The 57671-nt window shown below is 52.0% G+C and carries 48 protein-coding genes and 1 tRNA gene (1 of these 49 only partly in view); 30 read left to right on the forward strand and 19 right to left on the reverse strand.

Annotation, left to right across the window (positions count from 1 at the left end; translation table 11 throughout):
- Positions 1-461, reverse strand: the 5' portion of a protein-coding gene (rfbF, locus tag J2I46_RS15815) for a glucose-1-phosphate cytidylyltransferase (RefSeq protein WP_207330006.1). It extends 310 nt beyond the left edge of the window; only the first 461 of its 771 coding nucleotides appear in the window; it begins with the start codon at positions 459-461; the stop codon falls past the left edge of the window.
- Positions 462-690: 229 nt separating this feature from the next.
- On the opposite strand from rfbF, the gene J2I46_RS15820 reads away from it, so the two are divergent.
- Positions 691-1740 (forward strand): LamG domain-containing protein, encoded by a 1050-nt coding sequence (locus J2I46_RS15820; protein WP_207330007.1) that lies wholly within the window; start codon positions 691-693, stop codon positions 1738-1740.
- 27 nt (positions 1741-1767) lie between these two features.
- On the opposite strand, the gene J2I46_RS15825 is transcribed toward J2I46_RS15820, so the two are convergent.
- Positions 1768-3117 carry an FAD-binding protein gene (locus J2I46_RS15825; protein WP_207330008.1) on the reverse strand — a complete coding sequence of 450 codons (1350 nt, stop codon included), beginning with the start codon at positions 3115-3117 and terminating at the stop codon, positions 1768-1770.
- A 466-nt stretch (positions 3118-3583) separates the two neighbouring features.
- Between J2I46_RS15825 and gcvP the strand changes: the two genes are divergently transcribed.
- From gcvP to J2I46_RS15885, 12 genes are all read left to right on the forward strand, one after another.
- A complete protein-coding gene (gcvP, locus tag J2I46_RS15830; RefSeq protein ID WP_207330009.1) occupies positions 3584-6481 on the forward strand; it encodes an aminomethyl-transferring glycine dehydrogenase in 2898 nt (965 codons plus the stop codon).
- Between the two features lie 112 nt (positions 6482-6593).
- Entirely contained in the window at positions 6594-7160 is a 567-nt protein-coding gene (locus J2I46_RS15835; RefSeq protein ID WP_207330010.1) for a hypothetical protein, read from the forward strand.
- A 110-nt stretch (positions 7161-7270) separates the two neighbouring features.
- The gene (locus tag J2I46_RS15840; protein ID WP_207330011.1) at positions 7271-7744 is read left to right on the forward strand and encodes a hypothetical protein; all 474 of its coding nucleotides are present in this window, start codon (positions 7271-7273) and stop codon (positions 7742-7744) included.
- Positions 7745-8016: 272 nt separating this feature from the next.
- Positions 8017-9951: a 1-deoxy-D-xylulose-5-phosphate synthase gene (gene dxs / locus J2I46_RS15845; protein WP_207330012.1), complete on the forward strand. Its 1935-nt coding sequence runs from the start codon at positions 8017-8019 to the stop codon at positions 9949-9951.
- A 237-nt stretch (positions 9952-10188) separates the two neighbouring features.
- Complete coding sequence (locus J2I46_RS15850) at positions 10189-10908, forward strand: ferritin-like domain-containing protein (RefSeq protein WP_207330013.1); 720 nt, start codon at positions 10189-10191, stop codon at positions 10906-10908.
- 34 nt (positions 10909-10942) lie between these two features.
- Positions 10943-11683 carry a ferritin-like domain-containing protein gene (locus tag J2I46_RS15855; protein ID WP_207330014.1) on the forward strand — a complete coding sequence of 247 codons (741 nt, stop codon included), beginning with the start codon at positions 10943-10945 and terminating at the stop codon, positions 11681-11683.
- Between the two features lie 233 nt (positions 11684-11916).
- Entirely contained in the window at positions 11917-12483 is a 567-nt protein-coding gene (locus tag J2I46_RS15860; RefSeq protein ID WP_207330015.1) for an RNA polymerase sigma factor, read from the forward strand.
- 210 nt (positions 12484-12693) lie between these two features.
- A complete protein-coding gene (locus tag J2I46_RS15865; RefSeq protein ID WP_207330016.1) occupies positions 12694-13119 on the forward strand; it encodes a phage holin family protein in 426 nt (141 codons plus the stop codon).
- 74 nt (positions 13120-13193) lie between these two features.
- Positions 13194-13715 carry a hypothetical protein gene (locus J2I46_RS15870; RefSeq protein WP_207330017.1) on the forward strand — a complete coding sequence of 174 codons (522 nt, stop codon included), beginning with the start codon at positions 13194-13196 and terminating at the stop codon, positions 13713-13715.
- Positions 13633-14457 carry a phosphoglycerol geranylgeranyltransferase gene (locus J2I46_RS15875; RefSeq protein WP_207330018.1) on the forward strand — a complete coding sequence of 275 codons (825 nt, stop codon included), beginning with the start codon at positions 13633-13635 and terminating at the stop codon, positions 14455-14457. The genes J2I46_RS15870 and J2I46_RS15875 overlap by 83 nt, the downstream gene beginning before the upstream one ends.
- A gap of 37 nt (positions 14458-14494) precedes the next feature.
- Positions 14495-14959, forward strand: coding sequence for an energy transducer TonB (locus tag J2I46_RS15880; RefSeq protein ID WP_207330019.1), 465 nt, complete (start codon positions 14495-14497; stop codon positions 14957-14959).
- A gap of 117 nt (positions 14960-15076) precedes the next feature.
- Positions 15077-16333, forward strand: a complete 1257-nt coding sequence (locus tag J2I46_RS15885) for an aspartate kinase (protein WP_207330020.1) — start codon at positions 15077-15079, stop codon at positions 16331-16333.
- A gap of 102 nt (positions 16334-16435) precedes the next feature.
- On the opposite strand, the gene J2I46_RS15890 is transcribed toward J2I46_RS15885, so the two are convergent.
- Positions 16436-17476, reverse strand: a complete 1041-nt coding sequence (locus tag J2I46_RS15890; RefSeq protein WP_207330021.1) for a PorP/SprF family type IX secretion system membrane protein — start codon at positions 17474-17476, stop codon at positions 16436-16438.
- 226 nt (positions 17477-17702) lie between these two features.
- Here J2I46_RS15890 and J2I46_RS15895 point away from each other — a divergent pair, with 226 nt between their 5' ends.
- On the forward strand, positions 17703-22106 hold the full coding sequence (locus J2I46_RS15895; RefSeq protein WP_207330022.1) for a T9SS type B sorting domain-containing protein: 4404 nt from the start codon (positions 17703-17705) through the stop codon (positions 22104-22106).
- 54 nt (positions 22107-22160) lie between these two features.
- Positions 22161-22233 (forward strand) — tRNA-Gly (locus tag J2I46_RS15900).
- 157 nt (positions 22234-22390) lie between these two features.
- Here the strand turns inward: J2I46_RS15900 and J2I46_RS15905 are convergent.
- Complete coding sequence (locus J2I46_RS15905) at positions 22391-22996, reverse strand: hypothetical protein (protein ID WP_207330023.1); 606 nt, start codon at positions 22994-22996, stop codon at positions 22391-22393.
- A 166-nt stretch (positions 22997-23162) separates the two neighbouring features.
- Between J2I46_RS15905 and J2I46_RS15910 the strand changes: the two genes are divergently transcribed.
- The 4 genes from J2I46_RS15910 (at position 23163) to J2I46_RS15925 (ending at position 28292) form a co-directional block, all read left to right on the forward strand.
- Entirely contained in the window at positions 23163-23792 is a 630-nt protein-coding gene (locus J2I46_RS15910; protein ID WP_207330024.1) for a hypothetical protein, read from the forward strand.
- A gap of 67 nt (positions 23793-23859) precedes the next feature.
- Positions 23860-24168 (forward strand): winged helix-turn-helix domain-containing protein, encoded by a 309-nt coding sequence (locus J2I46_RS15915; RefSeq protein WP_207330025.1) that lies wholly within the window; start codon positions 23860-23862, stop codon positions 24166-24168.
- 62 nt (positions 24169-24230) lie between these two features.
- Positions 24231-25475, forward strand: a complete 1245-nt coding sequence (locus J2I46_RS15920) for a hypothetical protein (RefSeq protein WP_207330026.1) — start codon at positions 24231-24233, stop codon at positions 25473-25475.
- Between the two features lie 210 nt (positions 25476-25685).
- The gene (locus tag J2I46_RS15925; RefSeq protein ID WP_207330027.1) at positions 25686-28292 is read left to right on the forward strand and encodes a PAS domain-containing sensor histidine kinase; all 2607 of its coding nucleotides are present in this window, start codon (positions 25686-25688) and stop codon (positions 28290-28292) included.
- Positions 28293-28323: 31 nt separating this feature from the next.
- On the opposite strand, the gene J2I46_RS15930 is transcribed toward J2I46_RS15925, so the two are convergent.
- On the reverse strand, positions 28324-28590 hold the full coding sequence (locus J2I46_RS15930; RefSeq protein WP_207330028.1) for a hypothetical protein: 267 nt from the start codon (positions 28588-28590) through the stop codon (positions 28324-28326).
- 221 nt (positions 28591-28811) lie between these two features.
- Here J2I46_RS15930 and J2I46_RS15935 point away from each other — a divergent pair, with 221 nt between their 5' ends.
- Complete coding sequence (locus J2I46_RS15935; RefSeq protein WP_207330029.1) at positions 28812-29021, forward strand: hypothetical protein; 210 nt, start codon at positions 28812-28814, stop codon at positions 29019-29021.
- Between the two features lie 126 nt (positions 29022-29147).
- Positions 29148-31553, forward strand: coding sequence for an ATP-binding protein (locus J2I46_RS15940; protein ID WP_262898036.1), 2406 nt, complete (start codon positions 29148-29150; stop codon positions 31551-31553).
- Between the two features lie 85 nt (positions 31554-31638).
- Here J2I46_RS15940 and J2I46_RS15945 read toward each other — a convergent pair whose 3' ends face one another.
- Positions 31639-31809, reverse strand: coding sequence for a hypothetical protein (locus tag J2I46_RS15945; protein WP_207330031.1), 171 nt, complete (start codon positions 31807-31809; stop codon positions 31639-31641).
- Between the two features lie 251 nt (positions 31810-32060).
- Between J2I46_RS15945 and J2I46_RS15950 the strand changes: the two genes are divergently transcribed.
- The 6 genes from J2I46_RS15950 (at position 32061) to J2I46_RS15975 (ending at position 39891) form a co-directional block, all read left to right on the forward strand.
- Complete coding sequence (locus J2I46_RS15950) at positions 32061-32447, forward strand: hypothetical protein (RefSeq protein ID WP_207330032.1); 387 nt, start codon at positions 32061-32063, stop codon at positions 32445-32447.
- A gap of 170 nt (positions 32448-32617) precedes the next feature.
- Complete coding sequence (locus J2I46_RS15955) at positions 32618-34912, forward strand: efflux RND transporter permease subunit (protein ID WP_207330033.1); 2295 nt, start codon at positions 32618-32620, stop codon at positions 34910-34912.
- Between the two features lie 21 nt (positions 34913-34933).
- Positions 34934-35824 carry a YitT family protein gene (locus J2I46_RS15960; RefSeq protein ID WP_207330034.1) on the forward strand — a complete coding sequence of 297 codons (891 nt, stop codon included), beginning with the start codon at positions 34934-34936 and terminating at the stop codon, positions 35822-35824.
- A gap of 114 nt (positions 35825-35938) precedes the next feature.
- Positions 35939-37249: a cation:proton antiporter gene (locus tag J2I46_RS15965; protein ID WP_229379785.1), complete on the forward strand. Its 1311-nt coding sequence runs from the start codon at positions 35939-35941 to the stop codon at positions 37247-37249.
- 55 nt (positions 37250-37304) lie between these two features.
- Complete coding sequence (locus J2I46_RS15970; protein ID WP_207330035.1) at positions 37305-37895, forward strand: NAD(P)H-dependent oxidoreductase; 591 nt, start codon at positions 37305-37307, stop codon at positions 37893-37895.
- Positions 37896-38010: 115 nt separating this feature from the next.
- Positions 38011-39891 carry a monovalent cation:proton antiporter-2 (CPA2) family protein gene (locus tag J2I46_RS15975; RefSeq protein WP_207330036.1) on the forward strand — a complete coding sequence of 627 codons (1881 nt, stop codon included), beginning with the start codon at positions 38011-38013 and terminating at the stop codon, positions 39889-39891.
- 31 nt (positions 39892-39922) lie between these two features.
- Here the strand turns inward: J2I46_RS15975 and J2I46_RS15980 are convergent, their stop codons facing one another.
- From J2I46_RS15980 to J2I46_RS16020, 9 genes are all read right to left on the reverse strand, one after another.
- Positions 39923-40588, reverse strand: coding sequence for a GNAT family N-acetyltransferase (locus J2I46_RS15980; protein ID WP_207330153.1), 666 nt, complete (start codon positions 40586-40588; stop codon positions 39923-39925).
- A gap of 98 nt (positions 40589-40686) precedes the next feature.
- Positions 40687-42219, reverse strand: a complete 1533-nt coding sequence (locus J2I46_RS15985) for a TonB-dependent receptor (protein WP_229379787.1) — start codon at positions 42217-42219, stop codon at positions 40687-40689.
- 80 nt (positions 42220-42299) lie between these two features.
- Positions 42300-43241 carry a fructosamine kinase family protein gene (locus J2I46_RS15990; protein ID WP_207330037.1) on the reverse strand — a complete coding sequence of 314 codons (942 nt, stop codon included), beginning with the start codon at positions 43239-43241 and terminating at the stop codon, positions 42300-42302.
- A gap of 130 nt (positions 43242-43371) precedes the next feature.
- Positions 43372-44520, reverse strand: a complete 1149-nt coding sequence (locus tag J2I46_RS15995) for a hypothetical protein (protein WP_207330038.1) — start codon at positions 44518-44520, stop codon at positions 43372-43374.
- Positions 44521-44528: 8 nt separating this feature from the next.
- A complete protein-coding gene (locus tag J2I46_RS16000) occupies positions 44529-45278 on the reverse strand; it encodes a hypothetical protein (RefSeq protein ID WP_207330039.1) in 750 nt (249 codons plus the stop codon).
- Positions 45250-45807 carry an RNA polymerase sigma factor gene (locus J2I46_RS16005; protein WP_207330040.1) on the reverse strand — a complete coding sequence of 186 codons (558 nt, stop codon included), beginning with the start codon at positions 45805-45807 and terminating at the stop codon, positions 45250-45252. The genes J2I46_RS16000 and J2I46_RS16005 overlap by 29 nt, the downstream gene beginning before the upstream one ends.
- Positions 45808-45964: 157 nt before the next feature.
- Positions 45965-47818, reverse strand: a complete 1854-nt coding sequence (gene glmS, locus J2I46_RS16010) for a glutamine--fructose-6-phosphate transaminase (isomerizing) (RefSeq protein WP_207330041.1) — start codon at positions 47816-47818, stop codon at positions 45965-45967.
- A 170-nt stretch (positions 47819-47988) separates the two neighbouring features.
- On the reverse strand, positions 47989-49374 hold the full coding sequence (locus J2I46_RS16015) for a DUF4270 family protein (RefSeq protein ID WP_207330042.1): 1386 nt from the start codon (positions 49372-49374) through the stop codon (positions 47989-47991).
- A gap of 22 nt (positions 49375-49396) precedes the next feature.
- A complete protein-coding gene (locus tag J2I46_RS16020) occupies positions 49397-50209 on the reverse strand; it encodes a glycogen/starch synthase (RefSeq protein ID WP_207330043.1) in 813 nt (270 codons plus the stop codon).
- Between the two features lie 142 nt (positions 50210-50351).
- Here J2I46_RS16020 and panC point away from each other — a divergent pair, with 142 nt between their 5' ends.
- Positions 50352-51194, forward strand: a complete 843-nt coding sequence (panC, locus tag J2I46_RS16025; protein ID WP_207330044.1) for a pantoate--beta-alanine ligase — start codon at positions 50352-50354, stop codon at positions 51192-51194.
- Positions 51195-51453: 259 nt separating this feature from the next.
- On the opposite strand, the gene J2I46_RS16030 is transcribed toward panC, so the two are convergent.
- Together J2I46_RS16030 and xylA are read right to left on the reverse strand one after the other, a co-directional pair.
- Positions 51454-51906: a nuclear transport factor 2 family protein gene (locus tag J2I46_RS16030; RefSeq protein ID WP_207330045.1), complete on the reverse strand. Its 453-nt coding sequence runs from the start codon at positions 51904-51906 to the stop codon at positions 51454-51456.
- Positions 51907-52018: 112 nt separating this feature from the next.
- On the reverse strand, positions 52019-53365 hold the full coding sequence (xylA, locus tag J2I46_RS16035; RefSeq protein ID WP_207330046.1) for a xylose isomerase: 1347 nt from the start codon (positions 53363-53365) through the stop codon (positions 52019-52021).
- 159 nt (positions 53366-53524) lie between these two features.
- Between xylA and J2I46_RS16040 the strand changes: the two genes are divergently transcribed.
- Positions 53525-54124: a Crp/Fnr family transcriptional regulator gene (locus J2I46_RS16040; protein WP_207330047.1), complete on the forward strand. Its 600-nt coding sequence runs from the start codon at positions 53525-53527 to the stop codon at positions 54122-54124.
- A 157-nt stretch (positions 54125-54281) separates the two neighbouring features.
- Positions 54282-55325, forward strand: a complete 1044-nt coding sequence (locus tag J2I46_RS16045) for a proline iminopeptidase-family hydrolase (RefSeq protein WP_207330048.1) — start codon at positions 54282-54284, stop codon at positions 55323-55325.
- 310 nt (positions 55326-55635) lie between these two features.
- Here the strand turns inward: J2I46_RS16045 and J2I46_RS16050 are convergent, their stop codons facing one another.
- Both J2I46_RS16050 and J2I46_RS16055 read right to left on the reverse strand, forming a co-directional pair.
- Positions 55636-56694 carry a class I SAM-dependent methyltransferase gene (locus J2I46_RS16050; protein ID WP_207330049.1) on the reverse strand — a complete coding sequence of 353 codons (1059 nt, stop codon included), beginning with the start codon at positions 56692-56694 and terminating at the stop codon, positions 55636-55638.
- A 111-nt stretch (positions 56695-56805) separates the two neighbouring features.
- Positions 56806-57657: a dienelactone hydrolase family protein gene (locus tag J2I46_RS16055; protein WP_207330050.1), complete on the reverse strand. Its 852-nt coding sequence runs from the start codon at positions 57655-57657 to the stop codon at positions 56806-56808.
- Positions 57658-57671 lie beyond the last annotated feature (14 nt).

The raw sequence follows: 57671 nt of genomic DNA on the forward strand, positions 1-57671 counted from the left end.
ACCGCCGTGAGGCTGCATTTCTTCCCGTGCGCCTGGTGAAAACTGACAAGTTTCGTGATATCAACGTCGCCAACGCCGTCACCATACGTTAGCATAAACGGCTCGTTACCAATATGGTGACGTACCCGACGAAGGCGTCCACCGGTCATGCTGGTCAATCCTGTATCGACCAGGGTCACTTTCCAGGGTTCGGCCTGCGAGGTATGTACATCGATCGAGTTGGTGCTCAGATCAATCGTTACGTCAGACTGGTGGAGGAAGTAGTTCGCGAAGAATTCTTTGATGATATACCCTTTATAGCCCAGACAAACGATGAACTCGTTGTAGCCGTGGGCCGAATATATTTTCATGATGTGCCAAAGAATCGGCATACCGCCGATTTCGACCATCGGTTTGGGCTTTACGACCGTTTCCTCGCTGAGACGAGTACCGAGGCCGCCGGCCAGAATCACAACTTTCATGGGTGCGTGGGCTACTACGCTATGGGTTAGATCAGGCAAGTTAGGGCAACGTACCTGATGATTAATAGGCCCGCCCCAATTTTCGTGCCAGCATACTAAAACTTACGTGAAACAGTTCGGTTCGATATGCCCCTTGGAGAGCCTGAAGCCAATTAATAATACATGTTCAAATTAGCATATTATTATTAATTATAAGTTTACACTTCTCTGTTCAAGACCAGCCTTATTCATGACGTCATCGTTCTACGTACACGCTTCGTTTTTTAAACGCGCTGCGGTCGTAGTGGGTTTTCTCTTATCTATTAGCTACACAACGGCATATACTTTTTCATCTACCCCGGAACATTACACCAATCTACTGGTAAACAGTGCCTTAACAGAAAATCTATCACTTTCGCCACCACTGGTCCCCCGGGTTGATACGCCTCCTGCCTGCCTTAGCGTGGTATCGACCAGAACCGGTTTATGGACAGACCCAACTGTATGGTCTTGTAACCAGGTACCCGTATACAGCGATGATGTAAAAATCCTGGCTGGTCATGTCATTACCATTCCTATCGGCACAATAGCTAGAGCAAACCGCGTGAAAGAAGAAGGTGTATTAGTATTTGCTTCGTCCAGCTCGACCTTACGATTAGGTACTGCACTTACAGATGGTCTGATTGCTCACTATCCATTCAATGGTAATGCGAACGATGCAAGTGGCAATGGCCATAATGGTACCGTTAGCGGAGCAACGCTTACTACAGATCGCTTCGGTACCCCTAACAAGGCTTACAGCTTTGACGGTATAAATGATAAAATAGACATATATACACTGGTTAACTTTGCAAACTCCGTTGACAGTGAATTCTCGTTGAGTGCCTGGTTTAAACCAGATGTAAATTACAACGAATCAACTATCAGGAACTCAATTCTCTCCGTACCTGAAGGAATGTTCCAGCTTTATTATGAGCAAGGAAGAGTATTTCTGGAGATATGGGCACAGCCCCACTATGTCAATTTTTACTCTGTACCAATCAACTTCACCACAACGGCCTGGAATCATGTTGCTTGTAGCGTAAAAGCAGGTTCACCTGTAAAACTATATATCAATGGTCAAGGCTATGTATTAGGAAATGCCCCTACGTACATGGATAAGTATAACGGTGTTAGAACACAGATTGGCTATGAGCCAAATTATGGTTTTTTCATGACTGGCAAGCTTGATGATATCCGTATTTACAACCGTCAACTTAGCCCTGCAGAGGTGCAGGCGCTAAAGGCCTTAACCAATTAGCGTCTGTACTTCTGCTGATTCCCTCCCTTACCGCACGTAGATGTTCAGATCCAGGAATTTGTTGCGGAAGTGGCCTTGCGGGTCATACATGCGGGCCAGTTGCAAAAACTCAGGTAGCATCTCGTAGCGCTCCTTGAGCACCTTAGGGTCTACCTTGAAAAGCTTACCCCAGTGCGGACGGGCATTGAACGGTGCCAGTTCAGCTTCAATCTGCGGCAATATCTTACTAACCTCCTCCCAGTTTTGTTTCCAGGTGAAGTGAAACGCCACTGAATCCTGATTGCGGCAGGGGCTCATCCAGAAGCTATCGGCCGCAATCGTGCGAATTTCCGAGATCATCAGCTGCGGGTAGATAATGCTCCCCATTTTTTCGAGCGCCTGAAACGCTTCAACAGCGTGCATCTTCGGCACGAAATATTCCGACTGTAGCTCTTCTCCGCTGCTGGGCGTAAAGCCCATTTTGAAATGCGGTAGCCGTTCATACCAGGGCCCCGGTACGCCCATTTGCTCAGTACAATTCTCGGCAGATAGTTTCGTGATCGGGTGCAGGTTTTTCGTGGCTGCTTTTGCCCCGAATAAATCAGGACCCATCGACTTCGTATCGGCTTCGACCTTGCGTTTCACCCAAACCTGGCTGATCTTCTTATCCTGCCAGTCGGTAAACAGGCTCACACTGTAACCACTCGCCAGAATCTCTTCAAAATGGTCGAGCAGCGATTGCAGGGGCAGATCCTGGAACAGATCCTGACGTACCTGATACGTTTTCTGAATATCGAGCGTCATTTTGGTAATGATGCCCAACGCACCCAAGCCTACGACGGCCCCATTGAACAGTTGCGCATCGTTGGCGCGCGTCAGGTTCACCACGTCGCCTTTGGCAGTGACCAGTTCCAGACCCGATACCGCCGACGATAAATTACCGTTTTTTACGCCCGACCCGTGGGTAGCCGTGGCGCAGGCACCTGCCACCGAAATATGAGGCAATGAAGCCAGGTTGTGCAGTGCATAGCCTTTTTTGTCGAGTTCGGGCGCAAACTGGCCATAGCGCGCCCCGGCTTCAACAGTTACGGTCATAGCCTGCTCATCAATGGATAGGAGCTTGTTGAAATTTTTGGTAGAGATCTGAGCAAGCGGGCTGTCGGCAATGTCGTTAAAGCAATGGCACGAACCCAATGCTTTTCGCTTGCCAGCCCGCTTCATCACCGTCAGCAGCTCATCAACCGTTTTGGGCTCGTAGTATTCGGGAGCCTGATACTGATAGTTACCCGCCCAGTTTTTCCGGACGTTCTTGGCCTGGCTAGTGCAGGAAATAAGGGGAGAAAACATACTGCCAGCCACCAGCATTGATGACGTTTTCAGGAATTCGTTGCGCTTCATCGGTTTACGGTTACGGTAAAGGGAGATCTCGTGGAAAGATACCACCTAAACGAAGAAAGCGCGACGACAGCAGAACCTAATTGCGACCATTAAACGAGCAGCGCAGCCAGGCGGACACTCGCCGCTGATAAACAGAGTGAACGGAACGTACCTGGCAGAAAGGCACAAAAAAAGCGCTCCGGTCAAACAACCGGAACGCTTTTACAAATCATAGTTGGATAGGTAATGTTTGCCCTCCACCCGGGTAATTTGCTACCAGGATGGCTAAGTCTATCAACGGTATGAGACGCACTCAGACGGGATGTTGAGTTGCTGGTACCCTTACCGTATGACTTAGACGACATACGTACGGAATTGTGATGCCGGTTGGATTTAATTTTTTTAGACTTTTTTCTCAAAGTGCGACACGGCACGTTTTGGCGTAACTTTGGGTTCCCGAAATAAAGCCGTACGAGTCAATCACTTTATGAAAGTAACGCTTCACCAAACAGACCGTTTTGAAGACCGTCATAACGGTCAATTTGATCAGGAGTTTAACCAGATGCTCGAAGCAGTGGGCGTTGATACCATCGACGAACTCATTGACCAGACAGTACCGGCCAATATCCGGCTCCCCCGCCCGCTTGATTTGCCAGCACCAAAAGGCGAGCACGAGTTTCTGAGCGATTTCAAAAAACTGGCGCAACAAAACAAGATTTTCACGTCGTACATCGGCCAGGGTTATTACGATACCCTCACGCCAAACGTGATCCTCCGCAACATTCTGGAAAACCCAGCCTGGTATACGGCCTACACGCCCTACCAGGCCGAAATTGCCCAGGGTCGCCTTGAAGCGCTGCTCAATTTCCAGACGGTAGTTTGCGATCTGACCGGCATGCCCATTGCCAACGCCTCGCTGCTCGACGAAGCAACGGCTGCCGCTGAAGCCATGACCATGCTGCACAGCCTGCGCCCTGCTGCTCGTAAGAACGCCGAAACGTTCTTTGTATCAGACCGCTGTCACCCGCAGACGATCGAGGTCGTACGTACCCGTGCCACGCCATTGAACATCCGCGTGGTCGTAGGGGATCACCGTATGGCCGATCTGACATCCGGCGCGATTTTCGCCATGCTGCTCCAGTACCCCGCCACCGATGGTGAGGTATTTGATTATACCGACCTGATTACCGCCGCCCACGAACTGGGGATAAACATTGCCGTGGCCGCCGATCTGATGGCCCTGACGATGCTGACTCCTCCCGGCGAAATGGGTGCCGATGTAGTGGTTGGTTCGGCACAGCGCTTTGGCGTTCCGATGGGTTTTGGCGGGCCACATGCGGCTTATTTCGCCACGAAAGACACCTTTAAGCGTCATATTCCGGGTCGCATCATTGGTATGTCGATCGATGCACAGGGGAACCCCGCCCTTCGTATGGCGCTGCAAACCCGCGAACAACACATCCGCCGCGAAAAAGCTACGTCGAACATCTGTACGGCGCAGGTTCTGCTGGCCGTTATGGCCGGTAGTTACGCCGTCTACCACGGTCCACAACGCCTTCGCGAGATTGCCGAACGTACCCACGGTCTTACCCGGCTGTTTGCTAAAGCAACTCGCCGGGGTGGATACGAGGTCATTTCCGACAATTATTTTGATACGGTTACCCTTAAAGTCGATGATATCGAATCGTTGAAAAAATCGGCACGGGCAGCACAAATCAACCTCCGCTACGATACTACCGACGAACGGGTAACCATCTCATTCGACGAAGCCAAAACGCTCAACGATCTAAAAATCCTGCTCGACGTATTCGGCATTCAGCTGAGTGAAGACGACCTCGCAGGCATGATCGACAATCTGGAGCTGACCTGGCCCGAACGGCTGGTTCGCCAGTCAGACTACCTAACGCACCCCGTTTTCAATACGCACCATACCGAACACGAGATGTTGCGGTACCTGAAATCGCTGGAAGAAAAAGACCTCTCGCTCGTTCATTCGATGATTTCATTGGGCAGTTGTACCATGAAACTCAATGCTACTGCCGAGATGATCCCGGTAACCTGGCCAGAGTTTGGTAAGATGCACCCCTTCGCGCCGAAAGAGCAAACAGCCGGTTACCAGCAACTTTTTGCCGACCTCAATACCTGGCTTTGCGAAATTACGGGCTTCGCGGCCATGTCATTGCAACCTAATTCGGGCGCACAAGGCGAATATGCGGGACTGATGGTGATCCGGGCCTACCACGAAAGCCGGGGCGATGAGCATCGCAACGTGGCACTGATTCCGCAGTCGGCCCACGGCACCAACCCTGCCAGCGCCGTAATGGCCGGCATGAAGGTGGTGATCGTGAAATGCGACGAGCGCGGCAACATCGACGTTGCCGACCTGAAAGCGAAAGCTGAGCAGTACGCCGCCGATCTGTCGTGCCTGATGGTGACGTACCCAAGTACCCACGGTGTATTCGAGGAAAGCATTATTGACATCTGCGACACGATCCACCAGTTCGGCGGTCAGGTGTATATGGACGGCGCCAACATGAACGCGCAGGTAGGGTTGACCTCACCCGCCACGATCGGTGCCGACGTTTGCCACCTCAACCTGCACAAAACGTTCTGCATTCCGCACGGCGGCGGCGGTCCTGGCATGGGGCCAATCGGTGTAGCGAAGCAACTGGTGCCATTCCTGCCGGGTAAAGGTTCGGGAGCGGTTTCGGCTGCACCCTACGGATCGGCCAGCATCTTAACCATCTCGTACGCGTACATCGCTATGATGGGCGGCGAAGGGCTAACCAACGCCACCAAGCGCGCTATTCTGAACGCCAACTACATCAAATCACGGCTCGACGGTCATTTCGACACGTTGTACGCCGGGGCCAATGGCCGCGCGGCGCACGAAATGATCATCGACTGCCGGCCGTTGAAACAGGCCACAGGCATTGAAGTAGAAGACATCGCCAAACGTCTGATGGATTATGGTTTCCATGCGCCAACAGTGTCCTTCCCGGTAGCGGGTACGATGATGATCGAGCCAACGGAATCAGAATCGAAAGCCGAACTGGACCGTTTCTGCGATGCGATGGTTGCCATTCGGGACGAGATTCGTGAAATCGAAAGCGGTGCTGTCGATAAAGCGGAGAACGTGCTGAAATATGCACCGCACACCGCTATCGTGGCCCTGGCCGATGACTGGCACCGGCCCTACACACGCGAGAAAGCCGTTTTCCCGCTGCCCTACGTACGTGCCCGCAAGTTCTGGCCAAGCGTAAGCCGGATCGATTCGGCCTATGGCGACCGGAACCTGGTTTGCTCATGCGTACCAACTGATGCCTACGCCGAGGTTACCGCAGAAGCCCACATGGTGCCTTCTGATGTAGTTTCGCCAGCCTAAAACTAAGTTTACAGTTTGCTGTTTACAGTTTTCCGTTGCGTTGCTAGAACAGCAATCTTGTGCTTAAGCAGCGCAGCAGAAAACTGTAAACGGCAAACTGTAAACTATTTTTATGCAAGACATTGAGCCTTTCTATGGCTGGGAGAAATACTATGCCGCATCCGACGACCCGCAGTCGCCTTTTTACGAGCGCACATATAACACAACCCAGTATGAGAACGATATTTACGGCTATTACATCCACCCGTTTTGGGACGAAATCGGTTCCGAAACGCTCTATTGCAAGATCCTTTACGCCAATTACGACCGGCAAGCCGTAGTCATCGAGTTGTTTGGCGAGTGGAACGATACACTCCATAACGACATCATGCACCTGAAACGGCAGGTCATTGACCCGCTGGTGCAGGAAGGCATCAAGTACTTCCTGCTCATTGGCGAGAACGTACTCAACTTCCATGGCTCCGACGATAGCTACTACGAAGAGTGGTTTGATGACGTTGAAGACGGCTGGATTGCGGCCATCAATTTTCCCGAATTTATTGAGCAGGAATGGAAACGGTACCGCCTCGATTATTACATCAACTTCGGCGGCACGTTGAATCTCGTTAACTGGCGAACCCTGAAACCCATGAACCTGATCGAGGCTGTAGGTACGCTGATAACCCGGCGGTTGGGGTGAAAAATGTTTACAGTTCGCCGTTTTCTGTTTTCTGTTGCTTCGCTGACCTTGAAGAGTGTATCTTGGCATCGCAACTGTAAATTGTAAACAGAAAACTGCAAACTGAGATAATGGACAATAAAACCACCGCTGCCGAACAAATAAAGGCGACTAAAGCTACTGCTGCCGAAAAATTAGATGCGTTCAAGCATGAAGCTGGCGAGCACCTGAATGCCGCAGCTTCCCAGCTCGATGAATTGAAAGACCAGCTGGTTGCCAAAGCGCAGGCACTGGGTCAACAAGTCGACATTGACGACCTCAAGGCAAAAGCAGCTGAACACGTTGAAACCGTTAAGGCTGCTACCGCCGAAACGCTAACCAACCTGCAGGCCCAGGCTGAATCGGCCTACGCCACTGCTGCTGCCAAAGCCGATGAGTTATCTGACATTGCCGAAGACAAATTCGACGATGTCCGGGCTGAAGCCGCTGTGCAGTTGGAAGCCGCCCAGGCAAAACTGGATGAATTGAAAGCAGAGGCTGCTCATCAGGTTGAAGCGGCCAAGGAAAAAGCGAAAGCCGTTTGGAGCCAACTGTTTGGTGAATAGATCATTCTGCTAACTCCTAAACTAATAAACCCGGATTGGTCTGCGTTGACCATCCGGGTTTATTAGTTTAGAAACGTTCTTGAATTCACAGCGTATATCCCTTTAGTACAATTCTGCTTACTGCGACGATGGGTTTTTATTCGTTTTGTCCTAATCTTGCCGTAGTTTTGCAGGCTCGCGTAACCGCTTGTCAGTCAGGCGAGGAATCGGAGGAAACATTACCCACCACTGATTTGTTTACAATCGACATTTAACACTTCACGCAGTATATCATGCTGATTACCCCCGGCAACCTGTTAGCGACTATTCGCACCCCCGAAGACCTGCGTAAACTTCCTAAGTCAAGCTTGCCCCAACTTTGCGATGAATTACGCCAATACATCATTGACGTAGTATCTATCTATGGCGGCCACTTCGGGTCTAGCCTGGGCGTAGTTGAATTGACAACGGCGTTGCATTACGTGTTTAATACCCCTGATGATCAACTCATTTGGGACGTTGGACACCAGGCATACGGGCATAAAATTTTGACCGGCCGGCGTGAAAATTTCCATACAAATCGGTTCTATGGTGGCCTGTCGGGCTTCCCGAAACGGAAAGAGAGTGACTACGATGCCTTCGGTGTTGGTCATTCATCAACGTCCATTTCGGCAGCGTTGGGCATGGCCGTTGCCTCACAGCTTCAGGGCAATCAAATCCGTAATCATATTGCCGTAATCGGCGATGGGTCTATGACAGCCGGGCTTGCTTTTGAGGGGATGAACCACGCCGGTGCTACTGACGCCAACCTGCTTATCGTGCTGAACGATAACTGCATGAGCATCGACCCCAACGTAGGTGCCCTGCGCGAATACCTGACTGACATCACCACCTCGCCCACTTACAACAAGGTGAAGGACGAAGTGTGGAACCTGCTGGGTAAGTTCAGCACGTTCGGCAAGTCGGCGCAGGAAATTGTCTCAAAGGTCGAAACCGCCATAAAATCATCGGTGCTGTCGCAGAGTAATCTGTTCGAGTCGCTAAACCTGCGCTACTTCGGGCCTATCGACGGGCACGATGTTGACCGCCTGGCCGATGTACTGGCTGATCTGAAAACCATTCCCGGCCCGAAGATCCTGCACGTACTGACAGTGAAAGGCAAAGGATACGGCCCCGCCGAAAAAGACCAGACTAAATGGCACGCCCCCGGCCTGTTCGACAAGCTGACCGGCGAAATAAAGAAGAAGACGTTTACTACGCCACAAGCGCCTAAATATCAGGACGTGTTTGGCAATACCCTGGTTGAATTGGCCGAGCAGAATCCACGCATCGTAGGTGTTACACCCGCCATGCCGTCGGGCTCGTCGATGAACATTATGATGAAGGCCATGCCCACGCGCGCGTTTGATGTGGGTATTGCCGAGCAGCATGCCGTGACCTTCTCGGCTGGCATGGCTACGCGGGGCGAAGTAGTGTTCTGCAACATCTATTCTACGTTCATGCAGCGGGCTTACGATCAGGTAATCCACGACGTGTGCATTCAGGAGTTGCCCGTCATCTTTTGCCTCGACCGGGCGGGTTTTGCCGGTGCTGATGGCCCAACACACCACGGTGCCTACGATATCGCGTTCATGCGCTGCATACCCAATATGATCGTGGCCGCGCCCATGAACGAGCAGGAACTACGAAACATGATGTTCACCGCCGCTTCTGATACTGTACAGAAAGGCAAGCAGGCTTACACCATTCGCTACCCACGCGGCGAAGGCGTGATGCCCAATTGGAAAACGCCGCTGGAAGAACTGCCCATTGGCAAAGCCCGGCTGGTACAGGATGGTGAAGACGTGGCTATCCTGACGCTTGGCCACATTGGCAACTACGCCATAACGGCTATGAAACACCTCGCCAAAGAAGGAATCAAGCCCGCGCACATTGACATGCGATACGCAAAACCCCTCGACGAGGCTATGCTGCATCAGGTTTTCCAGCGCTTCAACAAGATTTTGACCGTCGAGGATGGTTGTCTGATGGGTGGCTTCGGATCGGCCGTACTTGAATTTATGGCAAATCATGGCTATATGGCCCGTGTAAAACGCCTTGGTATTCCTGATGCTATTGTTGAACATGGTGAGCAGCTTGAATTGCACCACGAGTGTGGCTTCGATGCCGATGGTATTGCCGATGCCGTACGTGAATTAAGTTACACAGCGGCCCGGGTACATGTGTAAATAAACCTATACCATTAAAATAGGCTGATTTAAAGGAGTTTGAACGCTGTCATCAGGACGGCCTCTAAATTCCTCTAAATCAGCCTATTCTGTTTTAATACAAGCTACAGACAGCACCTTTGAGCAAGTCAACTTAATCTATTTTACTACTATTTGAATCCAGGCCATACCGTCTTCCCGTAAGCATAGAAGCTTCTGCATTGCGCAGGAACACGAACCATTAACGTTTCGATACCTATGCTTACTCAACAGAATGAAAAACCGGGCACCGATACGCTGCTGTCGCCCGAGCACCCGTCGATGATTTTGGGGCGGCGATTGTTTCTGCGCTATGCGGGCTATACGGCTGCGGCGGGTACACTGCTCGTTACAGCCTGTGGCAAAACAGACTTAGCTACCGGCGTTTCGCCTCAGGCCGTTGACCTGGGTACTGGCGACATCGGCATCCTGAACTACGCCTACGCTCTGGAACAACTGGAAGCTGCTTTCTACACACAGGTCATTGCCACACCTTACTCAGGCATGAGCGCCGACGAGATGACCATTCTGACGGAAATTCGTGACCACGAGATCATTCACCGCGATTTTTTCAAAGCAGCCATCGGAAGCGCGGCTATCATGGGCCTGACACCCAATTTCGGGGCTATTAATTTCAACGACCGTACCAGCGTGCTAACCACAGCGCGTACGTTTGAAGACCTTGGCGTATCGGCATATAACGGCGCAGGCAAGCTGATCAAAGACGTGAACTATTTACTGCTGGCGGGCAAAATCGTTTCGGTTGAGGCCCGGCACGCGGCTACTATCCGGGATCTACTGAGCGCCAAAACGGCCGCATTTGCCGGTGATGACGTGGTTGCACCCACTACTGGTCTGGATGGTGCCTTAATGCCATCTGCCGTACTCGCTGCCGCTCAACCATTTGTTCAGAACAGGATCACGGCCAACTTAGGGTAGTCTACTTCATCAACTTAGTCAAAACAGGAAAGCCATGAACTTATTCCAGATATTCTCTGACATTGAAAAAATTGACGGCGACGCCCCCGAACGGTTAGCTTATTACAGCCGGCGTAACTGGCTGAAAATGGGTAAGCGGGTGTCAGCTGCCGTAGCTGCTCCGGCCGTGGTAGCCGCCACCATTAACGATGCCTACGCCCAAAGCTCCGGCGTTGTGGCTGCGCTGAACTTCGCCCTTACGCTTGAATACCTTGAAGATGAATACTACCGTACGGCCATAGGTACGTCGGGCCTCATTCCGGCGTCGGATCTGGCAGTTATTGGTCAGATCAGTAAGCACGAGATAGCCCACGTAGCCCTGCTGAAAGGTGCCCTTGGTGCCGCCGCCGTAGCCAAACCTGCGTTTAAATTTGGCACGGTATTCAGCAGCTACCAGACCTTTCTGACGGCCGCCCAGGCGTTTGAAGATACCGGCGTTCGGGCATACAAAGGGCAGGCAGGTGCTTTGCTGGGCACTGATCAACTGACTGTAGCACTCCAGATTCACTCCGTAGAGGCACGCCATGCAGCTGAGGTACGTCGCCTGCGCGGGCTCCGTGGCTGGATTACTGACGGTGATACCGGAGCGGTGTATGCAGGTGAAGAAATCACCGCACAGGCTGGCGTTGACCTGGTATCGCTAACGGGAAAATCAGCCGTTCGCGCTCGCGAGTCGTTTGATGAGCCACTGACTAAAGAGCAGGTTCTGGCCATTGCAGCGCCTTATCTGGCATAGTCGGTAGATATCCATTGGTAACAAATGAAAAAGGGATAGACTTATCAGTCTGTCCTTTTTTCATTTGTTACCAATGGATACATTTACAGTTCGTTTACTAAACATCTATAGCCAGATTGAGTGTTATAGCATGTACCACACTACAGAAGGGAAATCTGGCGAAACATCGTGGGATGTAGTTGCGCTTTTCCCCAACTAAGCCTGTATATTTGGCTTCAAAACCAATCATCAACTTGAAACGAAGCTCGCCTCTTTCTGACGAATCAGTTCTTGTCGATCAGCTACTTAAGCGCGACGACAAGGCGTTTCAGTGGTTGTACGAACACTACTCAGCCGCGCTATATGGCGTTTTGCTAAAGATCGTCAGAGAGGAAGAACAAGCGCAGGATTTATTGCAGGACGTATTTGTAAAGATCTGGAATAACCTCAGCAGTTACGATACCCAGAAAGGCAGACTGTTTACCTGGATGCTGAATATTGCCCGTAACACGGCAATTGACAGTATTCGGTCGGGTAAGGCTATGAGCCGTCCTGCTTCTGCACAGACCATTTCGACTGATGATGAAGGCACATATACCGTTGACCGCCAATATTCAGTTGCCCCCGAAAACACTGACTTTATTGGGCTGAAAGACGTAGTCGATAAACTACGTCCCGACCGCAAGCAACTCATTGACCTCGTTTATTTTAACGGATATACTCACGAGGAGGCTGCCGAGGAGTTATCGCTTCCTTTGGGCACAGTAAAAACCCGAATACGATCGGCCCTTCAGGAGCTGAAACAGCTATTCAACCGGTGACAACTGTCGCCTTTTTTCTACATTCCCGTCGCCAAATAGGTATTATTTCTCGTTCCATTCCCTAACGAACGGTTCTCGCACCCCTTATCTTTTACAGCTCTTTATCAGCAACTTACGTAAACGGTTGATCGTAACCTACGGTGTTCTAAACAAAGTGGGGCGTTATTTGTCTATTACCTATAAGTACATGGACAAAGCACACAACCCGTCATGTTAGAACGTCTGGAAGAAATTCGCGAAAATATATTTCGCTACATAGAAGCCCGTATCGAGCTTTTCACACTCGAAACCCGGGGCAAGGTAGAGGAAGGAGCCGTGACGGCAGTTCACGGCGTGATTTTGGGCTTTTTAGCTACTATCACCACCATCTTTTTATTCATCTTACTGGCTGCCTGGATCAACGAGGCCACTGATAGCAGGTACGTTGGTTTCCTGATCGTGGCCGTCCTTTTTCTGGTGTTGACTATCATATGGGCCATTTCCAAGCCCTCAATGACCGGCATAATTCGCAAAATTGCCTATAAGGCAATGAAGGAAAGTCAGGAGAAAAAAGCCAACGACAAGTCGCAGGCTATTCAGGATCTGATGACGCAGACGTCGAAATCATTGAATGAAAGTGGTCAGTATCTGCGGTAACCATTTTCATTGACTATCTAACCACAAAATCAGTATACTCAACATTTTTCGTTTATTTTTAGCCTGTTAAACTCATGGAAGACCCTAAAGTACCTTTTGCTGACACTACTGCCCGCCGCGCCCAACTAATGGAGGCCACCGAACGTTTCAAATCGTCAATTCAGGACAGTGTTGACTCGTTAAAAACAGACGCCTCTGAGGTCGGAAAAACAACAGCATTGGTAGCAGGTGTGGCTTTCGGTGTATTTTTGCTGGCAAGCCTGATTCTACCCAAGTCAGATGAATACAGGTATGCTGAAAAGTATGGCGAACCTGATGATCGTGATTATTCAGATGATGACGATGATGACGAAAGCTACCGGTCTCGGCCACAGAGAGCCATTCGTCAGCAGGCCAAAGAAACACAGAAGTCAGCTGCCGCTACTGGTTTAATTGGTGGTTTACTGACGTCAGTACTCACCAACATCGCGCGTGAGCAGATAAGTGGTTTACTGACTCGAATTCGGACAAATAATGCAATCAACCCCACAGCGCAACCCGCTGATGCTCAATACCACGAAAAAGCCTCGAATCAACCTGTCAGCTATTCTGAATAGCTATAAGGAGTCGGGACGGAAATCGTTTGCCGTATTGCTCGACCCGGACAAGGTTGGGCAATACGATTTTACTGAAACTGTCAGCCGGGCCGTAGCGCATCAGGCTGACTTTTTTTTCGTAGGAGGCAGCCTGATTACCGATTATGTCCAGCATGAGATGATCGTTGCCATCCGGAAACAAACCGACACACCAGTCATCATTTTTCCCGGAAACTCACTCCACATCGACGTATCAGCCGATTCGTTATTGCTGCTATCGTTGATCTCGGGGCGAAACCCGGACCTGTTGATTGGCCAGCACGTTATTGCCGCCCCGTTACTCAAACGAAGCGGCCTTGACATTGTCTCGACGGCCTACATGCTTGTTGATGCTGGCGCACAAACAACCGTATCGTATATCAGCAATACGATGCCCCTCCCTCACGACAAACCCGGTGTAGCTGCCTGCACGGCGATGGCCGGTGAGTTACTCGGCCTGAAACTAACGTACCTGGACGCCGGTAGCGGCGCTCGCCGCCCGGTACCAGCCACCCTGATCGCTGCCGTTCGGGAAGCAGTAGACACACCAATCGTTGTTGGCGGTGGCATCAACTCGGGCGAAAAAGCCTATGAAGCCCTGAAAGCAGGTGCCGATCTGATTGTGATAGGCAACGGTATTGAACAAAATCCGGACCTGCTTCCTGAAATTGCCGCAGCCGTTTCGTCGTTTAATACGAAACCAGTTCAGGATTTTCAGGCTTAATGATCCTCTTTTCCCCCAGGCAACCAGTTACCATTACATGAATTACTTTTCGTTGAAAACGCCTTCCGTGATTTACCGGATAGCCTTGTTTACGTTGTTATCCTGCCTGACCGGCGCGACCACATGGGCCCAGAAAAAACCATCCCGAACGTACCCAGGCCGCTTCTACACATCGGTTGAAAAGCTGGCGCAATATCCGGGTGGCCAGGAAGCCATGCTCATGTTTCTGGCCAAAAACATTCAGTTTCCAAGTACGCTCGATCGGATCAAATACAAAACCGGCCCCATTAAGGTGCGATTCATTATCGCCCCGGACGGCACTCTGCACGATATTACCGTCGACTCTCAGCCTGTGCTTATTCCGGAAGCCGAAAAAGGCATGGACGAGTACCGGATCAGCATCATCCACGCCATCGAAAAAATGCCTCGCTGGAAACCCGCGCAAATGGGTGGCGAACCCGTGGCCATGCTCTACACGATCCCACTAAAAGTTGACAACTGAAGTAACTATCAGATTCAGGGTGCGTGATATGGGATTTTGCGCTGCTTCATTCAGCCATACTGTGGACTTGCAACGACGGATGCTATATCCGGCACCTTAAACCTGAACTCATTGACCATGAAAGTCTATAAATTTGGTGGGGCTTCGGTGCGTGATGCGGCGGGTATCCGCAACGTCGGTACAATTATTCAGCGAGAGGCGGGCAACGACCTGGTTGTGGTGGTATCTGCCATGGGAAAGACCACCAACGCCCTGGAGGAGATCGTTGTCAGCTACATGGCTGGCCGAACGGATGAAGCCCTGTTACGCTGGCAGAACGTAGTTATTGCCCACGAACTAATTATCGCTGAATTTGAACTACCCGACGAACTGCTGGCACCTATCCGAAATCTGTTTTCATCGGTAGCCGCTAAACTTACTACACCTTCGCCGGGCAGTTACGATGCGGTCTACGATCAGCTTGTGTCAATAGGTGAACTGGTTTCGACCCGAATCGTGGCGGCTTACCTGATCCACATTGGCCTGACTGTTCGCTGGGCCGATGCCCGGCAGTTGGTTCGTACCGACGATACCTTCCGAGAAGGGAAAGTTGACTGGACAGCCACTCAATCGCTTATTCAGGATTTCGCGGACGACAAAACAGGCCTGGTCATTACGCAGGGATTCATTGGGGGTACTTCCGACGGAGAAACAACAACCCTTGGCCGGGAAGGATCAGATTATTCAGCGGCGATTTTTGGCTACAGCCTGGGGGCCGAGAGCATCACGATCTGGAAAGACGTACCTGGCGTTCTGAACGCCGACCCACGCTATTTCGACGAAACGGTGCTGCTCCCTTCGTTGACGTACCAAGATGCTACCGAACTGGCCTATTACGGTGCAACGGTCATTCATCCGAAAACAATAAAGCCGCTGCAGAACAAGGGCATTCCACTCTACGTAAAGTCGTTTCTGAAACCCGACCAGCCAGGTACGTTGGTTGGCGCTCACACTGTTGACAAAACAACTCCATCGTTTATTTTCAAAGTGAATCAATTGCTGATCTCACTTCACCCAACCGATTTCTCATTTATCGCGGAAGATAATCTGAGCCTGATTTTTGGCCTGTTCGCCACGGCGGGGGTGAAAATTAATTTGATGCAGAACACAGCACTGAGCTTTTCTGTCGTCGTTGACAGCAAACCCGACCGTATTCCCGACCTGCTGGAACGCCTACGCGGCCATTTTCGGGTTACCTACAACGAAGCGCTGGAGTTGATCACCATCCGTCATTACGATCAAAGCACTATCGATCGGGTACTTGTAGGCAAAAAGCTGCTACTGGAGCAGAAAAGCCGCAGCACAGTGCAATTGGTGGCGAGGGATGAAAGTTGACGGTTTAGAAGGTGTCCTCTCTTCGGTCCTCTGTTGCGCTGCTAACGTACCTGATTGTGGTTTAGCAGCGCAACAGAGGACCGAAGACAGAGAGAACACCTTTTAAAATTTCGGACACGACAGCATTCCTTTCTTCGGCTTATAGCGCGATTTGTTGCTTTCGGGACGGTCGAAAATGTAGGAGATCGATATTTCGTGCGAACCGCCGCTGGCGAAGCCAAGCGTCGAAATCGTGGCATCATAGCTGTATCCGATCGAGAACTTGTCAGCACGGTAACCAATCAGGCCCGCGAGGGCGTCGTGGTTATTGATCCGCTGATCGTATTTCTTAAACGGAATTCCCCGGTAGTAGGCGCCGATCGTAATGGGCGAATAGGTTAGATACGCGCCCAAATCGAGTTGATCATACTTACCCTGGAATTTGTAGTTTACTACAGGCGAAAAGCTGATCTCGCGATCCATCTCATCGCCATAGCCCGTAAAGCCTGTTAACGGAATGCGCAGGCCAGCCTGGAACGAGCCTTTGATGGGTAACCGGCTACTGTTGGGTTCAAAAAAGCTCTGATCGGGCCGGCTGATGTGGTGCGCCGACGCGCCCACCCAGAACCAGTCGGAATAGAACAGGCCACCCGTTGAAAAATCGGCGTAACGGTTGTTGGGCGCGTTGGTCAACGCCGCAATAAGAGCATCGCTTGTGGTATTGCTGATTAGGCCCTGCGACGAAAACTGATCGCCGAAGGTGAGGCCAAAGTAATTAACGTTTCGGTTTACGTAACTGGCCTGTACCCCAAGCCGAACAAACGACGATTCGCTCACCTGGAACTGGTACGCATATTGCCCGGCTATTTCTGTAGACTGCACGGCCCCCTGCCCCTGGTTATCGCTCACGAGCATCAGACCAAAACCGCTGTTCAGTTTCGGAGCATAATAATCAAGGCCAACAACCGTAGTGACGTAGTTGGTAATGGCTGGCCACTGGTTACGGTAATTGATTGTGGCCCGCGGTGCCAGTGCCGACCCTGCAAAAGCCGGATTGAGGTACTGAGGGGCGGCATAAAACTGCGTAAACTGCGGATCCTGTGCAAAACAGAGTGGGGTCAGCAGCAACGCCAGGAGGCAAAGAATCGTATATCGTATAACCATGCTGGATAAGCAACGCAAATTCATTGCCAAATGGGGTAAATGGTCGAAAATAGATTAGTACTAGCAGGCAATGGGTGGGTGAACAGGTATACGCTGAAGGGCTTCAAAAAGTGGCATCAAGTCAGCGGTTTAAAGGTAAAATTTTACGGGGCTGAATTCGTTTAGTATAACGTAACGGGTCTCTTCTCTGTTATATGATGGCCAGACTTTCGTTCTCTCTCAACAAATGGTATTCCAGGTAAGATACGCGCTCTTTTCAATCGCCTGGGCGGTGGTTTGGCTCTTGATGGGGATGACTACCAGTTTGGCCCAGACCTCGCCCAGATCGGCATCCCTTATTCAACAAACTGAACAGGAAAACAAAATTAAGATTGTTGGCAGTTTGTGTACACCCGTTTCTTCAACCGGCACGCCCCCTTGCGGAAACGACCCTGTAAATTTCTACGACGTTGACCCCGCCGCTGACAAAGCGAAAACAAAATGGGTCATCGATGGAGGTTCGCCGCAAACGGGTATGGTCGCCAGTGCGTCATTTACCTCACCGGGGACAAAAACAATCACGATTACCCGCACAATCAGCACAACAGCGGCCTCAACATCGGTAGTTAGCTCTACCGCCCTACCCCCCACTACATTTACCGTATTGGTAGGTACGCCTCCGTCGCAGTTCCAGAACTGGCGCCCGGATACGACCATCTGTAAAGGTACGTCGATTACCCTTGACCCTTACCCCAATGGCGCTCCCTCTTCTCCCTCGAGTACCAGTTTGACGTACCTGTGGTTTCCCAAGGGCGAGACAACTCAAAGCATCAGTACTACGGCGTCGGGCTGTTATTCGGTGGAAGTGACGAACGAAGCGGGTTGCTCCTACCAGGATCGAATACGGGTAAGCCTGTGTCCGGAAGAAAGCGGCTCGCCGGGATCGAAATGGTATTTTGGCAACAACGCGGGCCTCGACTTTGGTGGTGATAGCCCTCAGCCTCTTACCGACGGTAAATTATCAACCATTGAAGGATCGGCCTCAATTACTGATACGAAAGGCAACATTCTGTTTTACAGCGATGGTATTACCGTATACGATAAAGACGGTAAACCCATGCAGGTGTATGACCCTGTCAGCGGATCGTTGACCAGCAGTTCGGCCGTGTTGGGCGGAAACCAGCGCTCAACTCAGTCGGCGATTATTGTGCCGAAGCCTGTTTGCCGGGGTTGCGATTACCTCTACTATGTGTATACGACCGCCGAAATCAACGGAACGCGCCAGATCACGTATAGCGTGGTGGACATGCGCCGGAACAGCGGTAACGGAGCCGTAGTGCAGCAGAACCTTCCCGTAGTAACCTCCTCAACATCGGCCAGCAGCACCGAGCGTTCGGCGGCTGTCAGAAATGACAAAGACACGACTTATTGGGTACTCACCCACGATTACGGCAGTAACTGTTTCCGGGTCGATCACCTGACCACGGCCACCGCCTCAACACAGCAACAATATTGTTTAGGTACCGCCCATGATTCGCCGTCTCGCGGAGAAGGACAGATCAAGATCGGCCCGGCCCCAACACCCCCCGTCACCACTACAGGTACGTCGGGTACCGTTAGCTCAGGAACAGTCGTGTCTGGTACAGCTACGGCGGGCAACAGCAATACAGCCGTCAGACCGGTGGCGGTAGTCATACCTGGCGACCCCAATAGTACAGATCCCGACCGACAGAAAAGCTACGTCGAACTATTCTCGTTTAACACCGAAACCGGGATACTAACCGGTCCTAACAAGAAAATTGACCTTGGACCTGCCCCACCCACCGCCTACGGGGTCGAATTCTCACCCGACGGGTCCAAAGTCTACGTCAGTTTACTGGGCGAAGTCACCAGCGTCAGTGGTGTACAGACCCAGACAGGACCATCGCGCATCATTCAGTTTGATATCACCGTTGATGACCCGGTCAGTACCAGTGCGCTGATCGACGAGAGCACCACCCGGCAGTATGGCTCGCTTCAGATTGGCCCTGATGGTAAGATCTACGTAGCAGTGCAGGATCAACCCTCGCTGGGCGTCATCGACAATCCAAACGGAAGCGGCACCGTTACTACAAACCCCTTTGCCAAACCCCCTGTATTTACCGTATCGGGACAGGATTTAGGCGGGAAAGTCAGTCAGTTGGGCTTGCCTAACCAGGTTGTTAACTTTACTGAACCATCGAGCAGTGCGGGCTTATCGGCCAGCAACGTTTGCGAAGGAGACCCTGTCACGTTCCAGATTACGCCCTATTGTCCCAAGCTGAAAGAGACGTATAATCTGACAGTCAGGAACAGCGCGGGAGCGGTAGTAGCCCAGATCCTTTCGTTCACGCAAACATCGCAGACCGTTCAGCTCAGCACGCCCGATACGTACTCAGCTACGCTCGATGTACGCGTGATCACATCAACCGGAGCCACCTGTACCACGGCTACAGCCGAAACATCGCTGACTGTTATTGAACAGCCCAAGCCATTCAGCGTGGGCCCTGATATCAACGTCTGTACCAACAAGCCCGTTTCGGTAACCATCAACGCAGAAGCGGAGGAATACGCCTGGGTTTTCAGAGGCCGTGTTTTCTCCAGATCCAAGGTATTGACAACGAGTATACCGGGCTCATATACGGCCTTCATCGCGAATGGAGGCGAGTGTTTTGAGTCAGATGTTATCGAGATCAATATACGAATACCGCCCAGGTTAAATCTGGGCCCAGATCAAACCCTTTGCGAAAGCGGAACACGGACACTGGCCGTACCAGAAGTGCAGGGATACCAACAGTTTCAGTGGAGCACCGGCGCAACATCCCGTGAGATCAGCGTAACCCAGCCAGGTACGTATACCGTTACAGGTTCGTTTTCTACACTGGATGGCGTCGTCTGCTCAGCCGGAGATACCATTCAGGTCATTGGCGTGAAGAATCCGTTACTGACCACAACGCTGACAAACCCTGCGGGTTGCACCACCATTGATGGCGTCATTCTGGTACAGCCTGCCCCAACGCTGGTAGTATCGGGTACCGCTTCGCCAACCAATTCGTTCACCTATTCCTGGACAACCGTTAGCGGTACGCCTATTTCAACAACCGGCAATTCGGCCTCAGCACTGACACAGGGCGCTTACACAGTCAGCGTTACCGACGAGAATGCCTGCGTCACGAATGCATCGTTTGAACTGCGATCGAAAGCCCTTCCGCTGGCGCTGACTGCGCAACCCGGCCCGCAACGATGCGACGTACCCGGCAGTGGATCAGCCACATTGGGTATAAGTGGCGGAACACCAGCTGGTTATCAGTGGCGAAATAGTGCCGGAGCTATTGTCAGTACCAGCCCGTCGTTGACGGGCGTAGCAGCAGGGGTGTATAGCGTTTCGGTGGTCGATAACATTGGCTGTGTTGCCTCGCTTTCTGCCATAACAATCGGCATAGATACGCGATCTGCGCTTAGCCTGGGCCCCAACCGGAGCAAGTGCGTTGGCGATACCATTCTGCTAACACCTCAGGATGGCGGCGCACCGGGAGGCGTTGCCTATCGCTGGAGTAATGGCGGTACCACCCGAACCATTTCGGTCAATACCGCAGGTACGTATTCCCTCACAACGACCAATGCCTTGAATGGGTGCATCGGTACGGCCAGTGTAGTAGCGCAGTTCGTACAAAAGCCAACGGTCTCGGCGGGGCCTAACTTATCTCTCTGTTTGGGCGCGCCGCAGTCGCTCACGTCATTGCAATTGAGCGGCAGCAGTCCCTCAGGAGGATCCTGGGCTGGGCCAAACACTGACCCGGTCGGCCAGTTTACACCACCAACGTCGGCCATTGGCCAGGTGGTAACCCTGATCTATTCCGTTACAGTCAATGGATGCGTAAACTCGGCGCCGCGTCAGATAGCCCTGAAGCAAACGCCACAAGTAAACGCCGGGCCCGACGCCGAGTTCTGCGCAGGTACCGTACAGGTCTTGCAGGCGGCGGGATCGCCGGGTGCCGTTTTCCGCTGGAGCGACGGCACGCAGGGGTCTCAGTTGCGCCCGCAACAAACTGGCCGCTATACGGTAACGGCCAACATTGATGGCTGCGAACAGTCTGACGCCGTGGACGTGAACGTAAAACCGGCTCCCCGCTTCGTTCTCACCCGAGAGGCTGCCATTTGCGTGGGTGATAACCAGCAAACGGAACTCCGCGTAGCACTGCTGGAAGCGGGCCAAACCGTTGTCTGGACACCGACAAACACCAGTTCAACTACGCTGCTGGTTGGTCAGGTAGGTACGTATTCGGTGGTGGTAACAGGTAGTAACGGCTGTATTGCCCGCGATGCAGCCCGCGTAATCGATCTATGCGAACCGCGCGTATTTACGCCCAATGCGTTCTCGCCCAATGGCGATGGGGTAAACGACACCTTTGTACCACTCAACGCCTATACCACCGAAATGGAGCTACGGATCTACAACCGTTGGGGCGAAGTTATTTTTGCCAGTACGCCCGAAACTCCAGCCTGGGACGGCACGTACCGGGGCGAACCGGCACAAACGATGGTATACCCATATGTGATCTCGTACAAAAGCCAATATTTCCCCGAGCGCCCCACCGCCGTTAAACGCGGCTCAGTGCTGCTCCTTCGGTAGTTATCGTAAGGTGTTGCACTAGTTTGGCAAACTACTATCTTTGCTACGCTCCAGGCGGGAGTAGCTCAGTTGGTAGAGCGGCAGCTTCCCAAGCTGCAGGCCGTGGGTTCGAACCCCATTTCCCGCTCAATCTGTGATTAATAATAAAACAGCCAGTTAACGCTTAGTTAGCTGGCTGTTTTGCGTTTACTGACATCGCCAGTCTACACTACAGTTTACACCTTAGACCAGCAAGCCTCGGTTGACGTCTGTTGCCTAATAACCACTATTACTCAATGGCCGTGCTATGTACGAAACGTAGTCAGGGTTTCCTCGTATATCTGCACACCAGGTATCGACCGGACACCGTTGGCGATGTCTGCTTTAATCGTAGCTTCATTGATCATCCAATAGCCGTTCGGAACTAGCGCCGGATCTGTGATCTTGAACGCCCACCTGGTTCGTACGCCCTTGGGTTTGTCTATCACATCTATATTCGCCGCCAGCCAGTCTGTTTTATCAGCCTGATCAACCGAACCCTGTTGTCCACTGTCGGCCAGTTGATGCTCACGCACACGCATGATTTCCCGGTTGTAATGATCTACAGCATCTTTCAGGGGTTGTAGGGCAGCTACGATAGGAGCCGTGAGCTGCTTTTCCAATTCAATCCAATCGTGTTTCTGATGGTCCAGCTCGCGAGTGATTTTAAGCCGCTCCTGAGTCACCAGTTTGATCAGATCATTCCCTTTCGATACATGTTTTACGAGCGCTTCCTGTTGTTCGGGCGTGCCGCAAAAGGCAGGTTGGCGACGTAAAAAAGCGGCGAAATCAGATAAAGACGCCTCTAGCTGTTTCCGTCCACCATCATCAATCAGCGATAGGCCAGTATCTTGTTTTGTTTGAGTATTCATATACCTATAAGTACATAATAAGGCCAATTGTTGAGTACACAAGGCAATAGCCCTCCCCATAAGGTAGTCCCAGACGCTTCAGCCCAGAGACAACTTCATATAAAAAAACAACGTATCTATTGAATGTTAAAAACTTCTTCTAACTTTGCCACACAAAGTACTTTACATGGCACAGGAACAAGATCCACTCGCGGCCCTTCAGGAAATCCGAAACCTCATGGAGCGCTCGGCCCGTTTTACGTCTCTGAGCGGGCTGTCTGGTATAGTAGTAGGCCTACTGGCACTGGTTGGAGTAGGGCTGATCTACTGGCATCTAAACCAGCAGCACATGACGTACCCAGACGTATACAACGGCACGCTTACCCAGAAATCAGGTAATTTTCTATTGCTGGTAGCTGCGTTCGTCCTGGTGTTGGCCGTAGGCTCGGTCATTAGCCTGACCTGGTTCAAGGCTCAGCGGGATCAGCAGTCGATCTGGCAAGATCCCGGCCAGCGCATGTTTGCTAATCTGTGCCTTCCGCTGGTGGTAGGTGGGGTATTCTGCCTGGTACTGGTGTATCATAACCTCCTATATCTGGTGGCTCCGTCGATGCTTATTTTCTACGGCCTTGCCCAGATCAATGGCAGCAAATATGCCTTTCCTGACCTTCGTTATCTAGGACTGTGCGAAGTGGCACTGGGCCTTCTCGCCTGTTTTCAGATTGAATACGGCCTGGTAGCCTGGGCTGTGGGCTTTGGTGGTCTGAACATTCTATACGGGGCCTTGCTCTACTATAAGTACGAAAAAAGGCAATGAGCGGGCTACCGCCTGAAGCCGGAAAGTGAACCCGTAAACATCATTGCTGTGCCCTGGTTAAGAAAAGGTGAAGGATTACATAAAACATATCAACAAAGATTTCGAGAGCCGGGCGCGATTGGGTATCATGTCGGTGCTGATGGTAACGGAGAGTGTGAACTTTAGCTACCTGAAAGAAGCGCTGCAATTAACCGATGGTAATCTGTCCAGTCATTTACGAACATTGGAAGAAGCGGGGTACCTACAGGTTGAAAAGCAGTTTATTGGCCGGAAACCCAGTACCAGCTACCAGGCCACCAAACAGGGAACTACAGCGTTTAAAAACCATCTTGACGCCCTTGAACGGCTGATTTTGACCAATAAAAATCAAGACTAAATTTTTTTTACCCCTTTACTCTGTACTGCAAAGTACTTTATCATTTTTAACCTTTTACTCTTATGCGCAACGACATTCTCTCAAACATCAACAACCCCCGGCAACTCGAAACGTTGTACTGGACTAACAAATCGACCTTCAAAGCGGATTTTAACTCTCTGTATCCGCAGTTGCAGGATAACCCACTGGCCGAGGGCTGGTATCAGCGGCTAAACTATACGCCCGAAGAATCATTCTGGGGCACGCCCAGCGAGCGCCTGTTTATGATCGGCGCTTCGCTGGTAGCGGCGCTCATGGCTCAACTGCCCAGACTGCTATCGTTAGACAAGGACTATTTTTATACACGAAATATTGGCTTCATTGTCTTCCCCCTGCTGATTGCCTATTTCGCCTGGAAAAACAAAATCTCCCGCACAACAGGTGCCTGGCTGGTGGGGCTTACTTTGTTAGCCGCCGGTTTTATAAATTTCATTCACACAGGAAAGTCGGGTGATACGCTGATTCTGTCTTGCATCCACTTACCATTATGGCTGTGGTCATTGCTGGGCTTTACCTTCGGTGGAGGCAAATTTAAAGGCGGGGTAAACTGGCTCGGATTCCTGCGCTATAACGGAGAACTGGCGGTCGTAACGGCCTTGTTACTTATTTCGGGTGGATTAACAACTGCTCTTACTATCAACCTGTTCGGGTTGAGCGGCTGGCACATCGAACAATTCTATTTCGATAATGTGGTCGTATGCGGATTGGCCGCCGTACCCATCGTGGCAACCTTTCTTACGCAGGCACAGCCCGCTCTGGTCAATAAAGTTGCGCCGGTGATTGCCAACCTGTTTAGCCCGGTAGCGCTGGTTATGCTGGTCGTGTATCTGGGCGCTACGCTTTTCTCGGGTAAAAACCCGTTCAATGACCGGGAGTTTCTGTTGATTTATAATGCGTTACTGGTTGGCGTGATGGCCCTGATTTTCTTCTCGGTAGCCGAGGCCACACCAACCAGCAAGAAACCAGCTCAACTGCTCGTTCTGCTACTGCTATCGGCCGTGACGGTACTGGTCAATGGCATTGCCCTGTCGGCTGTTCTGTTCCGGATTTCGGAGTGGGGCCTAACGCCTAATCGGGCGGCCGTGTTGGGTGCCAATGTACTCATGCTCCTTCACCTCCTATATGTAGGCATACGGTTGTTCGGAGCTGTAACCCGCAAAAGCGAACTCTCACTGGTAGGGCAGTCGATGGCCTTTTTTCTGCCAATCTATAGTGTATGGAGTGCCGTAGTGGCCTTCCTGTTTCCGCTCCTCTTCGGCTTCAAATGAGGGATACATCTACCCGGCAACAGACAGGTTTTCTCAGCCTTACGCTACAAGCTACCGGGTCTGTTGCGGGTGTAAAGTGCCTTTAGAACGCCTCTCCTGCTTTTTTGACTGGCTCCCCGCTTATGGCGTACCGGTAAAAAGGATAGCCTACTAAGTTTATAGTCGATTCGTTTGGACTACTAACTTGCGTAGTTCATACACCGGACTACCTTGAATACACCTGAGACATCTTCCACGCATTCCTTTCTGGCGGGCGGCGGCGAACTGGGCGCATTGACCCGTATGCATGACTGGTCGAAATCGGCGCTGGGGTCACCTGATCAATGGCCTGCGAGCCTGCGCACGCTGATAAGCATGATGCTGCACGCCCGATTTCCGATGCTCATCTTCTGGGGTCAGGAGCTGATTACGTTGTACAATGACGCCTTTCGGCCACTTCTGGACGACAATGGCAAGCATCCGTCTTCATTAGGACAGCGTGGCGAAGAAAGCTGGGCAGAGTCGTGGCCGGTGATTGGCCCCATGATCTACAACATCATGGCAGGCGGCGACGCTGTTTGGTTTGAAGACCAGAAACTGCCGCTTTACCGGGATAGTCAGATGGGGCTCGCCTGCTGGACCTATAGTTTCAGCCCGCTGGCAAACGACGCCGGCGTTATAAGTGGCGTATTGGTGACGTGCGCGGAAACCACAAACACCGCGCCGGAGCACGAGGCACTGGAGCAAAGCCGACAGAAGGTACTGGCGCTGTTTGACCAATCGCCGGTTGGTATTGCCATTCTTGGCGCCGATGATCTGGTGTTCCGGATGGCTAACGTTTTTTTTGCCGAGCTGTCGGGCCGTAATCCTGATCAGTTGGTGGGTAAATCCCTGCCGGAAGCGCTACCGGAACTGGTTGGACAGGGATTCGACCAACTGCTGAACCAGGTGCTTACTACAGGTACCCCTTACTCTGCCCCGGAGGTAGCTATACCTGTGCTTCGTAACAACCAGCCCGAAACGATTTACACAGATATTACCATTCAGCCCCAGCGCGAAACGGATGGCCGTATTTCCGGAATACTGGTTGTTTGCACAGACGTGAGCCAGCAGGTGCTGGCTCGTCATGAAGTGAAGGCAACGGCCGCCAAGTTTCAATCATTGATAGAAGAAGCCCCCATCTCTACCTGTCTGTTCGTAGGGGAGGATATGCGAATCGAGGTTGTTAACGATGTCATGCTTAGCTACTGGGGCAGAGACAAAAGCGTGATCGGCAAACCACTCCGAGAAGCCCTGCCCGAGCTGGAAGGCCAACCGCATCTCCAGCTGTTACAGGAGGTTTTCACAACGGGCAAGACCTACGAAGCCCGTAACCTTCGAGCCGATCTGGTAGTTGGTGGTCAGCTAAAAACGTTCTATTTCGACCTCATTCATAAGCCATTACGCAATGCAGCCGGTGAGGTATACGCCATCATGGATATGTCGATGGACGTGACAGCGCAGGTACTGGCCCGGCAACAGGTAGAAGAAAGCGAAGCAAAACTACGATCCGTTATCGATGCCTCTCCTGCCGCCATCAGTCTGCTGATCGGGCCCGATCATGTTGTTGAAAGCTGTAATCAGGCGTTCATCGACATAGCAGGCAAGGGCCCCACTATTGTTAGCAGGCCACTCCGGGAAATAATGCCCGAGCTAATCACCGGGAACCAGCCTTTCTTCAAAATTTTAGACGACGTTTATACCTCTGGTACGGCCTACCGCACCTTCGACACATCGATCGATATTGTGCAACACGGCGTGTTGAAACGCGGGTATTACAGCTTCTCATACACGCCCCTCTTCGATGCCCAAGGGGCCGTATATGCCATCGTTAATGTAGCTCTTGATGTAACGGAGCAGGTATTGGCCCGGCAGAAAGTGGAAGAAAGCGAACTCCGGTACCGAACCTTATCTACCCGGCTGGAACAACTGGTAGAGCAGCGTACCGAAGAACTGGCCGCGACAAATGAAGAGTTAAGCGCCTCGAATGAGGAACTATTGGCCAGTTATGATGAAATGACGACGACCAATGACCAGTTGAACGAGTTCAATATGCTTTTGACCCGCTCGAATGAAAACCTCCAGCAGTTTGCCTATATAGCCAGCCACGACCTGCAGGAACCACTCCGGAAAATTCAGGCATTCGGGCAATTGCTACAGGATCAGCATGCCGAGACACTGGGACCAGGAATCGATTACCTCAAGCGAATGCAGTCGGCAGCCAACCGCATGTCGATTTTGATTCAGGACCTGCTGGCTTTCTCCCGAATCTCGACCCGCCAGGATACCAACGCCATGGTGCCGCTCAACGAGGTGATTCGGCTGGTGTTGACCGATCTGGAAATCATGATTCAGGAAACGTGGGCGCAGATAAAGATTGAACTGCTGCCAACTGTACTCGGCGACGCCGTTCAGCTGGGGCAGCTCTTCCAGAATTTGTTGAGTAATGCCCTCAAATTTCGCCAGACTGGCGTAACACCGATCATACGCGTCAGTTACGACGTGCTTATTGCCGCCAAATTGCCGACTGGCGTAAAACCCGCCCGGTTAGCCAAGTCTTACTATCGGATCATGGTGACAGATAATGGCATTGGTTTTGATCAACAATACGCCGATCGCATTTTCCAGGTGTTTCAGCGGCTCCATGGCAAGGCCCACTATGCTGGCACTGGTATTGGCCTGGCTATTTGCGAGAAAGTAGTTGTTAACCATGGGGGCGCTATTACGGCCAGCAGCCAGCCGGGCCATGGAGCCACATTCTGCATCTATCTGCCCACCGCCTCAACAGTAACCGGCTAACCAGCCGTAGAAACCGGTAGTCGCCTACTCGCTAGGTAAACGATAGCTCTTTCCCGGTTGACAAACTTACTCTGGCGCGTGCCGACAGCGGCGTCAGTTGCTGAAACGCCTCTCTCCGACCCTTAACGTCAACGTCGTCGAATCGGCGGTACGTGGCCCAGTCAACGTAGGCCGTATTCGTTTCAGCGTTGAAAAAACCACCCGACGGCAGGCGCTCGTCATCCAGCTCAGGTACGTATATGACCGTTAGTGAAACAGAGACCCCGGGTTGCGGGTAGAATGTCCAGGTTAATTTCATGTACGTTGGCGACCAAATATGGTAAAGGTAAGCTCAGGCCCGGAAACGGGGCCATATGTGGCCTGCTTTTTGTCACCATCATACCTATAGCCAAAGTATAGTATACTATTCGGTTAGTTTGTACGACTCGCTAAACTATTCTGCTGATTGGTTGTCTTGTAGTACGAACGCATACCGGCAATCATCAGATTACCGGGCAATTACTCAACAATCTACCACCTATGAAGCAGAATTTACGAACATTCCTCCTCCTATCGGCCAGCCTCGGTTTCTTTCTGATTTACTGCACTATGTGGATCGATTGGCTACAGGACATACAAACCGGCACGTATGGCCGCCACTACATCGAAGCGTTTTTTGAAACGGTTGCCCTGGGTGGCTATACGTACCTGGGTATACGGTTTGCTTTTAGTCGACTCCATTTATTTTAGACTATCAGGCGCGAACGACCAGTCACCAGGTGACGAATTCTTTACTTCTACTCCGTTACGCTATATCTGCCTCCTTTGAAGCCCTTTACTCCCGCCGACTTCCAACAAGCCAGAGCTAAGCATTTATTGTTTAAAAGCCGTTTGCGTGCCATTCTGTACAATGAATCGAGCGAACACGAATCGTCGGTTTTGTCGCAGTATGCCTGTTCGCTTGGCAAATGGATCTACGGCCGGGCACTGATCGACTACGAGCATATGCCGGAAGTACACGAGTTGGAACGCGTTCACGCGTCGATTCATGTGGTTGCCCGAAAACTTGTGAGGCAGTTTCACGAAGGGCAGATCGATGAAGCCCGGCAGGGATTGGTCGAGATGGAAGACGTAGCGGATCAGGTCGTTAGCCTATTACAGCAGGTAGAAAACAAGGTGATCACCGCCGAGCAGCGCGCACTGGCACAAGCTGAACTGGACGAACCAACAGACCTGGGCCTGCTAACGTCGCTACTGACTCAAAACGAACAGCTGGATGCCCGGATAAGAGATCAGGTAAACGGAATCAGAAGTAACGCAACCCTCGACGCAGAACGCCGGGTACTACATAATTTTTTTATGCAGGCCCCCGCTGCACACTGCATTCTGAGCGGGCCTACGCATATATACAAGCTGGTCAACTTTACCTATCAGGAGCTGATTGGCGGGCGAAACATCCTGGGATTACCCGTTAGAGAGGCACTCCCTGAATTGGAAGGACAAGGCTTTTACGAATTGCTCGATACCGTATTTACAACTGGTAAGCCATTCGTTGGCAAGGAGGTGCCTATTCACTGGAAAAATGGACAGGGAAAAACCCAGAGTGTTTTCATCAACTTTATCTATCAGCCAATTAAAAATGCAACTGGGCAAACAGAAGGTATTCTGGTCTTTGCCTATGAGGTGACCGAGCAAGTCATTGCCCGAAAAAATATTGAATCGAGCGAAGCTAAATTCAGGGCCTTGATTGAAGAAGCCCCCATTGCCACCTGCCTGTTTGTTGGCAGGGAACTGGTTATCGAAATCGCCAACGAAACGATTATCAAGTACTGGGGTAAGGGGCCAGAGGTGGTGGGCAAACCATTGGCAGAGGCCGTGCCGGAACTGAAAGACCAGCCTACCATGCAACGACTGGCCAAAGGGTTCGAGACCGGGGAACCTTATACCGTGCGGGCCGCATCCGGTAAGCTGGAGATCAATGGTGTACTCGAAACCTTCTACTTCGATATTCACTATAAACCAATACGTAACCACGAAGGTGATGTATACGCCATTATGGTTATGGGCATCGATGTGACGGATCAGATTGTTGTTCAGCAGCAACTCGAGGCATCGCAGGTAATTTTAGAGCAAACGAATCAGCGGCTCACGCTGGCGCTGGACGCGGGCAAATTAGGTATGTTTGAGTTTGCACTGGCCACAGGTACGCTGACGTGCAGTGCCCAGTGCAAACTCAATTTTGGGCGCCCTTCCAACGCGCCCTTTGATTACCCCGATCTCATACAAACCATCATTGCCGACGACCGGCCGCTTGTACAACAGGCAACAGCCGAAGCCATCGAAACAAAAACGACGTATTACGCTGAATACCGCATTCACTATCCGGACGGAAGTCTGCACTGGATAAAAGCATCGGGCCTGCCTGTCTACGCCCCCAACGGCCAGCCCATAAAGCTGATCGGCGTAACGCAGGATATAACGTCGCAGCGTATGGCCCAGGAAGAGCTGGAACAACAGGTGCAGCAACGTACCCGGCAGATTCAGGAATCGAATCAGGATTTGATCCGTTCGAACGAAAACCTCCAGCAATTTGCCTATATAGCCAGCCATGACCTACAGGAACCACTCCGGAAAATTCAGGCATTCAGCGACCTGCTTCAGCAACAGTATGGCCCTCAGCTAGGCCAGGGCGTCGATTTTCTGGAACGCATACAATCGGCCGCCAGCCGTATGTCGACGCTGATTCGCGATCTGCTGGCCTTTTCCAGGATCTCGACCCGGCAGGAGGCTACCGCGCCAATTCCGCTGAACGAACTTGTTCAGCAAGTGTTGGGTGATCTGGAACTTGTTATTCAGGAAACAAACGCACAGATACGGGTTGACCCGTTGCCTGTCATCTACGGCGATAGGTCGCAGTTGGGCCAGCTTTTTCATAATCTGCTCAACAATGCATTGAAATTTTCCAAGCCCGGCAAACATCCGCGCATTCAGATTACCGCTCAGCAGCTGCCCGATGGCGATCTGCCAACCGGTATAAAGCCTACCCGCCGAACGCCAGCCTATTACCGTGTTGATGTTATAGACAACGGTATTGGTTTCGATGAGAAGTACCTGAACCGCATTTTTCAGGTATTTCAGCGGCTTCACAGCAAAAGCGAGTATGCAGGTACGGGCGTTGGGCTGGCTATCTGCGAAAAAGTGGCGGCCAACCATGGTGGCGCCATCTCCGCCAGCAGCGAGCCCGGGCAAGGCGCTACATTTAGCGTTTATTTCCCTATCTAATCTGTTCAGGGTCGTTGGCTGACAGCGTTGCGTGCGGCGTCATCGATGGCAACCAATCACGCCGCACGCAACGCTGACCAGCCAATCAGATAGCGGCAAACTTGTCGGCAATGGCTTGTCTGAGTGTATCCACTTTCGAGGTCCAGTCAATGCCAATGGCAGAATGACCGGCGGCATCGGCAATGTCTTTCTGTTCTAATGCGTATTTCAGCATGGCTTGCAATTCAAGGAAACTGGCTTGGGCTAACGACTCCATGTTTTTCAGTAGTTGAGATTGGTTGGAAATAAACAAACGTATAGGGGCAGAATAATGAACAAATGCCAGGAGATACGTAAGCTGTATGTAGTACTACTGAAAACAATGCCTTTTGTTTTATGCTATGCCCTGCTGAACGTAACTAGCTGTCTTTTTGTCGATAGAAGCAGAAGGCAGAGCGAACCGGAGGCAGGAATCACCAACCAGCCAGTTGCTCGTACCGCAAAAAAAGGTGAATTTTAAGGGCAATAATGGGCAAAACAACTCCAACTAAGTGGCAATGGCTAACGTGGTCGAGTGGCATGATCGCCGCCTGGCTAATGATACTATTGCCCGTTTGGAACGCCGAAGCCAGCTCAGAAACAGAGCAAAAAACCTACATTTCGTGCGATTCGCCCGCTCCATCGGCACCTAATCCTGATTACGCGTCGATGGTCTGTAGTCATGGCCCGGTTGCCCGCATCAGTGCGCAAACTGGTTTTGCCTTTGGCCCCTCACTTAACGCAACAACCTGCTGGCTACCCGCTTGCCAGTGGGTAGCGGCCACGTGTGTACCGGGGCAATTATACCGCTCTTCGTATTCCTTCCGTTTTCTACAGCTCATCTTCGAGCACCAGATCGCGATCAACGCCCCCTGACGCGCAGGGCTACGTTTTTTTTCTACGCTTGTATGCCTCCGTTGATTCAGTGGAGAACGTACCTGCGTTAGCTCCCGTTGGCCCAACGGGCTACCTGTCTGTTCAACCACCTGATGCTGGTGGCTCATCATCGGACTTTATCCATTTTTCTGTTATTTCCCGCTATCGTTATGTGGTCTTCTGTAGCCCGCGTTATTCTCTCGTATCGTGCATTCTGGTTGGGGTTGCTCCTCCTGCTTACCGGGCTGATGGCCTATTTTGGCACCCGTTTGCAACTGTCGTATCAACTGGCCAGGGTGTTACCGCTCTCTGATTCAACCCAACAGCAATACGACCGATTCCGGCAGCGCTTCGGTGCCGACGGTACACTGATGGTCGTTGGCTGGCAAAGCAACCGCTGGTTCGATCTGCCTGTATATCAGGATTGGTACACGATGACGGAACAAGTGGGGAAACTGGCAGGCGTGAAGCAGGTTTTATCGACCACCCGGCTATATACCCTCGATAAGCGCGACACCGCCTGGACCATCAACCCGCTGGTTAAACGGATTCCCACCACGCAAGCAGCAGTAGACAGCCTGAAAACGCACATTCTTTCTCTTCCTTTCTATGAAGGGCTGCTGGTCAACCCAGCCACGAAGTCGACGCTTATGGCTATTTCGTTCGACGAGAAGAAACTAAACTCGCGCGATCGAATTGCCCTGGTTGAATCCATTCGGCAGTATGGCAGCACCTTCGCTGAGAAAAACCATATCGACATCCATTACTCCGGCCTCCCGTCTATCCGGACCGAGGTGATGAAGAAGGTTTCAAAAGAGATGAAACTGTTTATGGGGCTGGCCGCGGCCGTAACCGGACTGATGGTGTGGCTGCTGTTTCGTTCAGGTCGTGTGGTGTGGCTATCGATGGTCATTGTGGCCATCGGCGTTTGCATTGCCGTGGGTACGTTGGCCTTGTTCCACTATGACATCACGCTGCTGACTGGCCTGCTGCCACCGCTGCTGATTGTCATTGGCGTGCCAAACTGCGTATTTCTGGTGAACAAATACCATCAGGAACTGGCCGTGCATGGGCAAAAACAGCGGGCATTGGAGGCCATGATCCAGCAAATCGGACTTTCGGCGCTGCTGGCGAACGTAACGACGGCCATCGGATTTGGCGTGTTTTATTTCACCAACAGTCGTCTCCTGATGGAATTCGGTGTGGTGGCGGCTATTAGCGTGCTGGCGGTTTACGTGGTCTGTCTGCTACTGGTACCCATTGGCCTCAGCTACCTGCCTGTTCCCAAAACCACAGAACGGCAAACATTACAGGGCGAGAGCTGGGTCAGACTGCTCACCAAAGTCGATTACTGGGTGCACCATCGCCGACAGTTGATTTACGGCACCATCGCCCTGATCACGCTGGTGAGCGCCCTGGGCCTGACCCGGATTCGGGTTGAGGGCTACGTGGTCGACGATCTGCCTAAAAATGATCCGGTCTATACAGACTTGCGGTTCTTCGAGCAACAATTCAAGGGCGCGCTTCCCCTTGAGGTGATGATCGATACCGGCACGCCGAACGGTGTATTCGCCGGAGCCGGACGGGTGCTGTATAAAATTCGGGCACTGGAACGGGTCATGGCCAGTTATCCTGAGTTTTCGAAACCAAACTCGCTGGTCAATGCCATCCGGTTTGCGTATCAGGGGTACCGGGGTGGCGAAGCGCGCTATTATGTGCTGCCACCCGCGCTGGAACTACGAAAGCTGACCAACGGCGTGCCCCTGACCGGCAAATCATCGTCGCTGGCCAATTCCTTTGTCGACTCGACCCGGCAGGCAACGCGGGTCAGCTATCAGATGGCCGACATTGGCTCTATCCGATTGAAGGCCCTGCTGGCTCACCTGCGCCCCCGGCTCGACTCACTTATGGCCGGAACGCCCTACAAGGTGAGCCTCACGGGTCATAGCCTGGTCTTTCTGCAAAGCAACGATTATCTGCTGGGTAACCTCTACGAGAGCCTGCTGCTGGCCATTGGCCTGATTGCGCTGGTGGGCATGATCCTGTTCCGGTCTATTCCCATCATCCTGCTCTCCAAACTGCCCTGCCTCATTCCGCTGGTAGTAACGGCCGGCATTATGGGTTTCGCTGATATTGCGTTCAAGCCATCGACCATCCTGATCTTCAGCATCGCCTTCGGGCTGGCCTCAGACGGAACGGTCTATTTCCTGACAAGCTACCGCCGGCACTTGCAATTGGGTCTTGAGCCGTCTGAGGCTATTTCGCAGGCAATTCACGAAACAGGGATCAGCCTGATTTTTACCGCCCTGATTCTGGCGGGTGGCTTTGCCGTGTTTGCAGCATCGGGTTTTGGCGGAACAGCCGCACTGGGTGTGCTGGTGGCCACAACAGTGCTCATGGCCTGCCTGACGAACCTGGTCTTGTTACCCGCTCTATTACTGACATTGAAGCGCTATCGAGTATGAACAATCTAACAACTCAACAGCATGATTTCTCAAGAAACGATGGTCTCGTCGTCGCAGACGAACCTCCACCGCCTGAAAGATGGCGCCTTCCTGGTTGCGGGTGTGCTCTGCGCCGGTATGGGGCTAAACGGTTTTTTATTACCCAATAACTTCATCGACGGGGGAGCTATGGGCATTTCCCTGTTACTGGAAATCACAACGGGCGTACAACTTGCCCTGCTGGTTATCCTGGTCAATTTGCCATTCATCTGGCTGGGCTATCGGCAAATATCCAGTGGGTTTGCCATTCGAACCACGATCGCCATCAGCCTGCTGGCCGTATGTCTGGTTTTTGTTCCTTACCCCGTTGTCACAACGGATAAGCTCCTGATCTCCGTCTTCGGTGGTTTTTTCCTGGGCGCCGGTATCGGGCTCGCTATTCGGGGCGGGGGCGTTCTCGATGGCACCGAAGTACTGGCCATCTGGGTTAGCCGCCGGTCGGCTCTGACGGTTGGCGACGTGATCATGGTCATCAACGTGCTGGTCTTTGGCGCTGCGGCCATTCTGCTGAACGTGGAAACGGCGCTGTATGCCATGCTAACGTACCTGGCCGCCTCTAAAACCGTCGATTTTCTGATTCACGGTATTGAAGAATACACCGCCGTGATCATCGTGTCGGAACATCACCAGGCGCTGCGCACCATGATTACCGAGAAACTGGGGCGGGGCGTTACGGTGTTTAAAGGCGAAAAAGGATACGGCAAACGCGGCCATCAGCAAGAAGACACCAGCATTCTTTACGCCGTAGTGACCCGCCTGGAACTGACCAGGCTTAAAGATAGCATCAGCCGTATCGACGAAAACGCCTTCGTGATCAACCACGGCATCGACGATGCAAAAGGCGGGATGATCAAGGGGCGGCCACTTCATTAAATCAAGTGGTCATTACGCTGCGCTGGCAGCAGGTTACCGTTGGGTATTATTAACTTCAACGGATTAACTGACAGACCATTACTACTTAATGGCAACTAATGACAGCGTAGCATAATGACTACAAATGACCATCATTTATTAAAGCAGTTGATCGGTATGGATTCGTTTAGTTATGATTTATGGTTAGTCATCGTCGCTCTGGCCATTTTGGCGGTGGCTTGGCTACCGTCTTTATTGGCCAACCACCCGCTGTCGTACCCCATTCTGTTCGTCATTGGTGGCTGGGTCCTGTACCGCTTACCTCTCGCACTACCCGACCCGCTGCCACTCAATAATCCGGTGCTGACCATGCATCTGACCGAGCTTTGCGTTATTGTAGCCTTGACGGGAACGGGCCTTAAAATTGATCGGCGGTTCAGTTTACGCGGCTGGCGCATTCCGCTCCGGCTCATCTGGCTGACGATGGTGGTAACGATTGCCCTCTTCACCCTCCTGGCCTGGGAATGGGCGGGCTGGCCAGTAGCTACGGCCCTGTTTCTGGCAGCCAGCCTGGCCCCAACTGACCCGGTGCTGGCAGGCGACGTGCAGGTTGGCGACCCTAACGAAGGAGGCGAAGACACGGTACGGTTTGCCCTGACCGCCGAGGCCGGGTTGAATGATGGCATGGCTTTCCCGTTCGTGTATCTGGCCATAGGGCTGGCACATTCGGCAACTATGTCATCCGTCGATCTAACGCACTGGTTTCTTTTCGACCTGTTCTATCGGGTTGGCGTTGGCATATTGGGCGGCTGGTTATCCGGGCGGCTACTGGCGTACCTGATTTTTGAACTGCCGCAGCGTATCAGCATCAAAACAACTGCTTATGGGTTTGTTGCGCTGGCCGTAACACTGATTAGCTATGGCGTTACCGAACTTGTTCACGGCTACGGATTCCTGGCGGTGTTTGTAGCAGCCATCACGATTCGGAATCACGAACGTACCCACGAATACCATACCTACATGCACGCTTTCTCCGACCAGATTGAGCGATTGCTTGTTGCCCTGATTCTGCTTTTATTTGGCGGGGCAATTGCCGAAGGTCTGCTGCAATCACTGACCGTCCAGGATGCTGTGATGGGTTTACTGCTCGTGCTCGTGATCCGGCCTTTGGTTGGATGGCTCACCTTGTGGAAAACCAACGCCAAGGGCCTGAAACGCTGGATCATCGCCAGTTTTGGCATCCGGGGTATCGGGTCTATATTTTACATAGCCTATGGGGTACAGCAGGCTGCCTTTGCCGACTCCGCACGGATTTGGGCATTAACCGGCTGGATCATCGTACTGTCTGTATTTCTGCATGGCATATCCGCAACGCCTGTCATGAAACGGCTTGATCGCCGTATGGCCCCTGCCGCTTTGCCCGACGAAACGGAACCAATCAACTGATTGTCAATAGCTGAGCAAACTAAAGCTAACATTTTTACCACTAGCAACCGATAGCATGGCCCGCATATTACTTCAGTTTGCGCATCCAATCCTGAGTAAATCCAGAATACACGCTACCCTGCTTCAGGCTTGCTTAAACCTGAAAAACGTAACGATCAACGATCTGTACGAGCAGTACCCTGATTTGTATATCAACGTTGAGCGGGAACAGCGGTTACTGCTTAGTCACGACATTATCATTTTTCAGCATCCATTTTACTGGTACAGCAGCCCGGCCATCATTAAACAGTGGTTCGATCTGGTGCTGGAACATAACTGGGCCTACGGCTCACGGGGAAATGCGCTGGCGGGAAAGTCGATGATGAATGCCATTTCGTGTGGCGGCAGTAGACAGGCATACACGCCAACAGGCACCAATCGCTTCACGATCAATCAGTTTCTTGCTCCTTTCGATCAGACAGCGCATCTGTGCAAGATGACGTACCTGCCCCCCTTCGTCATCCACGCAACGCACCGGCTTACCGCCGATGAACTGACCGAATACGGCAACCAATACTGCTCGGTTCTATCAGCACTGGCCAACGATCGGTTTACGCCCGACAACTTTGAGGGTATCCAGTATATCAATGAGCTAGTTACACGGTAAAGTTGTCATTACGATGCGCTGTCATTCATGCCATTCAGTGGCCATTTACTTCGCGTCATTTGTCGCAAAAACAATTAACGACCACCCAATGACAGCCTAACATAACTCCACGAACATGAAAGAATCCTTCTTTTTTCAAGCGATGGTCTACCTGGCCGCCGCCGTTGTCATGGTTCCCATCGCCAAAAAGGTGGGCTTAGGCTCCGTTCTGGGTTATTTGTTGGCGGGCGTACTCATTGGGCCCGCCTGTCTGCAATTTGTTGGTCAGGAAGGCACCGACATCATGCACTTTGCCGAATTTGGCGTTGTGATGATGCTCTTCGTCATCGGTCTTGAATTGGAGCCATCCCGGTTATGGCGCCTCCGCAAAGCGATTCTCGGCATGGGAGGCGTTCAGATTGCGGCCACTGCCCTACTTACTGGTGGACTGGCCCTGCTGTTCAACGTTGTCTGGCAGCAAGCGCTGGTGCTGGGGCTTATCATTGCGCTCTCATCAACGGCTATCGTGTTGCAATCACTTAACGAAAAAGGGCTGATGCAGACCGCCGCCGGACAAGGCTCATTCGCCGTATTATTATTTCAGGACATCGCGGTCATTCCCATGCTGGCTCTTTTTCCACTCCTCGCCACCGCCACCCCTGCTACGCAGGCAGGCGGTGACCACGGCAGCGCAAGCCTGATCGATTCATTGCCTGTCTGGTTGCAACCCATCGTATTGCTGGGCTCGGTCGCGTTCATTATCGTTGCCGGGCGATACCTGACCCCTCCGCTGTTCCGTGTTGTAGCTAAAACCGGTATGCGTGAGCTATTTACGGCCACAGCACTACTCCTGGTGGTCGGTATTGCCGTTCTGATGACAACTGTTGGTTTAAGCCCGGCGCTGGGTACGTTCCTGGCGGGGGTCGTACTGGCCAACAGCGAATACCGGCACGAACTGGAAAGCGATATCGACCCGTTCAAAGGGCTGCTGTTGGGCCTGTTCTTTATCGCCGTTGGTGCCTCCATCGACTTTCAGCTGATCATGGCCAACCCCCTGCTGATTATCAGCCTGGTGCTGAGCATTATGCTCTGTAAACTCTTGGTGTTGCTGGCCATTGGCCGGTCGTTCAACCTATCGACCGAACAGAACCTGATTTTCAGCTTCGGTCTGTGTCAGATAGGTGAATTCGCTTTTGTTTTATTCAGTTTCACGGCGCAGGAAGGCATACTCCCAAAATCACTGACCGATATTATGACGGCTGTGGTGGCCATTAGCATGGCCTTTACGCCGCTGGTTATGCTGCTGAACGATAAGCTGATACTACCCCGCCTTGGCGTGAAAAAAGAAGATGACCGGGAAAGCGATGTGGCCGCCGAAGACAACCCGGTTATCATTGCCGGCTACGGCCATTTCGGCAATACGATTGGTCGCTTTTTGCAGGCAAACAACGTCGGAACCACCGTGCTGGATGTAGACAGCGACAACGTAACCTGGCTGCGGCGAATGGGGTTCAAAGTGTATTACGGCGATGCCAGCCGCCACGATCTGCTCGACATTGCCGGTGCGGCCAGAGCCAAAATCATCGTCATCGCCATCAACGATCCCGAAAAAAGGCTTGAACTGATCGAAACGGTGAAAAAGCACTTCCCGAACCTGCACATCCTCGTTCGCTCTACCAACCGGTACGACGCGTATGACCTGATGAACGCCGGTATGCTGCACATTTACCGCGAAACCCTCGACACCAGCCTTCGCCTTGGCGTCGACGCGCTCACGTTGCTGGGTCACCGGGCGCACGAAGCATCCCGGGCAGCCAAAACGTTCTTTATTCACGACGAACGGACACTGAAGCGGCTATCCGCCATTCGTAACGAAGATGAATACCTTATGGCCGCCCGCGAATCGATGGACGAACTTGAGCGGGTCATTCAGGCCGACCGCAACGCCACCAGCCTGCACATCGAAGAGGGATGGGACGATGCAACGCTGGCACTCGAAGCCAAAGGAACTAACTGACAGCGATAGGCCAGGTACGTTGCCTGGCTATTTAACTCTCTTCCAGGTTGGCCGATTCCAGCACCCGCGCCGTTTCCCACGAAAAAGGGAGCCAATCGCCGTTGAGCGCATCGTACACTTCGGTTGCCGCCTCGCAGGCAAACAATTTGTAATCGAATTTGGGGTATTGCCCTATCAGATAGCCAGGGTAATAGTAGGCCTTATGTTGCTGCTGGGCATACTGTATCTTCAACAGCATCAGATATTTACCCAGACTATGCTTGCGGTAGTCCGGATGGTAAAAATTCATGATACCCGCAATACTTTGATCGCCGTTATCGAAGATGCCAGCGGCAATCAACTTCCCCTGATCGCGAATCTCAATAACGTAGGTATCGAAAATAGTACGGGGGCTCCCCTCGAGCAGGCACGACTCTACGGAGTAGGGTGCATCAAAATCCAGGCTGTTCCAGTACTCATCATATAGCGACTCCAGTTCATCTGTAATTACCAATGGCTTAACCGTGGCATCGAATCGCTCATTGATTCGGAACAGGCGTTTTTGCTTAGAACCGAGCGAAACAGCCGCGAGCACGATACGCAGCCAGTGTACGGGATAACGTACCTCGTCGAAGTACACATAGCGACATGTAAACACTTGTTGCTGCATCCTGAAATACCCCCGGCTAAGGAACAGATCCAGCCTGCTTCGTTCGATCATCACACAAGTATAACTCTATACATGGTTCGTTTACTAAACGCTATAGTTTCTTATTATCCCCCTTATCTGCAGCAGCATAGCCCCGCCGAGCCTTGTTATTGTGCTGCAACGATTGACGCAACGGGCGAAGGAAGGGGAGTCGGCTGGCCGTTGGTTGGCTCGGGGCGTAATTCACCCTGCTCAACGGCCTGCTGAATTTGCACGCTGATGGGCGTGTACTCCACCTCACACGGATACCCGAACAGGCAGTTTGCCTTGATCTGATCAACAACCTTGGCGGGCACCATTACCTCCCAGCCATCTTCGCCCGCCTGAATCATTTCCAGCACATGGTCGGTCGAGATGTGCAGATTTTGCTCGTTGTAATCGGTAATGTCCTCGATTTTGTCGTTGCTTTTCAGATACTGAAACAGCGGCTCCAGGTGCGGTGGCAACTGAAACTGGGCGCAGGTGTAGATCTGCCCGTTGCGGAAAGTGGGATACACGAACAGCTTTACCTTCCGGCTAAACAGCGTGGCAAACGATTCCAGAATGCCGCCTGGCAGGAAGTTGTAATGGTCTTCCTCGAAGATATATTCCAGGTTCGGAATGCCCATGATCAGACCAATCTTGAGCCGGGTGAGCCGCGACAGATAGGCCACCAGCCGGTAATACTCGTGATAATTCGAGATCATCACCGTTTGGCCCAGCCCACACAGAATATCTACCCGGTCCAGAAAGTCTTTTTCGTCTATACCCTGTTCATTCGCTTTCAGGTTGTGTAGGGTCAATTCCGACAGCATCATGACCCGATCCTGCGTTACATCAGGCTCTTCCAGAAATTGCTTCAGCCCGTTATCGATCATATCGAGCTGCACATTGGTTACCGGACGAAGCCGCCCGCGCATAACCACCACATTTTTCTTGTAAAGCGCTTCTTTCGGCTGTAATACCTGCCCGTCGGGGCCAAAAAGCGCGGCATCAGTGAACCCGTTCTTCACCAGATACAGGCTCATCAACCGGTTGTCGACATGCGCGAAATCAGGGCCACCGCACCGGATCGTATCGATCTGAATACGCTCGGGCGACAGATCGTCCATTAGCGACAGCACCAGCGTTTCGGGCGCCTTAGCGTAATAAAAGCAGGCATAAATCAAGTTTACCCCAATGATTCCCAGCGTTTGCTGCTGCAACAGGTTCTCGTTATCGAGCAACCGTACGTGAATAACGACATCATTGGGCGGCGACAGCGGGTCGCTCTGAAAGCGACAACCCAGCCAGCCGTGGCCTTCGTTTGTTTTCTGGTAATTCAGGGCAACAACGGTATTCGCAAACGCAAAGAAGGTTGTGTCGGCACCACGTTTTTCCGACAATCGTTTTTCAAGCAGGCTATACTCTTTGTTGAGCATCTTCATCAGCCGCGATTCAACAACGTACCTACCACTTACTTCGGTACCATAGATCGCATCGCTGAAGGTCATATCATAGGCAGACATCGTCTTTGCTACCGTACCCGACGCGCCACCCGCTTTAAAAAAGATCGCTGCCGTTTCCTGCCCCGCCCCGATTTCGGCGAAAGAGCCGTAAATCCGACGATCGAGGTTAAGACGCAACGCTTTCTGTTTAGTGCCTATATTTTTTTCGTACATAGTGCTGATCGAAGTGGTACAACCAAAATTACACCATTTACCATAAGAACAATAAACCTGCAAAATGGGTTGACTATGGCCTAAAAACGGTTCAGTACCCGTTCAACGCCCGATACGTACCCCGACCCAAACAGATTTACATGTACTAACAACGGATACAGGTTGTAGATCGGTATGCGCTCAATAAAGCCCGGTTCCAGCGGAAACAGCTCGGTATAAGCGTCATAAAAATGGGCATCGAAGCCACCAAATAGATGAGTAAAAGCCAATTCGGCCTCGCGCAGCCCATAATACACAGCCGGATCCACCAACGCCGGTTCGCCCGATTCAGTGATCAGCACATTACCAGTCCAGAGATCACCGTGAAGCAGCGCAGGGCGGTCGGCTGGAAGCAACTCGGGCAACCGATCGCGAAGGCGGAAAAGCGCGTCGTAGTGTGCTTTGGTGAGCAGACCGTTATAGAGCGCCTGCCCGGCCTGCGGCAATAGTCGGTGGTCAAAGAAAAAGTCATAACCACTGGTCGTCAGTGTATTACACTGCGCCAACGTACCTATAAAATTGTCGTGATCGAGGCCAAACTGCGGCTGTGTATGAGCGTGTAATTCGGCTAATTGATGGCCGAGTACTGTCCAGTAAACGGCTGAGGCACCCGGTAAACCACCCGTAGCCGATTCCAGGTATTCCAGAATGAGATACGCCTGATCGCCCTGTCTGCCATGACCGATTTCGGCAGGCACCCGAATGACGTTCGCGCTGCGCAGAAGTGCCAGGCCAGCGGCTTCCACGGCAAACAGTTCGTCACCGTCAGGCATTACCTCGTCAATGCGCTGCCGCCCGGTTCCGCTCAGATTCGCCTGGTTCCATTTCACAAAGAACGTCCCCAGCGACGTAAACACCCGCGCCGCCGTGTTGATGTCGCCCCCATTCAGAAACTGTGTATCGAGCACTTCTACCGGTTCTCCCAGGTGTTGAAACAAAATAGCTTCAAAAAACTCAGCCTGCTCGTTACCCCAAAATTGCATGTTTTCTTCCGTACCGTTCCCAGAAGTAACACCGCATTGAGGCCAGCGGTTTAAAGCAAGCTGGGTTTGTGTAGCGCCGAAGCGGATCGCCGCCCGGTTCCAGCTTCGGCGCTACACAAACCCAGGTACGTTACAGCCCGAAACCAACACGCAAACCCGGATACACCTGTTTGAAGAAGCCGTTCATGTAAATCTCCGGCTGAACCTTGATAAACCCTTTCTGATACATTGTACCACTCAACCGAATGGCATCTTTAGCGAACTGGTTACCCGATCTGTATACGGGAATACCAACATAGAAGCCTGCCAACACGCGACTAAAATCGCCCTCAAGACTATTGGATTTGCTGTGGTAGAACGTCAGGCCCACGTTCAAAAAATCAGTACGTTGTACGGCCTGCCCGTCAGCAGCATTCTGAAAAAAGAACGTAGACAGGTAATTCACGGAATACCCCACGGTGTGAATCCGGCTCGGAATAAACTCGGCGCTGAAGCTGAGTGATGGAGCCAACTGGTTTCGTATCAGCCCTACACCTAGACCAGGCTGTAGGCTAATAAACGGACTTCTGGCCAGTCCGGGGTTGATGAATTTGTACTCGCGCTGGTTGGTTTGCACCAGATTGAAGGCCATTTTTGGGTTGGTAAGGTCATGATTCTTGTAGTTCTGCACATTATCCAAAGCCGTTTGTATCCGGGCATTTACGCCTCCCTCGGCCAGCAATTGAGCAATGTCATCGATAGAATTGAGCAGCAAATACACGGCAAACTGGTGGTATGTCGTTCGCTGGCCGGGATTTTCCCACAGCACCCGCAAGGTATCCTGCCGAAGTTTAAGCAACGCAGGTGGCTCGCCAATGTTAAACTGGAACGATGTAAAAACGGGAGGGCTAGCTCGTTGGTCAATGACGCGGGCAGCGGGGCTAAGGCGGTACGTGAAGCGCAGGCCCGACGTACCTGTAGCCGTGCTATCCCTGATCTGGGCGTAATCGGTCACAAACAGCCTCAACACCGAATCGATATTTTGACGGGCACGTACCTGGGCGTAGCGGTTGAATCCGATAATCAGCGCCGCCTGCTTACTCAGATTCACTTCGATATGGCTCCGTCCCTCGAAGTTGCGGCGGTTTCCGGGCATAGCCAGGTGCGCCCGCAGGGCATAGCTGGCGGCCCGCTCCTTCCGGTTGGGCGTATTATCGGGGACTGTCAGTTGGGGTTGCTGAGCCATAGCGGTGCCAGACAGGCCTGTAAGCAACAGCGCCATTTTAACTATAGTATTCATAAAACGAGTTAGTTAAGGGGAATAATCAGACGGATTTTTTCTTCTGCTGTCTCGATAGGCCGCAACGGGGCGTCGCTCACTGGTGCGCTACCCAACCGAACAAATCGGTCATTCCGTTCGAGTTTGGCACGGGTTTCAGCCTCGGCTCGCAGTTCGTTCTGATGAACTACCGCAAATCGGCGTTTTGGGTACGTTGGCACGGCCTTTCGGGTTACTGCTGTCGGCGGCAGCTGAACCGCTGTCAACTCCGTTGGCAAGGCTTCTGCAACGGGTAAATCGACAGGTACGTTGGCCGTCGCCACTGTCAATTGACTGTTCGTGGCGTCTGTAGTATGAGCTGATACACCAGTCGATTTTTCAACATTCCCTTTGGGGCTTTCAGAAGTTCGCTTCCTACTTCGTGACGAGGCAATCAGTGGTGTCTGTTTCGGCTGGGTACGTTCCCGTAAATGTATCGGAACATGCTTGACCACTTCCTTCTCCGTTTGCCGATTGATCTGTGTCTGGTTTAGGGCTGGCGTCGAGCGTAGCAGCCAGCCTAGAAACAGAGCCATACCAACCAGCGACGCGGCGACCAGCCAACGTACCTGACCCGTTCGCTTTGACACCAGCACAACGGTCTCCGCTGCCAACTCAGGGCGTAGTTGCTCCCAGAATTTGCCCGCGTCGAACGTACTGCCCGGCGCAGGTACGTCGGATAGCGTATCCAGCGCCTGCCTGAGGCGTTCGTCAAGATGTTTGCCTTGCTGTTCGTTCATAGCCGTGCGTGGTTAACAAGTGCTGTAGTAAAGCCCGTGCCTTGCTCAGTTGCGATTTCGACGTGTTTTCCGAGATGTTGAGTTGCCCGGCAATTTCCCGGTGCGTGTAGCCTTCTATGGCGTAAAGGTTAAATACTGTTCGATAGCCCGGCGGCAATTCACGAATCAGTTCATAAATCTGCTCAGCATCCAGCTTGCCATCTGGCAGTTGCCCATCAGCCACCGGCTCTACCGTCAGCTCATCCGTTTGAAACGACGGTAACGTTCGGTTCGATCGCAGATGTAGCAGCGCTTCGTTGACAACAATTCGCTGCATCCAGGCTTCGAACCCGTTATCGTCACGGTAACTAAAATCGGGTAGGCTTCGGAAAATCTTTAGGAAGGCCGTCATCAGCACTTCTTCGGCTTCCGGTTCAACCCTGACATACCGCAAAGCCACCCGATGCAACCGATTTACATACTGGTCATACAATCGCCGCTGGGCAAAGGCATTCCCGCGCTGGCATTGGTCGATCAGTTGTTGGAGCATTACGTTCGTATTGTGGCGCTTTCTGCTGATAGAAATACAGTTTACATGCTGAGGGTTGCCTGAGGCATAAAAAAAGACCTGTAAGGGGTGGCCCTACAGGTCTTTTCGAGTTGATTATACCGTCAGTTAGGTTTAAAACCTCCCTGTTTATTTGACGCTACTCCACCGTTACTGACTTGGCCAGGTTGCGGGGCTGATCTACGTTGCGGCCGCGCATGACCGCAATATCGTAGGCCAGCAATTGCATCGGAATAACCGAGATCAGCGGCATCAGAATATCGTGCACTTTCGGGATCTCGATCACGAAATCGACCATTGTTGGCAGGTGCGTGTCGCCTTCCGTCGTAACGGCAATAACGCGGCCTTTACGGGCTTTCACTTCCTGAATGTTCGACACTACCTTTTCGTACGAGCTGTCCTGCGTAGCAACCACTACCATCGGCATGTCTTCATCAATGAGCGCGATGGGGCCGTGCTTCATTTCAGCGGCGGGGTAGCCTTCAGCGTGGATGTAGCTGATTTCTTTCAGCTTCAGCGCACCTTCCAGCGCAACCGGGAAATTGAGACCACGACCCAGGTAAATGAAGTTACGGGCATAGGTAAAGATGTAGGCAATCTCCTTGATCTTCGCGGCGCTTTGCAGCACCCGCTCCACTTTGGCCGGAACGGCCTCCAGTTCGGCCAGCAACTGCCGGAACAGCGTATCAGAAATGGTACCTTTCCGTTTGGCCGCGGCTATCGCCATCAGCGTCAGCACGGTTACCTGCGCGGTGAACGCCTTCGTACTGGCCACTCCGATTTCCGGACCGGCGTGGGTGTAGGCACCGGCATGCGTAGCTCGGGCAATCGACGAACCTACTACGTTACAAACACCAAAAATGGTAGCACCTTTCGATTTGGCCAGTTCAATTGCGGCCAGTGTATCAGCCGTTTCACCCGATTGCGAAATGGCGATCACGATATCACCTTCCTTGATGATCGGGTTCCGGTATCGGAATTCTGACGCGTATTCAACCTCAACGGGAATGCGAGCCAGTTCTTCGAAAATGTATTCAGCAACCAGACCGGCGTGCCACGACGTGCCGCAGCCCACGATAATGATCCGCTTCGACTTGGCGAGTTTGTCCATGTAATCGCGCAGGCCACCGAGTTGCAGCATCCCTTCGTCGGCATTGACGCGGCCGCGCATCGAATCGGCAATAGAACGAGGCTGTTCGAAAATCTCTTTCAGCATGAAATGCTCAAATCCACCTTTTTCGATGGCTTCAAGCTCCATTTCAATCTTCTGTACGTAGGGGGTCGTCTTGGCATTATCAAGTGTAACGATGGTCAGCTTACCGTCTTTTACCGTAGCAATCTCGTATTCATTCAGGTAGATAACGTCCTTCGTGTATTCGATAATGGGCGAGGCATCTGACGCGAAGAAATATTCACCCTCTCCAACGCCAATTACCAGCGGGCTGCCCTTACGGGCGGCCACCAGTTGCGTGGGGTCAGCAGCGTTCATCACCACAATAGCGTAGGCCCCAACAACCTCCTGCAAGGCCGACCGAACGGCATCTTCCAGCCCCCCCCCGGCATTCTCCCAGATATCTTCAATAAACTGGCCCAGTACTTCGGTATCGGTCTGGCTGGTAAACGTATGCCCTTTGCGAACCAGCGTTTCCTTAATAGTTGCGTAGTTTTCGATGATCCCGTTGTGGATGATCGCGATTTTTTTGTGGAAGGAGTAGTGTGGGTGTGCGTTTACGTCGTTAGGCTCACCGTGGGTAGCCCAACGCGTATGCCCCATCCCAATGGTTGAGTGGAGAGCTTTACCAACCAGTTCCTGTTCAAGAGCCGATACCTTCCCTTTTTTCTTGTAAATCTGCAGTCCGGGGGCCGTCGGATCGTCACCGTTCAGCAGGGCAACGCCCGCGCTATCATAGCCCCGATATTCGAGACGTTTGAGTCCTTTAATGACGAGGGGGCAGGCTTCCCGATGCCCCACATAGGCGACAATACCACACATAACAGTGAAGAGTTAACAGTAAGCAGTTATTAATTGGTGGGTGAATGTACGTTGAACGTACCTGGCTATACAACTGAAAGCTATCAAGCAACAGACGCCATTTCGCCAGAAGCGTAGACCAGGCCTTGAAAAAGCAATAAACCCCGCCAACTGCGGCGGGGTTCTGAAAGTTAGTTAGATTTTGTGTAAAACAGAATCAGCTTTACGCTGGCTTTTCCATCCAGTACCATCCGCCAGACCCGATCGCTCAGGACGGCCTGGGTTTGGTCTACTAAAGCACCCGTTTGCGAATTCTGCGCAATTAACTGGTTACTGGGTGTTAACAAGGCTAATCCGTTGTTGGGGCTTATACCGGCGACCATAGACTGCAGGTAGCCTGCCAACTGAAATGTGTAGCTGTTGGTGCGTGGGTCACGGCCAGCTAGTTGAGGGCTCGAAAAGCTACCCGGCACACGTGATACCGGACCCTGATTTTGCACTGTAAACAATATAGAGGAAACACCTGTGGTTGTTACAGACCGGGTTAGCCTGTTCTGGCCATCTATTTCTGCCATGACCAGGTAGGGCGGCAAAAACAGTTTCCCGTTATCGGGGGCGGTAGGTGTAATGACCAGGTCGGCGCGGTTTATAGCAACTCGGCCTGATTTCAGCAGATTTGTCAGAGACGGAAACTGCAATTTTGTTGTCACGCCGGTGCCTGCCTGTACATAGGTGCGGCCTGTTGTAGTCGTTGGCAGGCTTTGACCAGGCCGAAGGGCAGACAGAGCTGTACCACCCCGACTTGGCGTAATCTGGTTAAACCGTTTACCCGCAAACGGAAGCTCATACGCCCGGGCAAAGGTTTCCCCCTTCACGTGGAAATACGTTATGATCGCCGATTCTGACGGAGTAATACCCAACACGGCTGCCTGAGCAACACTATTGGACGTCAACACAAAATCGCGGTTAATCTTCTGGCGGAAAGCCAGTGGATCGACCAGAGCACCCGTAGTTGATGAAAACAGCAACGCGTTGGTATTGGCCATCGACATAATCGTACTACCAATACTGTTATCGATGGTGACCGGGCTAACATAGCCCGCCGTATCAACTACCGATGGGTTCGGTTTGAACGTACGCTTTGCAATCACTTTACTGACCGCCGGCCCAGGGCTGCTGACATCGTAGTTGATACTCCGCAGGCTATCTGTCAACTGAGAGAGCACAATCTCGTGCGAAACGGTCGTATCACCATACCAGACGCTGTTCACCGGAAAACGCACCTTTGTTGAGTCAACGATGATTCGGTCTGCCGACGTCACGTTTGTAGTGCCCGAGTCATTGACAATTAAGGTTGTTGTAGGCCGTAACTGAATATACGCCTTACTGTCGACCTGACCGAAAACGGGATCCGTATAGTGGCCCACCAACGCAACGCTCTGGTCATTACTCCGCACTGAATCCAGTTGGATGGTCGTACGGGTAATGGTCAGGGTATCGGTATACAGAACATCTACGGGAGTAGACGGAGCAAGACCGATTTCTTTTGGCGCTTCACAGGCAATTGCCGTTAGCAATACAGCGGCAACAAAAGCCAGTTTAACTGGCCAATTGCGTATAGATGTTGAAATAACGCTCGCTAACGTTGGTTTCTGCCTCGTCGAGGTCAAGTTTATGTTCGGCAATTTCATTCAGAATAGTATTCAGACTATCGTGTTCGGTTGTTCCGGCATTGACAACGGCGTCGGCGTAAGCGCAACCGATTTTTATAAATCCGGTGAAATCGCCGGTTTCGAGGTGGCTGAGCATCGCATCATCAATGTCCATCATCTTAGCTTTTTCCACCAAGTCACTGGCATTGAAACGATGTTCAAACGAGTTATTGTACACGGTAAAGACCGACTTGGTGTCTTTAAACATCGGGTCGTTCTTGTAGGTTGTCTTCAGGTACAACGGAATCAGGGCTGTCATCCAGTCGTTACAGTGAACGATATCGGGCGACCATCCTAATTTTTTTACTGTTTCCAGTACGCCTTTGCAGAAGAAAATAGCCCGTTCGTCATTATCATCGTAAAAACGATCTTCTTTATCGTGGAACACATATTTCCGGTGGAAATAGTCTTCGTTATCGATAAAATACACCTGCAACTTGGCGGTGGGAATCGACGCGACTTTGATAATCAACGGCTTTTCTTCATCGCCTACCGAAATGTTGATGCCCGATAACCGGACTACTTCATGAAGCCGATTTTTGCGTTCATTAATAAGCCCAAACCGAGGAACCAGAATTCGGATTTCCATGCCGCGTTCCTGCATATCCTGCGGTAACTTTCGCACGAAATCGGCCACGTCAGAGGTTTTGAGGAAGGGCGTAATTTCACTGGCTACGTACAAAATGCGAAGTTTGCTCATAAATGCAAGAGGGAAATTATTTTGGACGGCTTCACCTTAAAAACCTGCAAAATTAAGCAAAAAAACCCCGTATTTCAATACAATCTGACCCAAAGAATTGCAATTTCCCTTCTTCTCAATTGATAGTCATTTTCCGTAGTTTATGCACCATTTCAGCACTGTTCAGGCACTTCAGCACCATCTCAACTCTGTTCGCCGCCAAGGGGAATCGATTGGCTTCGTTCCAACAATGGGGGCCCTGCATACCGGCCATTTAAACCTCGTAGAACGGGCCAAGTCGGAGTGTGACGTTGTGGTCTGCAGCATCTTCGTTAACCCTACTCAATTCAATAACCCCGACGACCTGGCCCGTTATCCCCGTACGCTTGATGAAGACTCGGCGTTGCTTGAAAGGGTTGGAACAGATGTGATCTTTTCGCCGTCTGTTGCTGAAATGTACCCCGAACCAGCCACGATACGCATCAATTTCGGTGCCCTGGAAACGGTTATGGAAGGTGCATCACGTCCTGGCCATTTCAACGGCGTTGGCCTGGTTGTCAGTAAGTTATTTCATATGGTTGGACCAGACAAAGCGTATTTCGGCCAGAAAGACCTGCAGCAGGTTGCCGTTATCAGGCAACTGGTTCGCGACCTGAACTTCCCGCTCGAACTGGTCCGTTGCGACACCGTTCGTGACGAAGACGGGCTGGCTATGTCGTCGCGCAACCGCCTGTTATCACCCAAAGAACGTACCCAGGCTCCTACCCTATTCGAGGCACTTACGCTGGCCAGAAACCTCCTCCTCGACGGGTACACGCCCGAGCAGGCAAAGGCCTCCGTTCGGGATTATATGGCTCACCGACCAGCCTTTACTCTAGATTACATTGAAGTAGTGAATACCGACACATTACAACCTGCAGCCGAACTACAGCCCCCGGGCCAAACAGCCCTCTGCATTGCCGCCCAGCTTGGCAAAGTACGCCTGATCGATAACGTGGTGTTTTAAGTTAATATGGCTCTGTTGTAATCAACTGTTTTCAGATATGGCGGCGGTTGCCCAGATGGTTGATATGTAGGAGCAGTCCATCGTGGCTGCCCGCTTTCGGGCGTCATAGCGACCGCTGACAGGACGTTGACCTTTACCGAAGGAAAGAACGTCGTGTTTGACGTGCGATTTTTGCGCCTGCTCAGACAGGCGGTCGCTGTTGCGTCCGAAAGCGGGCGGGCACGGTGGCCCGCCCCTACACATCAACCATCTGGGCGGGTTACAAACACTTTCGCCTGGTATCGATAATCGCCTGAATCTTCCAGACGCCATTGAACCGGACGAGGGTAAAGGCATTGGCTCCGCAGTGGACAGTTTTGCCTTTGTAATTAAAGCTGTAGGGGATAAAGGCCGTTGCCAGATCACCATCAATCTGAATCTGGTAGGGCTGAATGATTTCGTTCAGATCGCCCGGCTTGGCTTTACCTACCTGCGAAGCAAAATCACTGATCGACTCGGTACGCACGCTGACAAAACCAGCTGTATTGGTAACCGTTTGCAGCGTAGCGCCCGAGGCAAAAGCGGCTTTGACGGCGCTTGAATCAGCCTTTTTCATGCCTTCGAACAAATCGTCGACGGCCTGCATAATAGCCACGTCTTCCTGTGGCGTGGTTTCCATTGTTTGGGCGAAGCTGGCCAGTGGAAGAAAAAGGAGAAGCAGAAGAGTTTTCATACCGGTAAAACGCCGATTGGGCCGATTAAGCCACTTTTTGCGGATTTAGTTTTTGACTACCAAATCTGCAAAAATTGGCTCAATCGACCCAACCTATAATCTAATTATTCGCCTAAATGTATTGATTAACAATCATTTCGTATAGCTCCTGCTTACCGCTGACCTGCTTTGGTTCGCCATTGGTCATGGCGTATTCACGCAGATCCTCGAGGGTTAGTTTACCGGCTTCGAAGTCAGCACCGGCACCGCTGTCATAGCTGGCGTAACGCTCGGTACGGAGCTGCTTGTATTTCGATTTGCCAAGGATTGCCTCTGCGGCAATAGCCGCGCGGGCAAACGTGTCCATACCACCAATGTGAGCGATGAAAATATCTTCCAGATCGGTTGAGTTGCGGCGCGTTTTGGCATCGAAGTTCACACCGCCTGATTTAATACCACCCGCTTCCAGAATCACCAGCATGGCCTCGGTCAGCTCATACACATCGACGGGGAATTGGTCGGTATCCCAGCCGTTCTGGTAATCACCCCGGTTCGCGTCGATACTGCCGAGCATATTATTGTCGGCGGCAACCTGTAGTTCGTGAGCAAACGTGTGGCTGGCAAGCGTGGCGTGGTTCGTTTCGATGTTCAGCTCAAAATCATCCTGCAAGCCAAAACGGTTCAGGAAACCAACTACGGTGGCGGCATCGAAATCGTACTGATGCTTGGTTGGCTCCATCGGCTTCGGTTCAATATAGAACGAGCCGGTAAAGCCCTGCTTGCGGGCATAATCACGGCTGATTTGCAGAAAACGGCCCAGGTGTTCCTGTTCGCGTTTCATATTCGTGTTCAGCAGCGACATGTAGCCCTCGCGACCACCCCAGAAGGTGTAGCCCCGCCCGCCCAGTTCGATGGTAGCGTCGATGGCGTTTTTTACTTGCCAGGCACCATGCGTCAGCACGTGGAAATCCGGGTTGGTGCTGGCGCCGTTCATGTACCGCTCGTGCGAGAACAGATTGGCCGTACCCCACAGCAACTTTACACCGCTGGCGTCCTGCTTTTGCTTCAGATAATCGACCACCTTACGGAAGTTGGCCTCAAATTCGTGGTTTGAATTACCCTCCGGCGAGACGTCGACATCATGGAAACAATAGTATTCCATGCCAATTTTGGTAATGAACTCAAACGCCGCGTCAGCCTTGTTGAAGGCCGCGCCCAGCGGATCATTACCGGCGCTGGCATCCCAGGGGAAATGCTTCACGCCTGGCCCGAACGGGTCAGCACCGGTACCGCAGAACGTGTGCCAATAGGCCACGGCAAACCGGAACAGATCTTTCATGGGCGTACCCAGAATGGTGCGGTTGGCGTCGTAAAATTTGAATGCCAACGGATTGTCCGATTCGCGACCTTCGTACGCAATGGGTGCTGACACAAACGGAAAGTACGTTTTATCGCCAAGTGTCAAATTGATGTGAGCCATAAAGAATATACTAGTAGGTTGGCGTAGAGTTGCCTGTCTTTCAAACGCAGTTTAGTACAAAATCTCTGTTTTATATCATTGCAACATGATGTACTATTATGACCTGTTTTGCCTTTATAAAGAATACATCCTGCTAGTATTGCACACATAAGACAGTATATGAACGCTGAAGACCTGTTAACACTGCGCCAGCAGATTGAACGATTTACGCCACTAAGTGAAGACGAATGGGCTATGCTGACGCCCCATTTGCAAGTTAAAACGCTTCAGAAACACCAGCTTTTTGCCGAAGAGGGAAAGCTGGCGAATGATGTTGCACTAGTGCTGGAAGGTTCATTCAGGCAGTTTTATACTACTGATGGCGAGGAAAAGACAACGTATTTCTATTTTGAAAACCACCTGATGAGCGCTTACATGAGCTGTCTTACCCAACAACCTTCACGCATGACAATTGAGGCGCTGAGTTTGGCCAGGTACGTTGTCTTTCCGTATACAGTTCTGGTCAAGCTCTTTGAACAGAGCCTCACCTGGCAGAAATTCGGGCGGCTTATCGCCGAGTATATCGCCATCGGCCTGGAAGATCGGATGGTGGGTTTATTAACCCAGAGCCCCGAAGAACGCTATCTGACTCTCCTGAACAGCAATAAGAAAAAGATTCTGGACCGTATTCCGCAGCATTACGTGGCGAATTACCTGGGCATAACACCTGTAAGCCTCAGCCGTATCCGCAACCGGATTATGCACCGCGACGACGCCTGATACAGCTATTACAGAGCGAACATCGATGCTATTCGCTCTGTCATTTGCGGAGATCCCTTCTCGAAAATAACTTGATAATCAGCGGGTAACTACGCCCACAAGCGACCGTTTATTACCTAACTTAGCTAACCGGTTTCTAAACCCCTTCATTAACCTGATGCCCCTCTCTTTTCTACGCTCTACCCTTTTTACGGCTTTAGTAGTTACGGCAGTAGCCTGTAACAAAGCGCCTTCGGGAAACGAGGCCCTCACGTATAATCAATCGCCGGAGACGGGCGTTCGTACAGGCGGGGTCAGGATGATTCCGGTAAAAACGCCGTCAGGTACGTTCAACGTATGGACAAAGCGGGTGGGAAATAATCCACGTATCAAGGTGCTTTTGCTGCACGGTGGCCCCGGCGGCAACCACGTTCTGTTTGAACCGTTCGAGAGCTATTTCCCTGCCGAAGACATCGAGTTCTATTACTACGACCAGCTTGGTTCGCTCAATAGCGATCATCCCTCCGACAGTACGCTCTGGACCACGCCGCGTTTTGTGGAGGAAGTAGAGCAGGTACGTCGGGCCTTGGGGTTGAACAAAGACAATTTCTACCTGCTGGGTCATAGCTGGGGCGGGATTCTGGCGACGGAATATGCCCTCAAGTACCAGCAGAACCTGAAAGGGCTCATCATTAGCAACATGATGAGTAGTTGCCCCGAGTATGGAAAGTACGCCGAAGAGGTGCTGGGCAAACAAATGAACCCAAAGGTATTAGCCGAAATTAAAGCGATTGAAGCCCGGAAAGATTTCCAGAACCCGCGCTACATGGAGTTGCTAACCCCCAATTTCTACGAGCAGCATGTTTGCCGGCTAAAACCCTGGCCCAATGCATTCGACCGGGCATTTCCCGCCATGAATAGCACGGTCTATACGCTGATGCAGGGCCCATCCGAATTCGGCATCTCGGGACGACTGGCCAACTGGGACCGCCGCGCCGACCTGAAGAATATCAACGTACCTACGCTTACCATCGGCGGCATGCACGACACCATGGACCCTAAACACATGGCCTGGATGGCAACGCAATTTCCCCACGGCACCAGCCTGATTTGTCCCGACGGCAGCCATTGTAGCATGTGGGACGATCAGCCGCACTACTTCCCCGGCCTTGTGAAATTCATCAAAGCCGTTGATGCGGGGGAGGAAAAGGTAGCGCTGTAACTATTGCGATTGGCCAGTCAACCAGAGGGTGGTTTTATCTTGTGATTGGCCAATCAACCAAATCGTGAATCTGTATGGGCGGCCATGAAGGGCCGCCCGCTTTCGGGCTCGGTAGCGACCGCTGACAGGACGTTAACCATTACCAAACGAAGCTGTGTGCTTGTGTTATGCATGCTCTACAGGCGGTCGCTACCGCGCACGAAAGCGGGCAACCACGAGGGATTTGCCCATACAAATCCCGATACGGTTGATACCGAATGTTTCGGATGTCAACAAATCAACGATCCGATCATGATAGCGAACGATAACCCTACTTTATCCCGATCACCATTGCCCTCCCCGGCAACGTGCGGTAAGTAACGACGCGGCCTTTCCGGAGGCCGGCTCCGCGTTGCCAATCCTGAATTTCGGCGATGGAGTAGTTACCTGCGGTGCTGGTGAGGCCGTAGAACAGATCGGTTGAGCTACCAACCAGTTCGGGAGCGGCACCCGTTTCGGGTCGGATGAATTCGTTGACAATGTAGATACCACCGGGTTTCAGCGCACGGGCTACCCGATTAGCCACATCGCGGTTCTGTTCGGGCGTGAAATGATGCGCCAGGCTCGACATCAGGACGATGTCGTATTGCGATTCGCCAAAGTCGTCGGTGAGGGCGTTGCCAGGGGTATGTTGTACACGATCGCCCATGCCGAGGCGGGCCAGCAGAGGAGCCGCCTGTTCAATGGCGGCGGGTAAATCAATAATTGTTGATGAAAGGCCGGCGTAACGCTTACACAACGCCACGGAGTGCTGCCCGTGTGAGCCGCCGATGTCGAGCATACGGGCGGCCGATCCGGTCTTGACGGCTTCGGGAACGGGCGTACGTCGCCCAAATTCTTTCGCTTCACTGCCCGAGGCCGCCACCATAGCCTGCTGGTAGTAGTTCCATTGCTGGGCGTCGAGGTGGTCGTGGTAATGAATGCCTTCACCCGTTTGCAGGTACGTACCCAGCTTCTCGAGCCAGGGCCAGACCACCCGGTTATTAAATAGCAACATGCCGTATACCGATTCGGGCTCGTGCCTGAGCGTCCATTTCCGGGCCATCTTTGTCAGCGTGAACGTACCTGAGAGGTACGTAAAGTAGCCCAGCGCAGTAAGGAGGCCCATCAGCTCGCCGGTAGCTTTAGGATTCAGCCTGCATGCCTGCGCAATATCATCGGTGGTATCGTTCCCATCGGCCACAGCATCGAACACGCCTTTGTCGGCCGCTTCAAGCACCGCCTTACTTATCACAGGCATGATCTGGGCGTGCAACAGTGGCACTGGCACCAGGTTGGCCCGTAAGGCAACCCATTCGAGCGGGTTATCGGCAGAGATTTTTAGTTGCATGAGAAACAGTCCTCTGTCTTCTGTCCCCTGTCTTCTGTTGCGCTGCTTAGGCACGATTGCTAATTAGCAGCGCAACAGAAGACAGGGGACAGAAGACAGAGGACTGCTTTTTTACGCTTTCAACCGGTCTTTAAGGTAGCTTAGGGCGCGTTTGTAGGCATCGGCAGAGGCTGTCTTATCGAAAACAGGATTACTCGGGTTCGCGAAACCGTGGCCGGCGTCGTAGCGAACCACCTCTATTTTCTCACCAGCTTTCTTCATGTTTTCTTCAAACATATTCACAACCTGCGGATTGATCGATTTATCCTGATTACCGAAAATACCCAGTACGTCGGTGTCCAGCGCTTTCAGTTTTTCTACATCCTGCTCAGGGAAACCATAATACATCACGCAGCCTTTAGCCTGTTTGCCTTCCAGCATGGCTGATTGCAGCGACAGGCTACCACCAAAGCACCAGCCAACGCTGGCAAACTCGGCTTTCGGACCAGCATAAGCAATGGCACCTTTCATGATCGACGCCAGGCGAGCCTTATCAGCTCCCTGCATCAGTTTGCCTGCTTCGGCAGGCGCAGTAGCCACCTTGCCATCATACATGTCGACGGCCAGTACGTTCACGTTTTTCAAGTCGTTGTAAAACGTTTCGGCCTGCATCTTGATGTTGTCATTCAGACCCCACCATTCCTGATACACCAGCAGCCACTTATCTGATGGCTTTTTCGATTTAAGCAGGAAGCCATTCGCCGTTTTACCGTCGGGCGTACTGAACGTCATCATCTCGCCCGCTTTCGACTCGTAGTGAAAGGGAATCGGGCTGGCGTGCAGGGCCTGGAAAGCCGGATCGCCGGCGAGTTGTTGCATACCAGCCACCCCACAAAGCGGAATAGCTGGTGCCGTTTCGGGCTTGTTGTGTGCCGACCACAGGGTCAGCACAAACGAAATGATGGAAATAAAGGAAAGCTTCATAAATACATCAATTG

It is taken from the genome of Fibrella forsythiae, from assembly GCF_017353175.1.
GTDB lineage: Bacteria > Bacteroidota > Bacteroidia > Cytophagales > Spirosomataceae > Fibrella > Fibrella forsythiae.

Bases quoted from the DNA above. Each gene is read 5' to 3' on its own strand.
- J2I46_RS15840 (WP_207330011.1), top strand. From the start codon at position 7,271: ATGGACAATAAAACCACCGCTGCCGAACAAATAAAGGCGACTAAAGCT.
- dxs (WP_207330012.1), top strand. From the start codon at position 8,017: ATGCTGATTACCCCCGGCAACCTGTTAGCGACTATTCGCACCCCCGAA.
- J2I46_RS15820 (WP_207330007.1), top strand. From the start codon at position 691: ATGACGTCATCGTTCTACGTACACGCTTCGTTTTTTAAACGCGCTGCG.
- J2I46_RS16045 (WP_207330048.1), top strand. From the start codon at position 54,282: ATGCCCCTCTCTTTTCTACGCTCTACCCTTTTTACGGCTTTAGTAGTT.
- gcvP (WP_207330009.1), top strand. From the start codon at position 3,584: ATGAAAGTAACGCTTCACCAAACAGACCGTTTTGAAGACCGTCATAAC.
- J2I46_RS15970 (WP_207330035.1), top strand. From the start codon at position 37,305: ATGGCCCGCATATTACTTCAGTTTGCGCATCCAATCCTGAGTAAATCC.
- J2I46_RS15880 (WP_207330019.1), top strand. From the start codon at position 14,495: ATGAATTACTTTTCGTTGAAAACGCCTTCCGTGATTTACCGGATAGCC.
- J2I46_RS15865 (WP_207330016.1), top strand. From the start codon at position 12,694: ATGTTAGAACGTCTGGAAGAAATTCGCGAAAATATATTTCGCTACATA.
- J2I46_RS15870 (WP_207330017.1), top strand. From the start codon at position 13,194: ATGGAAGACCCTAAAGTACCTTTTGCTGACACTACTGCCCGCCGCGCC.
- J2I46_RS15975 (WP_207330036.1), top strand. From the start codon at position 38,011: ATGAAAGAATCCTTCTTTTTTCAAGCGATGGTCTACCTGGCCGCCGCC.
- J2I46_RS16005 (WP_207330040.1), bottom strand. From the start codon at position 45,807: ATGCTCCAACAACTGATCGACCAATGCCAGCGCGGGAATGCCTTTGCC.
- J2I46_RS15990 (WP_207330037.1), bottom strand. From the start codon at position 43,241: ATGCAATTTTGGGGTAACGAGCAGGCTGAGTTTTTTGAAGCTATTTTG.
- J2I46_RS15935 (WP_207330029.1), top strand. From the start codon at position 28,812: ATGAAGCAGAATTTACGAACATTCCTCCTCCTATCGGCCAGCCTCGGT.
- J2I46_RS16055 (WP_207330050.1), bottom strand. From the start codon at position 57,657: ATGAAGCTTTCCTTTATTTCCATCATTTCGTTTGTGCTGACCCTGTGG.
- J2I46_RS15850 (WP_207330013.1), top strand. From the start codon at position 10,189: ATGCTTACTCAACAGAATGAAAAACCGGGCACCGATACGCTGCTGTCG.
- J2I46_RS15955 (WP_207330033.1), top strand. From the start codon at position 32,618: ATGTGGTCTTCTGTAGCCCGCGTTATTCTCTCGTATCGTGCATTCTGG.
- J2I46_RS15985 (WP_229379787.1), bottom strand. From the start codon at position 42,219: ATGTACGAAAAAAATATAGGCACTAAACAGAAAGCGTTGCGTCTTAAC.
- J2I46_RS16050 (WP_207330049.1), bottom strand. From the start codon at position 56,694: ATGCAACTAAAAATCTCTGCCGATAACCCGCTCGAATGGGTTGCCTTA.
- J2I46_RS15855 (WP_207330014.1), top strand. From the start codon at position 10,943: ATGAACTTATTCCAGATATTCTCTGACATTGAAAAAATTGACGGCGAC.
- J2I46_RS15885 (WP_207330020.1), top strand. From the start codon at position 15,077: ATGAAAGTCTATAAATTTGGTGGGGCTTCGGTGCGTGATGCGGCGGGT.
- J2I46_RS15905 (WP_207330023.1), bottom strand. From the start codon at position 22,996: ATGAATACTCAAACAAAACAAGATACTGGCCTATCGCTGATTGATGAT.
- J2I46_RS15995 (WP_207330038.1), bottom strand. From the start codon at position 44,520: ATGAATACTATAGTTAAAATGGCGCTGTTGCTTACAGGCCTGTCTGGC.
- J2I46_RS16030 (WP_207330045.1), bottom strand. From the start codon at position 51,906: ATGAAAACTCTTCTGCTTCTCCTTTTTCTTCCACTGGCCAGCTTCGCC.
- J2I46_RS15835 (WP_207330010.1), top strand. From the start codon at position 6,594: ATGCAAGACATTGAGCCTTTCTATGGCTGGGAGAAATACTATGCCGCA.
- xylA (WP_207330046.1), bottom strand. From the start codon at position 53,365: ATGGCTCACATCAATTTGACACTTGGCGATAAAACGTACTTTCCGTTT.
- J2I46_RS16040 (WP_207330047.1), top strand. From the start codon at position 53,525: ATGAACGCTGAAGACCTGTTAACACTGCGCCAGCAGATTGAACGATTT.
- J2I46_RS16000 (WP_207330039.1), bottom strand. From the start codon at position 45,278: ATGAACGAACAGCAAGGCAAACATCTTGACGAACGCCTCAGGCAGGCG.
- J2I46_RS15965 (WP_229379785.1), top strand. From the start codon at position 35,939: ATGACTACAAATGACCATCATTTATTAAAGCAGTTGATCGGTATGGAT.
- J2I46_RS15950 (WP_207330032.1), top strand. From the start codon at position 32,061: ATGGGCAAAACAACTCCAACTAAGTGGCAATGGCTAACGTGGTCGAGT.
- J2I46_RS15930 (WP_207330028.1), bottom strand. From the start codon at position 28,590: ATGAAATTAACCTGGACATTCTACCCGCAACCCGGGGTCTCTGTTTCA.
- J2I46_RS15895 (WP_207330022.1), top strand. From the start codon at position 17,703: ATGGTATTCCAGGTAAGATACGCGCTCTTTTCAATCGCCTGGGCGGTG.
- J2I46_RS15945 (WP_207330031.1), bottom strand. From the start codon at position 31,809: ATGGAGTCGTTAGCCCAAGCCAGTTTCCTTGAATTGCAAGCCATGCTG.
- glmS (WP_207330041.1), bottom strand. From the start codon at position 47,818: ATGTGTGGTATTGTCGCCTATGTGGGGCATCGGGAAGCCTGCCCCCTC.
- J2I46_RS16020 (WP_207330043.1), bottom strand. From the start codon at position 50,209: ATGAGCAAACTTCGCATTTTGTACGTAGCCAGTGAAATTACGCCCTTC.
- panC (WP_207330044.1), top strand. From the start codon at position 50,352: ATGCACCATTTCAGCACTGTTCAGGCACTTCAGCACCATCTCAACTCT.
- J2I46_RS15920 (WP_207330026.1), top strand. From the start codon at position 24,231: ATGCGCAACGACATTCTCTCAAACATCAACAACCCCCGGCAACTCGAA.
- J2I46_RS15890 (WP_207330021.1), bottom strand. From the start codon at position 17,476: ATGGTTATACGATATACGATTCTTTGCCTCCTGGCGTTGCTGCTGACC.
- J2I46_RS15875 (WP_207330018.1), top strand. From the start codon at position 13,633: ATGCAATCAACCCCACAGCGCAACCCGCTGATGCTCAATACCACGAAA.
- J2I46_RS15910 (WP_207330024.1), top strand. From the start codon at position 23,163: ATGGCACAGGAACAAGATCCACTCGCGGCCCTTCAGGAAATCCGAAAC.
- J2I46_RS15825 (WP_207330008.1), bottom strand. From the start codon at position 3,117: ATGAAGCGCAACGAATTCCTGAAAACGTCATCAATGCTGGTGGCTGGC.
- J2I46_RS15960 (WP_207330034.1), top strand. From the start codon at position 34,934: ATGATTTCTCAAGAAACGATGGTCTCGTCGTCGCAGACGAACCTCCAC.